General features: G+C 69.5%; 52 protein-coding genes and 1 pseudogene (1 of these 53 running past the window's edge). 28 read left to right on the forward strand and 25 right to left on the reverse strand.

Features of this window, described 5'->3' with window-relative positions:
* Positions 1-700: HNH endonuclease signature motif containing protein (locus CXY79_RS10230; RefSeq protein WP_233191406.1), on the forward strand; the 700-nt coding region annotated here is incomplete at its 5' end.
* Positions 701-968: 268 nt separating this feature from the next.
* Here the strand turns inward: CXY79_RS10230 and CXY79_RS10235 are convergent.
* Positions 969-1,601: an O-methyltransferase gene (locus tag CXY79_RS10235; RefSeq protein ID WP_104101036.1), complete on the reverse strand. Its 633-nt coding sequence runs from the start codon at positions 1,599-1,601 to the stop codon at positions 969-971.
* 86 nt (positions 1,602-1,687) lie between these two features.
* Here CXY79_RS10235 and CXY79_RS10240 point away from each other — a divergent pair, with 86 nt between their 5' ends.
* Positions 1,688-2,068: a Sec-independent protein translocase TatB gene (locus CXY79_RS10240; RefSeq protein ID WP_104101037.1), complete on the forward strand. Its 381-nt coding sequence runs from the start codon at positions 1,688-1,690 to the stop codon at positions 2,066-2,068.
* 667 nt (positions 2,069-2,735) lie between these two features.
* Positions 2,736-3,605 (forward strand): polyphosphate kinase 2, encoded by an 870-nt coding sequence (ppk2, locus tag CXY79_RS10250; RefSeq protein ID WP_369827975.1) that lies wholly within the window; start codon positions 2,736-2,738, stop codon positions 3,603-3,605.
* A 41-nt stretch (positions 3,606-3,646) separates the two neighbouring features.
* Here ppk2 and CXY79_RS10255 read toward each other — a convergent pair whose 3' ends face one another.
* From CXY79_RS10255 to CXY79_RS10270, 4 genes are read right to left on the reverse strand one after another with little or no spacing between them, the layout of a single operon-like run.
* Complete coding sequence (locus CXY79_RS10255) at positions 3,647-5,197, reverse strand: succinic semialdehyde dehydrogenase (RefSeq protein ID WP_104101039.1); 1,551 nt, start codon at positions 5,195-5,197, stop codon at positions 3,647-3,649.
* A 58-nt stretch (positions 5,198-5,255) separates the two neighbouring features.
* Positions 5,256-6,422: an Mrp/NBP35 family ATP-binding protein gene (locus CXY79_RS10260; protein ID WP_104101040.1), complete on the reverse strand. Its 1,167-nt coding sequence runs from the start codon at positions 6,420-6,422 to the stop codon at positions 5,256-5,258.
* Entirely contained in the window at positions 6,415-7,011 is a 597-nt protein-coding gene (locus tag CXY79_RS10265; protein ID WP_104101041.1) for a DUF1003 domain-containing protein, read from the reverse strand. The genes CXY79_RS10260 and CXY79_RS10265 overlap by 8 nt, the downstream gene beginning before the upstream one ends.
* On the reverse strand, positions 6,998-8,329 hold the full coding sequence (locus CXY79_RS10270) for a magnesium transporter MgtE N-terminal domain-containing protein (protein WP_104101042.1): 1,332 nt from the start codon (positions 8,327-8,329) through the stop codon (positions 6,998-7,000). The genes CXY79_RS10265 and CXY79_RS10270 overlap by 14 nt, the downstream gene beginning before the upstream one ends.
* Positions 8,330-8,383: 54 nt before the next feature.
* Here CXY79_RS10270 and CXY79_RS10275 point away from each other — a divergent pair, with 54 nt between their 5' ends.
* On the forward strand, positions 8,384-8,965 hold the full coding sequence (locus CXY79_RS10275; protein WP_104101043.1) for a general stress protein: 582 nt from the start codon (positions 8,384-8,386) through the stop codon (positions 8,963-8,965).
* A 16-nt stretch (positions 8,966-8,981) separates the two neighbouring features.
* On the opposite strand, the gene CXY79_RS10280 is transcribed toward CXY79_RS10275, so the two are convergent.
* Both CXY79_RS10280 and CXY79_RS10285 read right to left on the reverse strand, forming a co-directional pair.
* Entirely contained in the window at positions 8,982-10,523 is a 1,542-nt protein-coding gene (locus tag CXY79_RS10280; protein WP_104101044.1) for an aminopeptidase P family protein, read from the reverse strand.
* Between the two features lie 19 nt (positions 10,524-10,542).
* Positions 10,543-10,986 (reverse strand): hypothetical protein, encoded by a 444-nt coding sequence (locus CXY79_RS10285; protein WP_104101045.1) that lies wholly within the window; start codon positions 10,984-10,986, stop codon positions 10,543-10,545.
* Positions 10,987-10,999: 13 nt separating this feature from the next.
* Here CXY79_RS10285 and CXY79_RS10290 point away from each other — a divergent pair, with 13 nt between their 5' ends.
* Positions 11,000-11,869, forward strand: coding sequence for a PHP domain-containing protein (locus CXY79_RS10290; protein WP_104101046.1), 870 nt, complete (start codon positions 11,000-11,002; stop codon positions 11,867-11,869).
* 137 nt (positions 11,870-12,006) lie between these two features.
* Here CXY79_RS10290 and CXY79_RS10295 read toward each other — a convergent pair whose 3' ends face one another.
* On the reverse strand, positions 12,007-13,584 hold the full coding sequence (locus CXY79_RS10295) for a DEAD/DEAH box helicase (protein WP_104101047.1): 1,578 nt from the start codon (positions 13,582-13,584) through the stop codon (positions 12,007-12,009).
* Between the two features lie 207 nt (positions 13,585-13,791).
* Here CXY79_RS10295 and CXY79_RS10300 point away from each other — a divergent pair, with 207 nt between their 5' ends.
* Positions 13,792-14,499: a ferritin-like fold-containing protein gene (locus tag CXY79_RS10300; protein WP_233191421.1), complete on the forward strand. Its 708-nt coding sequence runs from the start codon at positions 13,792-13,794 to the stop codon at positions 14,497-14,499.
* 25 nt (positions 14,500-14,524) lie between these two features.
* Here the strand turns inward: CXY79_RS10300 and CXY79_RS10305 are convergent, their stop codons facing one another.
* Together CXY79_RS10305 and CXY79_RS10310 are read right to left on the reverse strand one after the other, a co-directional pair.
* Positions 14,525-14,833, reverse strand: coding sequence for a hypothetical protein (locus CXY79_RS10305; protein ID WP_104101049.1), 309 nt, complete (start codon positions 14,831-14,833; stop codon positions 14,525-14,527).
* 6 nt (positions 14,834-14,839) lie between these two features.
* Positions 14,840-15,064: a DUF3107 domain-containing protein gene (locus CXY79_RS10310; protein ID WP_104101050.1), complete on the reverse strand. Its 225-nt coding sequence runs from the start codon at positions 15,062-15,064 to the stop codon at positions 14,840-14,842.
* Positions 15,065-15,162: 98 nt separating this feature from the next.
* Between CXY79_RS10310 and CXY79_RS10315 the strand changes: the two genes are divergently transcribed.
* A complete protein-coding gene (locus tag CXY79_RS10315; RefSeq protein ID WP_104101051.1) occupies positions 15,163-18,477 on the forward strand; it encodes an ATP-dependent DNA helicase in 3,315 nt (1,104 codons plus the stop codon).
* Positions 18,474-21,902, forward strand: a complete 3,429-nt coding sequence (locus CXY79_RS10320; protein ID WP_104101052.1) for an ATP-dependent DNA helicase — start codon at positions 18,474-18,476, stop codon at positions 21,900-21,902. Before CXY79_RS10315 ends, CXY79_RS10320 begins: the two co-directional genes overlap by 4 nt.
* Before the next feature lie 284 nt (positions 21,903-22,186).
* Here CXY79_RS10320 and CXY79_RS16485 read toward each other — a convergent pair.
* Positions 22,187-22,948, reverse strand: a pseudogene (locus CXY79_RS16485) (phosphotransferase); the annotation flags it as partial.
* A gap of 89 nt (positions 22,949-23,037) precedes the next feature.
* Here CXY79_RS16485 and nudC point away from each other — a divergent pair.
* Genes nudC through CXY79_RS15990 form a run of 4 tightly spaced genes read left to right on the forward strand, consistent with a single transcriptional unit; the run spans position 23,038 to position 26,652 of the window.
* Positions 23,038-24,006 (forward strand): NAD(+) diphosphatase, encoded by a 969-nt coding sequence (gene nudC / locus CXY79_RS10330; RefSeq protein ID WP_104101054.1) that lies wholly within the window; start codon positions 23,038-23,040, stop codon positions 24,004-24,006.
* Positions 23,997-25,712: an ATP-dependent helicase gene (locus tag CXY79_RS10335; protein ID WP_104101055.1), complete on the forward strand. Its 1,716-nt coding sequence runs from the start codon at positions 23,997-23,999 to the stop codon at positions 25,710-25,712. Before nudC ends, CXY79_RS10335 begins: the two co-directional genes overlap by 10 nt.
* Positions 25,713-25,737: 25 nt before the next feature.
* Positions 25,738-26,478, forward strand: coding sequence for an SGNH/GDSL hydrolase family protein (locus tag CXY79_RS10340; protein ID WP_104101056.1), 741 nt, complete (start codon positions 25,738-25,740; stop codon positions 26,476-26,478).
* A gap of 9 nt (positions 26,479-26,487) precedes the next feature.
* Positions 26,488-26,652, forward strand: a complete 165-nt coding sequence (locus tag CXY79_RS15990) for a hypothetical protein (RefSeq protein WP_158250268.1) — start codon at positions 26,488-26,490, stop codon at positions 26,650-26,652.
* A 177-nt stretch (positions 26,653-26,829) separates the two neighbouring features.
* Here CXY79_RS15990 and CXY79_RS10345 read toward each other — a convergent pair whose 3' ends face one another.
* Complete coding sequence (locus tag CXY79_RS10345) at positions 26,830-27,690, reverse strand: TOMM precursor leader peptide-binding protein (protein ID WP_104101057.1); 861 nt, start codon at positions 27,688-27,690, stop codon at positions 26,830-26,832.
* A gap of 134 nt (positions 27,691-27,824) precedes the next feature.
* On the opposite strand from CXY79_RS10345, the gene CXY79_RS10350 reads away from it, so the two are divergent.
* Complete coding sequence (locus CXY79_RS10350) at positions 27,825-29,384, forward strand: SDR family oxidoreductase (RefSeq protein ID WP_104101058.1); 1,560 nt, start codon at positions 27,825-27,827, stop codon at positions 29,382-29,384.
* Between the two features lie 655 nt (positions 29,385-30,039).
* Here the strand turns inward: CXY79_RS10350 and CXY79_RS15995 are convergent.
* Positions 30,040-30,207 (reverse strand): hypothetical protein, encoded by a 168-nt coding sequence (locus CXY79_RS15995; RefSeq protein ID WP_158250269.1) that lies wholly within the window; start codon positions 30,205-30,207, stop codon positions 30,040-30,042.
* A 107-nt stretch (positions 30,208-30,314) separates the two neighbouring features.
* Positions 30,315-30,593 (reverse strand): metal-sensitive transcriptional regulator, encoded by a 279-nt coding sequence (locus CXY79_RS10360; protein ID WP_104101060.1) that lies wholly within the window; start codon positions 30,591-30,593, stop codon positions 30,315-30,317.
* A gap of 71 nt (positions 30,594-30,664) precedes the next feature.
* On the opposite strand from CXY79_RS10360, the gene CXY79_RS16000 reads away from it, so the two are divergent.
* The 5 genes from CXY79_RS16000 to CXY79_RS10380 all read left to right on the forward strand — a co-directional run bounded on the left by CXY79_RS16000 (position 30,665) and on the right by CXY79_RS10380 (position 35,865).
* Complete coding sequence (locus CXY79_RS16000; protein WP_158250270.1) at positions 30,665-30,868, forward strand: hypothetical protein; 204 nt, start codon at positions 30,665-30,667, stop codon at positions 30,866-30,868.
* The gene (locus tag CXY79_RS10365) at positions 30,865-32,004 is read left to right on the forward strand and encodes a DUF2207 domain-containing protein (protein ID WP_158250271.1); all 1,140 of its coding nucleotides are present in this window, start codon (positions 30,865-30,867) and stop codon (positions 32,002-32,004) included. The genes CXY79_RS16000 and CXY79_RS10365 overlap by 4 nt, the downstream gene beginning before the upstream one ends.
* Positions 32,004-32,339, forward strand: coding sequence for a DUF6804 family protein (locus tag CXY79_RS10370; RefSeq protein ID WP_104101062.1), 336 nt, complete (start codon positions 32,004-32,006; stop codon positions 32,337-32,339). Before CXY79_RS10365 ends, CXY79_RS10370 begins: the two co-directional genes overlap by 1 nt.
* A 204-nt stretch (positions 32,340-32,543) precedes the next feature.
* Positions 32,544-34,724, forward strand: a complete 2,181-nt coding sequence (locus CXY79_RS10375) for a DEAD/DEAH box helicase (RefSeq protein ID WP_104101063.1) — start codon at positions 32,544-32,546, stop codon at positions 34,722-34,724.
* A 112-nt stretch (positions 34,725-34,836) separates the two neighbouring features.
* Entirely contained in the window at positions 34,837-35,865 is a 1,029-nt protein-coding gene (locus tag CXY79_RS10380) for a 6-phosphofructokinase (RefSeq protein ID WP_104101064.1), read from the forward strand.
* Between the two features lie 89 nt (positions 35,866-35,954).
* Here CXY79_RS10380 and CXY79_RS10385 read toward each other — a convergent pair whose 3' ends face one another.
* Positions 35,955-36,209 (reverse strand): mycoredoxin, encoded by a 255-nt coding sequence (locus CXY79_RS10385; protein ID WP_104101065.1) that lies wholly within the window; start codon positions 36,207-36,209, stop codon positions 35,955-35,957.
* 61 nt (positions 36,210-36,270) lie between these two features.
* Here CXY79_RS10385 and CXY79_RS10390 point away from each other — a divergent pair, with 61 nt between their 5' ends.
* The 3 genes from CXY79_RS10390 to CXY79_RS10400 all read left to right on the forward strand — a co-directional run bounded on the left by CXY79_RS10390 (position 36,271) and on the right by CXY79_RS10400 (position 38,362).
* Positions 36,271-36,744, forward strand: coding sequence for an 8-oxo-dGTP diphosphatase (locus CXY79_RS10390; protein ID WP_104101066.1), 474 nt, complete (start codon positions 36,271-36,273; stop codon positions 36,742-36,744).
* A gap of 89 nt (positions 36,745-36,833) precedes the next feature.
* A complete protein-coding gene (locus CXY79_RS10395; RefSeq protein WP_104101067.1) occupies positions 36,834-38,036 on the forward strand; it encodes an inorganic phosphate transporter in 1,203 nt (400 codons plus the stop codon).
* A complete protein-coding gene (locus CXY79_RS10400) occupies positions 38,033-38,362 on the forward strand; it encodes a peptidase (protein ID WP_104101068.1) in 330 nt (109 codons plus the stop codon). Before CXY79_RS10395 ends, CXY79_RS10400 begins: the two co-directional genes overlap by 4 nt.
* 265 nt (positions 38,363-38,627) lie before the next feature.
* Here CXY79_RS10400 and CXY79_RS10405 read toward each other — a convergent pair whose 3' ends face one another.
* A complete protein-coding gene (locus CXY79_RS10405; protein ID WP_104101069.1) occupies positions 38,628-39,908 on the reverse strand; it encodes a uracil-xanthine permease family protein in 1,281 nt (426 codons plus the stop codon).
* 102 nt (positions 39,909-40,010) lie between these two features.
* On the opposite strand from CXY79_RS10405, the gene CXY79_RS10410 reads away from it, so the two are divergent.
* The 3 genes from CXY79_RS10410 to CXY79_RS10420 all read left to right on the forward strand — a co-directional run bounded on the left by CXY79_RS10410 (position 40,011) and on the right by CXY79_RS10420 (position 43,609).
* The gene (locus CXY79_RS10410) at positions 40,011-41,540 is read left to right on the forward strand and encodes a carboxylesterase/lipase family protein (RefSeq protein WP_233191408.1); all 1,530 of its coding nucleotides are present in this window, start codon (positions 40,011-40,013) and stop codon (positions 41,538-41,540) included.
* A 139-nt stretch (positions 41,541-41,679) separates the two neighbouring features.
* Complete coding sequence (locus CXY79_RS10415) at positions 41,680-43,185, forward strand: NCS2 family permease (protein ID WP_104101071.1); 1,506 nt, start codon at positions 41,680-41,682, stop codon at positions 43,183-43,185.
* Between the two features lie 118 nt (positions 43,186-43,303).
* The gene (locus CXY79_RS10420) at positions 43,304-43,609 is read left to right on the forward strand and encodes a hypothetical protein (RefSeq protein ID WP_233191409.1); all 306 of its coding nucleotides are present in this window, start codon (positions 43,304-43,306) and stop codon (positions 43,607-43,609) included.
* 28 nt (positions 43,610-43,637) lie between these two features.
* Here CXY79_RS10420 and CXY79_RS10425 read toward each other — a convergent pair whose 3' ends face one another.
* The 5 genes from CXY79_RS10425 to CXY79_RS10445 form a co-directional block, all read right to left on the reverse strand.
* Complete coding sequence (locus CXY79_RS10425) at positions 43,638-44,384, reverse strand: FadR/GntR family transcriptional regulator (protein ID WP_104101273.1); 747 nt, start codon at positions 44,382-44,384, stop codon at positions 43,638-43,640.
* A gap of 67 nt (positions 44,385-44,451) precedes the next feature.
* Positions 44,452-45,243 (reverse strand): 3-oxoacyl-ACP reductase, encoded by a 792-nt coding sequence (locus tag CXY79_RS10430; RefSeq protein ID WP_166784834.1) that lies wholly within the window; start codon positions 45,241-45,243, stop codon positions 44,452-44,454.
* Positions 45,244-45,278: 35 nt separating this feature from the next.
* The gene (locus CXY79_RS10435) at positions 45,279-46,640 is read right to left on the reverse strand and encodes an aldehyde dehydrogenase (protein WP_104101072.1); all 1,362 of its coding nucleotides are present in this window, start codon (positions 46,638-46,640) and stop codon (positions 45,279-45,281) included.
* Positions 46,637-47,452 carry a gamma-glutamyl-gamma-aminobutyrate hydrolase family protein gene (locus CXY79_RS10440; RefSeq protein WP_198412254.1) on the reverse strand — a complete coding sequence of 272 codons (816 nt, stop codon included), beginning with the start codon at positions 47,450-47,452 and terminating at the stop codon, positions 46,637-46,639. Before CXY79_RS10440 ends, CXY79_RS10435 begins: the two co-directional genes overlap by 4 nt.
* Positions 47,439-48,806, reverse strand: coding sequence for a glutamine synthetase family protein (locus CXY79_RS10445; protein WP_104101073.1), 1,368 nt, complete (start codon positions 48,804-48,806; stop codon positions 47,439-47,441). Before CXY79_RS10445 ends, CXY79_RS10440 begins: the two co-directional genes overlap by 14 nt.
* Positions 48,807-49,026: 220 nt before the next feature.
* Between CXY79_RS10445 and CXY79_RS10450 the strand changes: the two genes are divergently transcribed.
* Together CXY79_RS10450 and CXY79_RS10455 are read left to right on the forward strand one after the other, a co-directional pair.
* On the forward strand, positions 49,027-50,574 hold the full coding sequence (locus CXY79_RS10450; protein ID WP_104101074.1) for an amino acid permease: 1,548 nt from the start codon (positions 49,027-49,029) through the stop codon (positions 50,572-50,574).
* A 221-nt stretch (positions 50,575-50,795) separates the two neighbouring features.
* On the forward strand, positions 50,796-51,293 hold the full coding sequence (locus CXY79_RS10455) for a hypothetical protein (protein ID WP_146068126.1): 498 nt from the start codon (positions 50,796-50,798) through the stop codon (positions 51,291-51,293).
* Positions 51,294-51,405: 112 nt separating this feature from the next.
* Here the strand turns inward: CXY79_RS10455 and CXY79_RS16490 are convergent, their stop codons facing one another.
* From CXY79_RS16490 to CXY79_RS10470, 4 genes are all read right to left on the reverse strand, one after another.
* A complete protein-coding gene (locus CXY79_RS16490) occupies positions 51,406-51,579 on the reverse strand; it encodes a hypothetical protein (protein WP_233191410.1) in 174 nt (57 codons plus the stop codon).
* A 107-nt stretch (positions 51,580-51,686) separates the two neighbouring features.
* Positions 51,687-51,899 carry a glycosyltransferase family 2 protein gene (locus CXY79_RS16495; RefSeq protein ID WP_134511274.1) on the reverse strand — a complete coding sequence of 71 codons (213 nt, stop codon included), beginning with the start codon at positions 51,897-51,899 and terminating at the stop codon, positions 51,687-51,689.
* A 64-nt stretch (positions 51,900-51,963) separates the two neighbouring features.
* Positions 51,964-52,839, reverse strand: coding sequence for a fumarylacetoacetate hydrolase family protein (locus CXY79_RS10465; protein WP_233191411.1), 876 nt, complete (start codon positions 52,837-52,839; stop codon positions 51,964-51,966).
* A complete protein-coding gene (locus CXY79_RS10470) occupies positions 52,836-54,470 on the reverse strand; it encodes an AlkA N-terminal domain-containing protein (RefSeq protein ID WP_104101282.1) in 1,635 nt (544 codons plus the stop codon). Before CXY79_RS10470 ends, CXY79_RS10465 begins: the two co-directional genes overlap by 4 nt.
* A gap of 189 nt (positions 54,471-54,659) precedes the next feature.
* Between CXY79_RS10470 and CXY79_RS10475 the strand changes: the two genes are divergently transcribed.
* Both CXY79_RS10475 and CXY79_RS10480 read left to right on the forward strand, forming a co-directional pair.
* A complete protein-coding gene (locus CXY79_RS10475) occupies positions 54,660-56,051 on the forward strand; it encodes an FAD-binding oxidoreductase (protein WP_104101076.1) in 1,392 nt (463 codons plus the stop codon).
* A 22-nt stretch (positions 56,052-56,073) separates the two neighbouring features.
* On the forward strand, positions 56,074-57,164 hold the 5' portion of the coding sequence (locus tag CXY79_RS10480; protein WP_104101077.1) for a PrsW family intramembrane metalloprotease. 139 nt of this gene lie beyond the right edge of the window; the window shows 1,091 of its 1,230 coding nt (coding positions 1-1,091); it begins with the start codon at positions 56,074-56,076; its stop codon lies beyond the right edge, outside the window.

The following is a 57,164-nucleotide window of genomic DNA, read 5'->3' on the forward strand; positions in this document are numbered from 1 at the left end:
CGAAGAAGAACAAGCGCGCATGGCGGCCGGGCAGCTGATCCCGGGGGCGGAGGCCGCGGCCCTCAGCGACGACCGTAACGGTGGTCAGAAACGCGCCGACATCCTCCGTAGTGTGTTCGAAGCCGCCACCCGTGACCCGGGGACCCCGACCATGGGCGGCGCCGCCCCCACCGTCATGATCCACGTCAACCAGGCCGACCTTACCGCGGGCCGCGGGGTGGGTTGGATCGACGGCGTCGAAGCGCCGATCTCTCTGACAAGTGTGAAGCAGGCGCTCTGCGCCGGCGGATTTCAGGAGATCCGGTTCGGGCCGCACAACAAGGTCCTCAGCCTCAGCACCGAGAATCGTTTCTTCAACCGGGCCCAACGCCGCGCCATCGCGGCCCGCGACGGCGGCTGCACCATTCCGGGGTGCACCGTGCCCGCCGCCTGGTGCGAAGTACACCACGTCATCCCCTGGCACCGCGGCGGAAAAACCGAGATCGACAACGGGGTCCTGCTGTGTTGGTACCACCACCACAGCATCGACACCTCCGGCTGGAACATCCGCATGATCCGCGGCACACCCCAAGTCCGGGCACCCTACTGCTACGACCCCACCCGCACCTGGCGGGCCGCGGAAGGGAACCCGGCCAACCGGGCACGGGCACGGGCACGGGCACGGTCTCGGCCTCGGCAGGCTCGACCAACGTCAGGGTGAGTCCCCGGGATCGGGTCACCGGTCTCGTCCGGCTCGACCGACGTCAGCTTAAATCCCCGGCCGCGAGCGACCTGAGCCCGGTGGTCGAGGTCGTCGAAACCAGGCGGGCTATCTTCCGAACCCGGCCCGGGGCATCCGTTAGCGCGGGCGGCGACAACGGATGCCGGTGTGTGGGCCTCCGGAGCCGGCGCACCGGGTCTCGACAGGCTCGACGACCGACAGGCTCGACCACCGATCGGCTCGACCACCGGAGGGTGTGCTCGACCGTCTAGGCGCGGAGCTTGGTGATCTGCAGCAGGCCGTCGCCCACAGGGGAGAGGGCACTGATGACTGCGGTGGACGAGGCGATGACGGTCAACAGGGTGCGGAAGCCGGTCGCCACATCGTCGCGCTGGGCCGGGTTGGCCACGCGGCCGCGCCAGAGCGCGTGGGCCACGAGCACGGTTCCGCCCGGGCGGGCCAGGCGCAGAGCATGCTCGACATACTCGATCACACACTGCGGATCGGCGTCGACGAACACAATGTCGTAGGAGTTCTCGTTCATGCGCGGCAGTACATCCGCTGCCCGGCCCGTGATCAGGCGTACCCGGTTCGCTGGGATGCCGGCTTCGGCGAAGTTGGCTTTGGCGTGCTGCTGGTGGTCGACCTCGGTGTCGATCGAGGTGAGGGTGGCGCCGGGGGCGCCGGTGAGCAGCCAGATGCCGGAGACGCCGGCACCGGTGCCGACCTCGAGAATGCTCCGGGCCCCGGTGGCGGCCGCGATCACGGCCGATTGAGCGCCGACCGCCGGAGAAATCGCGTCGATTCCGAGTTCGAGGGACTGCTGTCTGGCCCGCGCCACAGCGTCGGACTCCACGACTGAGTCGTCGGAGAATTTCCAGTTCAGATCTTTGTCAGACACAGCGCAACTCCAGTAGATGAATGGGTCAAGCCTAAGGGGGGCCGGGCATGGTCCGGGGAGGCCTCGCCGGGGGTTATTCTGGGGGAATGTTCGGTTTGACCTTCGAGAAGATATTACTGATCGGGATTGTCGCCGTCTTCCTGCTCGGACCCGAACGGCTTCCCCACTATGCCGCCCAGCTCGCCCGTCTCGTGAAGCAGCTCCGCAACCTGGCCAACGGGGCCAAAGACCGGATGCGGGACGAGATGGGCCCGGATTTCGACGACGTCGACTGGAAGAAACTCGACCCGCGTCAGTATGACCCGCGCCGCATCATCCGTGAAGCTCTCACCGACGAAGACGAGCTGAAAGGCCAATCGGCGACCGTGTCGCGGGCGGTGCCGAACCCCGACGGCGCCTATCTGCAACGCAAGCGCGCCAGGGAGGCCGCCACACTGCCGGCGCCCTTCGACTCCGAAGCCACGTAGCCACGCAGCCACGAAGCCACGCAGCCACGTAGCCACGCGGCCACGTAGCCACGCGGCCAAACGAACCAGGTGACGAGCACACCGGACGCGGCGTATTCGAGCTGGCGGACGTCGGGAACGGGTACGTTGGGCAGGTCGGGCAGGTCGGGCACGTAGACCCGCGACACGGGCCGAGTGCGCTCGGATCGTGTTCCCGACCGCTGCGATGACCTCGCCGGACAGCCCGAATGACGAGAAGTCCTCGTCGACCACGATCAGGCGCCCGGCCGGAAAGAGCGATGCGCGAAAGGTCCCCTGGTTGGCCGCACCCTCGCCGGTGTCCGCCACGGCCACTCGGTCGTCGCCCAGCCGGGAAAAGACGACGGCCTGTCCGACGGCGGGCGATAGATCGTCGGCGATGATTCTCGAGCAGGAGAAATGCGTGCCGGGGTCGAACAGGTGTATGTGCCACCCGAGGCTGAGGCCGAGGGCCGGGCGGTGAGCGGCGCAGTGCGCACCAGAATATGCAGGCCGGGCCATACGGGCGATGCGTGCACGCTACGCTGAACCCACGTATCTGAGGAGTGTGACCGTGTCGAAGCCGTCGAACACCCACGCGAAGCCCAAGCGGGTGCCGCTGCCCGTCTACTCCGCCGAGTTGCGCAATCTGCAGACCGAGTTGGTCGCCATGCAGGAATGGGTCAAGGAGTCCGGGGCCCGCATCGTCGTGATCTTCGAGGGCCGGGACGCGGCCGGCAAGGGGTCCGCGATCAAGCGGGTCAGCGAGTTCCTCAATCCCCGCGTCGCCCGGATCGTCGCCCTGCCGGTGCCGACCGAGCGCGAGCGCGGCCAGTGGTACTTCCAGCGGTACATCGAACACCTGCCCTCCACGGGTGAGATCGTGCTGATGGACCGCTCCTGGTACAACCGCGCCGGCGTCGAACACGTGATGGGGTACTGCACCCCCGACGAGTACCGCCGGTTCCTGCACCAGGCGCCCCTCTTCGAACGGATGCTGGTCGAAGACGGCATTCTGCTCGTCAAGTACTGGTTCTCGGTGTCCGACACCGAGCAGGAGAGGCGGTTCCGGTCACGGCTGAACGACCCGATGCGCCGCTGGAAGCTGTCCGGGACCGACCTTTTCTCGATCACGAAGTGGGTCGATTATTCCCGCGCCAAAGACGAGATGTTCGTGCACACCGATCTGCCGGAGGCCCCATGGTGGGTCGTCGAGAGCGAGGACAAGCGGGCCGCGCGCCTCAACATGATCAGCCACCTGCTGTCGATCGTCCCCTACACGCATCGCGAGCCGCCCCAGGTGACCATTCCGACTCGCCCCGCCGGCTCGGAGTACGAGCGCCCGCCGCGCGAGCTGAACCGGCCAGTGCCGGACATCACGACCACGCTGGGAAAGCCCACGGCGAAGCCGAAGGGCAAGGCCAAGATCAAGAAGAACGCGAAGAAGGCGACCAAGGCGGAGGCGGCGAAGCTGGCGCCGGAGAAGGCGGCCCAGCAGGCGGCCCAGCAGGCGGCGGCGTCGGCCAAACTGTTCGTCTGAGCCGGGTTCGCGGAGCCGGGTCACGGCTCTGCTGCCCGGGGTCAGCGGCGGCGGATGCCCTTCAGCACGGCCGCCAGCAGCAGCATCGGCCCGGCCAGCCGCTCGAAGTCGTGGCCGGTGCGCGGCAGCTGCACGAGACCCGTCGGGCGCGCGATGGTGACGGCGTCCACGAACCTGAGCAGTCCCTCCGGGCCGTTGCGTCGGCCGAGACCGGACTGCTTCAGGCCGCCCATCGGGGCCGCCACCGAGGAGAACGACCCGCGATAGCCCTCGTTGATGTTCACGCTGCCGGCCTCGAGGGCCCCGCCCACGCGCAGAGCCCGCCGCACGGAACCGGAGAACACCGACGCGTTCAGCCCGTAGTCGCTGTCGTTGGCGGCCAGGATGGCCTCCTGCTCCGAGTCGATCACGGTGACCGCGACCACAGGGCCGAACGTTTCGCCGGCGAAGCACTCCATCGCCGGGGTGACCCCGGTCAGCACGGTGGGTTCGTAGAAGAACGGTCCCAGGTCGGGGCGGGCACGGCCCCCGACCTCGACCGTGGCGCCGTGGGCGACCGCGTCGGCCACCTGCGCGCTCACCCGGTCCAGCTGGGCCTGCGAGGTGAGGGAACCGACGTCCGTCGTGTAGTCGTAGTCGGCGCCGAGCCGGAGCGACCGGGTGACGGCCACGAATTCGTGCAGGAACGCGTCGGCCACACCTCGCTGCACGAAGATGCGCTCAATCGACACGCAGAGCTGGCCCATCGCCGTGAAGCAGGCCGGGGCCGCGTCGGCGGCCGCGCGGGCCGGGTCGGCGTCGTCAAGCACGATCAGCGGGTTCTTGCCGCCCAGCTCGAGCGAGACGCCGGTGAGGTTGCCGGCCGCCTGCGCCGCCACCCGCTTGCCCGTCGCGGTCGACCCGGTGAAGCAGACGTAGTCGGCCTCCGCGGTGACCGCCCCGCCGATCTCCGCGCCGTCGCCGACGACCACGGCCCAGAGCTGCTCGGGCACGCCGGCGTCGATGAATGCCTGACGCAACGAGAGGATGCTCAGCGCACCCTGGTCGTCGGCCTTCTGCACCACGCCGCAGCCGGCGGCGAGGGCCGGCACGACATCCATGGCGGCGAGGCTGAGCGGGTAGTTCCACGGGGTGATCACGCCCGCGATGCCCTTGGGCCGGTAGCGCACAGTGGCCGTGATGACGAGCGGGATCGCGGAGTGGCGGCGCCCGCCGCGCAGCACGCGCGGCGCGGCGAGGGCATTGAAGCGGGTGACGCCGGCGGCCTGGAAGACCTCCTCGAAGGCCTGGCCGCGGGTCTTGCCGGTCTCCGCCTGCACGGTGTCCTGCAGCAGCCCGCGTCGCTCGAGGATCAGGTCGTGCGCGCGCAACAGGATCGCTCGGCGCCGTGCGAACCCGGCCCGCACCCAGGCCAGCTGGGCCAGGCGCGCCTGCGCGTAGGCCGCCTGCACGTCGGGCAGCCCGCTGACGGGCAGCTCGTGCAGCACCTCCCCGGTGAAGGGCGCGATCACGGTGACCGTGGCTCCCGTCGTGGAACGTATGGAGCGGGTGAGAGTCGTGATCCCGGCAGGGTCGAGGGGGGAGGCAGGCATGCCGAAAGTCTAGGTGGGGGCGGCGCGTGCGCTCCGCCGCGGCGCCGGTGCGGCGACGCTACTTTGGGGTGATGCCGAGGCTCAATCCGGAGAGGCCGCGCGCCCGGGTGGCGAGGCGGTCGGCAACCAAACGGATGGCCACGGCCGCGGGGTCGGTCGGGTCGCCGTGCACCACGGGCACCCCGGTGTCCCCGCCACTGCGGAGCGGCACGCTGAGGGGAACCTGGGCGAGCAACGGTACGGGGAACTCGTGCCCGGCGCCGAGCCGGCGCGCGACCTCGGCGCCACCCCCGGAACCGAACAGCTCCAGCACCGTGCCGTCGGGCTGCACGATCCCGGCCATGTTCTCGATCACGCCGTAGATGGTCTGGCCGGTCTGCCGGGCCACGACACCGCTGCGTTCGGCGATGTCGGCGGCGGCCGGTTGCGGGGTGGTGACGACGATGACCTCGGCCTGGGGCAAAAGCTGCCCGACCGAGATGGCCACGTCGCCGGTGCCCGGCGGCAGGTCCAGCAGCAGGATGTCCAGGTCGCCGAAGTAAACGTCGGTGAGGAACTGGGTGATCGTGCGGTGCAGCATCGGCCCGCGCCAGGCGACCGCGACGGAACCGTCCTCCACGAACATGCCGATCGAGATGACCTTCACGTCGAAGGCGATCGGCGGCAGGATCATCTCGCCGACCTGGGTCGGCTTGACCGCGGCTGACTTGCCCGTCTCGGGGGAAGGCGAGGTGACCAGGCCGAGGAGTCCGGGGATGGAGAACCCGTAGACATCCGCGTCGACGATGCCGACCCGCAGGCCGCGCTGGGCCAGGGCCACGGCCAGGTTCGCGGTGATTGTGGACTTGCCGACCCCGCCCTTGCCGCTGGTGATGGCGTAGACCCGGGTGAGCGAGTCCGGGCCGAATTGGTTGCTGCGGGCTTCCTTGCCGCCGCGCAGCTTCTCCGTCATCGCTCGGCGCTGCTCGCGCGTCATCACGCTCACATCCACGGTCACGTTGCCGGGGCCGGCCACGGACTCCACGGCGCGCAACACATCGCGCTCGATCTGCCGGGCCGCCGGGCAGCCGGCGATGGTGAGACGGATCCCCACGAGGGCGCGGCCGTCGACGATCCGCACCCCGGCGACCATGTCGAGGTCGGTGATCGGCTTGCGGATCTCCGGGTCGATCACCCGGGCCAGGGCGGTGAGCACCTGGTCGGCGGAAAAGAGGGGCTCAGGCACTGGGCGATCGCTCCTCGCGGTCGCGGTCTCGCTCGCGGTCGCCCTTGCGGAGGCGTTTACGGGTCTGCTTGTCCGGGTCTTCGCGCTCTTCCAGGTTGTCGAGAAGGGCGCGCAGCTCGGAGCGGAGGAAATCGCGGGAGGCGAGGTCCTTCATGCCGAGGCGTAGCGCCACCACCTCCCGGGCGAGGTATTCGGTGTCGGCCAGGTTGCGTTCGGCGCGCTGCCGGTCCTGTTCGAACTGCACCCGGTCTCGGTCGTCCTGGCGGTTCTGCGCCAGCAGGATCATCGGGGCCGCGTAGGAGGCCTGCATCGACAAGACCAGGGTCAGTGCGATGAAGCCGAGCGACACGGAGTCGAAGCGCCACTGCACCGGTGCGAGCGTGTTCCAGGCGATCCAGCTGACGGCGAAGAACGTCAGCCCGAGCAGGAACCACGGCGTGCCCATGCCGCGGGCGATGGCCTCGGTGAACCGGCCGAAGCGGTCGCGGCTGGGGCGGTCGCGGCTACGCCGGCGCTTGCGGCCGAGGGCGGGCGTGCGCACACCCTTGGGGGAGTCGAGGCGGAGATCCGCTCGGTTAGCTCGGGCCATTGCCGGTCCTCCGTCCGTGGTGCAGCGGGATGCTTCCCGTGGTCAGTTCGGTGCGGGCCTCGGCCCGGCGGCGCACGTCGTCGTTGCCATCGTGGCTGCGCCAGTCGTCGGGCAGCAGATAGTCGAGGACGTCGTCAATCGTCACCACCCCGACGAGTCGGTGGTTCTCGTCGACCACGGGCACGGAGACGAGGTCATAGCTGGCGAGGATGCGGGTGACCTCCGCGGCCGAGGTGTCGGCGGTGACGGGATCAAGACCCTGGTCGAGCAGTGTGCCGAGGCGTTCGTGGGGCGGGTAGCGCAGCATCCGTTGGAAATGCACCATGCCGAGGAAGCGGCCGGTGGGCGGCTCGTAGGGCGGGAGGGTGACGCAGATGGCCGCACCGAGGGCCGGCGCCAGGTCGTGGCGACGGATGAGCGCGAGCCCCTCCGCGACCGTGGCATCGGCCGAGACAATGATCGGTTCGGTCGTCATCAGGCCGCCGGCGGTGTCGGGGGCGTAGGTGAGCAGGAAGCGCACGTCGTCCGCTTCCTCCGGCTCCATCAGGTCGAGCAGCTGTTCGCCGAGCTCTTCCGGCAGCTGCGCGATCAGGTCGGCGGCGTCGTCGGGCTGCATGTGGTCGAGCACGTCGGCGGCGCGGGCGTCGCCGAGCCGGGTCAGGATGCTGACCTGCTCACTTTCCGGCATCTCCTCTAGGGCGTCGGCGAGACGGCCGTCCGGTAGCTCGCCGGCAACCTCGTGCATGCGCTCCGGCGGGAGGTCGAGCAGGGTATTCGCGAGGTCGGCGGGCTTGAGGTCGGAGTAGGTGGCGATGAGCTGCTCGGCCGACTGGGCCTGGCCCTCGGTGGTCTGCTCGCGCACCTCGGCCCAGTCCGTGAAGGTCGTGGCGCCCTTCGCGAAGAGGGACAGGCTGGTCTTGGGGCGGCGCACGAAGAGCTGGCTGATCGCCCAACCGCCCTGGGGGAGCTCCTCGATCGAGACGTCTTCGATGGTCGCCTCACCGGAACCGTCGTTGAAGACCACCGTGCGCCCAAGCATCTCGGCAATGACGCGCACCTCTCCGCCGCGCTGCTCGAAGCGGCGCACGTTGATTAGGCCGGTGGTGATGATCTGACCCGAACCGATGCTGGTGACGCGCCCAATGGACACGAAAACGCGGCGTTTGCCCGGGATCTCCACGATCAGGCCGACGACGAGGGGCGGGTCGTTTTTTCGGTAGACCACCAGCACGTCCCTGACCTTGCCCACACGGTCTCCCGCGGGGTCGAAAACGGTACACCCGGCCAAACGGGCAACGAAGACTCTGGTGGCAGACACAGATCAAATCTAGGCCACCTTCAGGGCAGATCGGTCCTGTGAAAGAATGGACTCATGAGCAATCAGAACCCCTTCGGCGGGCGCAGGGCCGCATTGTTCCCCGTTTTACCCAAGGGGGAGGTGCTCGCGACATACGCCACCTATGGCGAGGCTCAGGAAGCTGTGGACACTCTGGCGAAGTCCGACTTCCCGGTGAAGCAGGTCTCCATCCTCGGCAACGACCTCAAAACCGTCGAGCGGGTCACCGGCAAACTCACCTGGGGGCGCGTCGCTCTCGCCGGTGCGGCCTCCGGCGCCTGGCTGGGCGTGTTCTTCGGGCTGCTGTTCTTCATCTTCTCGCCGGATGGCGCGGGCCTGCCGTTCGTATTCGCCGCGGTGATGATCGGCGCCGGGTTCGGCATGCTGTTCGGGGTCGTCAGCGCCGCGCTCAATCGACGTCGCCGCGACTTCACATCGACCATGCAGGTGATTGCCAGTACCTATCAAGTGATCGTCGACGGCACCCTGGTCAATCGGGCCCGGAACCTGCTCGCCGGTCTCGCTGAGGCCGAGCAGACGGTGCCGGCCCCGCCGCATCCGTCGGAGCCCCCTCGCGTCGAAGAGCCGCCCGCGGCTCCGCAGCATCCGCTGCCCTGACAGTCCGCGGTCAGGTTTAGGTGGTGAGGGCGGCGATCCAGGCCTCGACCTCCTCGACGGTGCGGGGGATGCCGGCCGACAGGTTCTCCGGGCCGTCCGCGGTGACCAGGATGTCGTCTTCAATCCGCACGCCGATGCCGCGGTACTCCGCAGGCACCGTCAGGTCATCGGGCTGAAAGTAGAGGCCGGGTTCGATCGTGAACACCATTCCGGGCTCGATCACGCCGTCCATGTACATCTCGCGGCGCGCCTGCGCGCAGTCGTGCACGTCGAGGCCGAGGTGGTGGCTGGTGCCGTGCACCATATAGCGGCGGTGGTGGCCGTTGTCGGGCAGCAGGGCTTCCTCGGCGGTGACGGGCAGCATGCCCCATTCGGCCGTGCGGCGCGCGATGACCGCCATCGCCGCGGCGTGCACGTCGCGGAACACGGCGCCGGGACGCGCCATGGCGAACGCGGCGTCCGCTGCCTCGCGCACGGCGTCGTAGACACGGCGCTGCACGTCGGTGAAGGTGCCGTTCACCGGGAGGGTGCGGGTGATGTCGGCGGTGTAGTAGCTGTCGACCTCGACGCCGGCGTCGATCAGGATCAGGTCGCCGGGCACGACGGCGCCATCGTTGCGGGTCCAGTGCAGGATGCAGGCGTGAGGGCCGGACGCGGCGATCGTGTCGTAGCCGACCGCGTTGCCGTCGGACCGGGCCCGGGTGTTGAACACGCCCTCAACGAGCCGTTCGCCGCGGTGGTGGGTGCTCGAGCGGGGCAGGTCCCGGATAATGTCCTCGAAGCCGCGGGCCGTGGCGGCGACGGCGAGGCGCATCTGGGCGATCTCGTAGGAGTCCTTGACCAGGCGCAGCTCCGACAGGCCGCGGGCGAACTGCTCGTCGGCGGCATGGTCGCCGTTGATCTCGAGGCTGAACGGCGAGTCGGAGGCGTCGGTCGTGAGCACCTTCTCCGCCGCGAATCGGAGGCGGGCCTCGTCGACCTCGGTGGTGAAGAGCGGGTCGGCCTCCCGCAGCACGAGGCTCTCGGTGTCGATCGTGTTCATGACCAGGGCAAGGTCGGCGATGCCGCGCACCGGCACGCCGAGGTCGGCGGCAACCTGGGCGACCCCGGGGCGTGGGCCGATCCAGAATTCGCCGATATCGGGGTTTGCGTAGAACTCGTCCGAGTCGCGGCCGGCCCGCTCTCGGAAGTAGAGGGTGGCGTCGTGACCGGTCGCTGTGGGTTCGAGCACCAACACGGCGCCGGGCTCGGCGTCGCTGCCCCAGCCGGTGAGGTGCGCAAAGGCCGAGTGCGCGCGGAACGCGTAGTCGGTGTCGTTGGAGCGTTGCTTGAGACGACCGGCGGGGATGATCAAACGCTGTCCGGGGTGCATTGCGGAAAGGAGTTCGCGGCGGGCGGCCGCGAAGCGCGCCTGCTCGCGGGCGAGCGGTAGCTCTTCGGTGCGCTCGGCCCAGTCGTTGGAGATGTACGCCTTGAACCCGGCCGAACCGGGGGTGGTGGAGCGGTTCTCGTTCGATCGGGGAGCAGGGGTGATCGCGGTTTCGCTGGAAGTGGCCATGGCCCATTGTCCCATTGAGCTAGGAGGTCGGGGCGAGGGTGGCCACGATCGGGCGGTGATCGCTGCCTGCGCCGTCTTCCGCCTTGATCACGCGCAGGCCCTGCACCTGCCAGTTCGCGGTGGCCAACGCGTGGTCGATCGGCGAGCCGAGCAGGGCCGGCGCGAAAGTCGGCCAGGTGCCGACGGCGCCCGCACCGGTCGCCGGTCCGGCGTCGTCGCTGACCGTGTAGTCGCCCAGGTCGGAGCTGATCATTAGGGTCGTGGAGCGGGCCTTGGAGATCTGGTCGAAGGCGATGGTGTGTACCCACATCGGACGTCCGCCCTCGCGCATGGCTTCGGCGATGGCCTCACCGGTGGCCTCGGTGGTTTCCGGCAGGGTGACGATGTCGGCGTTCTGGCCGAGGGCGAGTCGGCGATGGCGGCGGCTGGGAACCCCGCGGGACGGTCCGGGTCCGTCGCACAACTAGCATGGGGGGATGCTTGGTGCTCGACGATTCCGCGGTCCGATCGACCTGCACACGCATTCGAGCGTGTCGGATGGCACGGAGACCCCGTCGCAGCTCGTGCGGGCCGCCGCCGCGGCCGGCCTGGGCACGGTCGCACTGACCGACCACGATTCGACCGCCGGCTGGGCCGAGGCCGGTGTTGCCGCCCGCACCGCCGGACTCACACTCATCCCCGGCATGGAATTCAGCACCCGAGTGGGCTTCTCCAGCGTGCACCTGCTCGCGTACCTGTTCGACCCGTCCAACGCCGGCATCGTGGCCGAAACCGCCCGGGTGCGGCAGGCCCGGCTGGTGCGCGCCGAGCAGATGGTGGAGCGCATCGGCGTCGACTACGCCTTGACCTGGGAAGACGTGCTCGCACAGACCACGCCGGATGCGACGGTCGGCCGCCCGCATATCGCCGACGCACTGGTGGCCCGCGGGTTCGCGCTCACGCGGAGCGAGGCCTTCGCGGGAATACTGCACTGGGAGGCCGGCTACTACCAGCCCCACTACGCGCCGGACCCGCTGCGGGCCATCACCCTCGTGCGCGCGGCCGGTGGGGTGCCGGTCATCGCACACCCGGCGACGCGCGGGGCGGTCGACGTCATCCCTGAAGCGAAACTGGCCCGGTTGGCCGAGGCCGGCCTTTTCGGGCTCGAACTCGAGCACCGTGAGAACAGGCCCGAGGCGAAGGCCCACCTCTACGCGCTCGCCGAGAAGTACGGACTCTTCGTCACCGGGTCCAGCGACTACCACGGCGAGGGCAAGCCGAACCGCCTGGGCGAGAACACGACGACGCCCGAGGTGCTCGAGCGCATCATCGGACAGGGAACGGGCTCGCCGCCCGTCTACGGCTGACGCCGCCCACCCTAGGGAACCGGGCGCGCGGTCTACCATGCGCCGCGAGCCCTATCGTGAGCCACCGCGGAGTCAAACGAAAAGCGCCCCCGCCGAAGCGGAGGCGCTTACGGCCGAAACTGCCGTGCAGGGGGTGCCTAGCTGGGGGTGCCGGCCTGCGGGGCGTGGCGACGCGTGCGGCTTCGACGCCGCGGGGCGCTGTTGCCGTCGTGGTGCTCGGCGCCGCCGCCGTCGTGAGTGCCGGCGGCCGGGGTGATGACCGGGGCATCCGGGTTGGTGGTCGCGCTGACCCGGGTGCGCGAGCGCGGCGGGCGGCTGCCGGCCAGTTCGCCGGAGTGGCTCGCGCCCGAGCGTGCGGCGTCGGTGTGACCGGCGCCGGAGCGACCGGCGCCCGAGCGCGAGGAGTCGCCACCGGTGCGGCCCCCGCCGGAACGGCCGAAGTCAGAGCGGCCCGAGTCGGAGCGGCCGGCGCCGCCGGTACGGCCTGCGCCACCCGTGCGTGCAGCCGAGGCGGCGGTCTCCCGGATGGGCGAGGCGCGGAGGCGACCCTTCGACCCGGCCGGGATGTTCAGGTCGGCATAGAGGTGCGGCGACGACGAGTAGGTCTCCATCGGAACCGGCGTGCCGAAGTCGAGCGCGTTGTTGATCAGCGTCCACTTGTGCATGTCGTCCCAGTCGACGAACGTGACCGCAATGCCGGTCTTGCCCGCACGGCCGGTGCGTCCTACGCGGTGCAGGTAGGCCTTCTCGTCCTCGGGGATGGTGTGGTTGATCACGTGAGTGACGTCGTCCACGTCGATGCCGCGCGCGGCGACATCCGTGGCGATCAGAATGTCCTTCTTGCCGGCCTTGAAGGAGGCCATGGCGCGTTCACGCTGTTCCTGGTTGAGGTCACCGTGCACGGCCGTGGCGTTGAAGCCGCGATCGCCGAGCTCCTCGACCAGCTTGGCGGCGGCGCGCTTGGTGCGGGTGAAGATCACGGTCTTGCCGCGGCCCTCGGCCATCAGGATGCGGCCGATCACCTCGTCCTTGTCCATGTTGTGTGCGCGGTAGACAAGGTGCTCGATGTTGGCCTGCATCAGGCCCTCGTCGGGGTCGGACGCACGGATGTGGATCGGGCGGTTCATGAACCGGCGCGCCAGGGCGACGATCGGGCCCGGCATCGTGGCCGAGAACAGCATCGTGTGGCGGGTGGGCGGCGTCTGCGAGAACAGCTTCTCGATGTCGGCGAGGAAGCCGAGGTCGAGCATCTTGTCGGCCTCGTCGAGCACCATCTCGCTCACGTTGGCGAGGCTGAGCAGGCGCTGGCTGGCGAGGTCGAGGAGCCGGCCGGGGGTGCCGACGACGATCTGCGCGCCGGCCTTGAGCGCCTCGATCTGACCTTCGTACGCCTTGCCGCCGTAGATGGAGACAACCTTGGTGTTGCGGTTGCTGGAAGCCATCTCGAGGTCTTCGGAGACCTGCACGCACAGCTCGCGGGTCGGGACGACGACGAGTACCTGCACGCCGGGTGCGGGGTCGAGCCCGAGTCGCTGAATGATCGGAAGGCCGAAGCCGAGGGTCTTGCCGGTGCCGGTCTTGGCCTGACCGATGATGTCCTGGCCGCTCAGGGCGAGGGGGATGGTCTGCACCTGGATGGGGAAGGGCTCGATGATGCCTTTATCAGCGAGAGCCTGAACCATGTCCTGGTCGATGTTGAGTTCGGAGAAAGTCACGAATTATTGCCTGTCATTAGCTGGAAGCGGGATGCGCCCGTCTTTTGCTTCGGGCACCTGGCCATCGATCCATGCCGATGGCGTGGTCCCAGCCTATCGGGCGGCCCTGTGAAGTCTCTTATACCGGACCCGGACGCGCCGATGCGCCCAGCGTGGGCCGGAACCCGCGGTGGCGGCACGACACTGTTCTAAGCTGGGCCTGTGATCATGTGGATCGATGGGCGGAAGAAGCGCGTGGAGGCACCCCGGCAACCGGCGCGGCGGGCACGTCAGTCGACCACGAAAATGGACATCGCCGGTTTCACGCCGGAGTTGCTGCCCTACTTCGGCCAGGCGGCATACTTCCAACTCGGCATGTTCGAGAACCTCGCCCTGGCCATCGCGATCGCTCCGGACCTCACCGCGAAGGAGGCGCTGAGCGTCGCCGCCGGCCGGGCCCTCGCCAAGCACCAGGGGCTCGTGGCCGAGATCCGCCGCCGCGGCGGTGAGCCGTCCGAGGTGATGGCCCCGTTCGCGCCCCACCTCGACGCGTTCCGCGAGCAGACGGCCGGCGCCGACTGGAACGAACTGCTGCTCAGCTGCTATCTCGCCGGGGGACTGCTCGACGACTTCTTCATCCGGCTGTCCGACGGGCTGCCCGGCGATGTGGGCCCGCGGGTGGCGCACCTGCTCGGCCAGGACGCCGGCACGGAGGTTCTCGTCACCCACCTGAAGGCTGCTATCGGCGCCGCCCCGGCGCTCGGGTCGCACCTGGCCCTGTGGGGACGACGCCTGGTCGGGGACACCCTGCTGGTCGCCCGCTCGGCTCTGCCGATGGAGGGCATCACCGCAGCGGAGTCCCGGATCGAACCCGTGTTCACTGAGCTCATCGCCGCGCACACGCGGCGCATGGACGGACTCGGCCTGACCGCCTGACCGCCGGCCGCACGGGGAGCCTTCGTCACGCGCGGGCCGGGTGCCCGTCGCGCATCAGGGTGTGCAGCATCCGCTCGTCGCCGGCGGTGCGCGTGCGCACCAGGGCCAGGTCGGCTGCGACGGATGCCAGTGCGGTCACCCCGAGGGTGACCCACCAGATCCAGCCACCGTCCAAGGGCGCGCCTAGCCAGCTCAGCGCCACCCAGACGACGGACGCGACCATGGTGCCGATCGCCGGGACGAGGACTGCACCGTGTGCGCGGCGCCCCGGAATGGCATACCGTGCGGCAATCCCCAGAACCGCACCGCCGAGGGCGATGAAGAGCAGTTCCACGGTTGGTCAGGCGACGAAGCCGACGCGGCGGGACTCCTCGGAGCCCAGCTCCACGTACGCGAGCCCGACGGTCGGAACGATATAGACCTTGCCCTTGCTGTCGGAGAGCTTCAGGTACCCGGTCTGCCCGGCGAGGGCGGCAGCGACCGTTTCCTCGACCTCGTTCGCGGGCTGTGAGGTCTCGAAGCCAATCTCACGGGGAGAATTGAAGATGCCAATGCGGATATCCACCAGATGCGCCTTTCGTTGCCTAAGCGCCCAGATTACGACAGAACCGCGCACCGGGCCGACATCGTTCACTGTCGGCGCAACCCGTTACGTTTGAAAACGTGACAACCCTGGGACTCCCGCTCCGTACCGAGCAAGAAACGGTCGTTCTCGACGACTCGCAACGCGCCGTTCTTGCGCTGGTAGCGCAGCCTGCCCTGCCCGGTGGTCGACGCCACACCTCGGGAGTCAGCGCCTCCGTGATCGGCGCACCCGGCACCGGCAAGACCACCACGCTGGTCGAACTCGTCGCCGAGTGCGTGCGGGGCCACGGGTATTCGCCCAGCGAGGTGCTTGTGCTGGTGCCCACTCGCACGGGAGCGACGGCCCTGCGTGACCGGCTTGCGCTGCGCCTCGGCGTGCCCACCAACGGCCCGCTGGCCCGCACCGCGAACTCGGTCGCGTTCCAGATCGTGCGGGATGCCCTGGCCCGGGCGGGAGGCGCGGCTCCCACCCTGCTCACCGGCGGCGAACAAGACCAGATCATCGCGGAGCTGCTCGAGGGGCACCGGCAGGACCACGCCGAAGCGCAGCAGGCCGAAGCGCAGGGCGGGTCGCAGCACATCGAGTCACACCCTGAGTCGCGGCACGCCGCACCGGACTGGCCCGACAGCCTCGGCGCCGACGTGCGCAGCCTGCGCGGGTTCCGCACGCAGCTGCGCGACCTGATGATGCGCGCCGTCGAATACGGCGTCACCCCGGAGGCGCTCGCGGCTCTCGGCCGCAGCGAGCAGCGCCCGGAGTGGGTGGCCGCGGCCGAGTTCATCCGCGGCTACGACGACGTGAAAGACCAGTCCCGCCCCGGCCAGTACGACTCCACCGAACTGGCCCAGTTCGCCGCGGCCATCGTGGCCCGGGCCCCGGCCGGTTCCGCGGCGCTCGGCTCGCTCGGCAGCCTGCGCCTGATCCTGCTCGACGATGCGCAAGAACTTACCCAGGCCAACCTGACCCTCCTCGCCCAGTTCGCGGCGCGCGGCGTGGGCGTCATTGCGTTCGGCGACCCCGATATCAGCACCGGTTCCTTCCACGGCGCCCACCCGGATGCCCTCGGCCGGCTGGGCGCGTACCTGTCCGGCGCCGTGCTGCCGACCCTGGTTCTCAGCACGGTGTACCGGCACGACGCGGCCATCCGCGGGGTGGTGCGGGGTCTCACGCACCGCATCGGCGCGGCCTCGGCCGGCACGCAACGGTTCGCCGTCGGCGTGGCTGACCCGGCCGCGCAGGCAGTCCAGCCCGGAGGGAAGGCGGACCAGGCCGAGCCTGCCGGGGAGCCGAAACCCGTGCAGACCATGCTCGCGGACAGCCCCGCCGACCAGCTCGCCGTGATCGCCCGCCGGCTGCGGGAGCGGCACGTGCTCGGCGGCATTCCGTGGGGTCAGATGGCGGTCGTCGTGCGCAGCGGCTCGCTCGTGCCCGCCCTGTCCAAGGGGCTCGCCGCGCTCGAGGTGCCCACCCAGGTGTCGTCGGCGCAGACCGCGCTCCGCGACGATTACGCCGTGCGGGCCTTCATCCTCGCGCTCGAGGTGACCCTGGGCCGCACACCCCTGGGGCCCGAGGAGGCGACCCTGCTGCTCCGCGGCCCGCTCGGCGGCCTCGACCCGATCACCCTGCGGCGCCTGCGTGCCGCGCTGCGCCAACAGGAACTCAGCAGTGACCGGAACCGCTCCGCCGACGAGCTCCTGGTGGAGGCCCTCGGCGACCCCGGCCTGTTCGCCGCCATCGACAACCGCACGGCCCGCCGGGCCGCCAGCTGCGGGGAGAGCCTTCGGGCGGCCGCCGTGGAATACGCTGCCGGCGCCACGATCGAGGAACTGCTCTGGGGTCTCTGGCAACGAAGCGGCCTCGCCCGGGAGTGGAAGGACCAGTCCACCGGCACGGGCATCGTCGCCGACGAGGCCAACCACAACCTCGACGCCGTGGTGGAGCTCTTCTCCGCCGCGCAGCGCTACGTGGAGCGCACCCCGACCGCCCCGCCGGTTTTGTTCCTCGAACACCTTGTCGACACCGACGTGCCCGAAGACACCCTCGCCCCGCGCGCGCTGGGCGACGCGGTCATCGTGTCCACCCCGAGCGGCCTGATCGGCCGCGAATTCGACGTCGTCGTCATCGCCGGGGTGCAGGAGAACGTCTGGCCCGACCTGCGCATCCGTGGTTCGCTGCTCGGAGGCGGCGACCTGGCCGCGCTCGCCGCCGGCCGGCGCCCGGAGGAGGCCGGCGCCCGCACCACCGTGCTGCACGACGAGCTGCGCATGTTCGCCCAGGCGGCCAGCCGCGCCCGCAGCGAACTGCTGGTGACTGCCATCGACAACGAGGAGAACCAGCCGTCGGTGTTTTTACGGCTGCTGCCGAAGCCCGCACCGCGCACGGCTCCGGAGCCCGGCGACATCAGCCGCTACCCGCTCTCCCTGCGCGGCCTGGTGGGCCGGCTCCGCCGGGATCTGACCCGGGGCACCGCGGCCCACGGCGACGAGGCCGCGAGCCGGGCCACGGATGCCGCAGCGACCCTGGCCCGGCTGGCCCGGGAGAACGTGGTCGGTGCCGCCCCCGACCAGTGGTACGGCCTGAACGAGCCCAGCACCGTGCGCCCGCTCAACGACCGGGAGGCCGGCGACGCCCCGGTGCGCGTCTCGCCGTCGCGGATGGCGGCCTTCGAGACCTGCCCGCTGCACTGGGTGATCGGGCAGGTCGGCGGCGGCACGTCCAACACCGCCGCGAACCTCGGCACGATCATCCACAAGGTGATGGAAGACTCCACCAGTCATAGCCCCGACGCGCTCTGGAAGGGCGTCGAGGCGCGCTGGGGTGAGCTTCAGTTCGACGCCGACTGGCAGTCCCGGGTGCAGAAAGTCGAGGCGCGCGCGCTGACCGACCGGCTCGCCTCCTACCTGCTCGACTTCGAACACGGCGGTGGCAGCCTGCTCAGCGCGGAGGGCACCTTCCAGCTCGACGTCGACGGCGCCGTGCTGTCCGGCACGGTCGACCGGGTCGAGCGGCTCGGCGACGGGCGGGCGGTCATCGTCGACCTGAAGACGGGCCGCGGCGACCCGATCAGCGACGCCGGGGTGGCCCTGCACCCGCAGCTCGGCGCCTACCAGCTCGCGTTCAGCGAGGGTGCCATCGAGAACATCCCCGCCGGAATGCCGCTCGCCGGCGCTCGCCTCCTGATCGTGTCCAGCGGCACGGTCAAGCAGAATTACCGCAATCCCACCCAGTCCACCTTCACCCCTGAGGAGCTTGCGGCCTTCCGCAGCCGGGTCGGTTGGGACGCCGCCGGCATGGGCGGCGCCACCTTCCTCGCCGAAATCAGTTCCCACTGCCTCGACCCGCGCTCGCACGGGTCCTGCCGAATCCACGTCATCAAGCAGGTCAGCTCATGAACCAGTCCGTCACCCCGCCGCCCATCTCGGCCCGCCAGATCGCTGCGACGCTGGGCATGTTCCCCCCCACGGATGAACAGCAGGCCGTGATCGAGGCGCCGTTGACGCCCACCCTCGTGGTGGCTGGGGCCGGCAGCGGCAAGACCGAGACCATGGCCAATCGGGTGCTCTGGCTGCTCGCCAACGGGCACGCCCGGCCCGACCAGATCCTCGGCCTCACCTTCACCCGCAAGGCCGCCGGCGAACTGTCCGAGCGCATCCGCGACCGCATCGACCAGCTCGACGCGCAGGGGCTGCTGCCGAAGCCGCCGGCGCCCGCAGCGGGGGTAGTCACGATCGATTCCTCCGACCTGTTCAACATGCCCACGGTGTCGACGTACAACTCGTTCGCCAGCCGCCTGTTCACCGACAACGCCCTGCTCCTCGGGCGCGAACCCGAGTCGGTGCTTCTCAGCGAGACCAGCGCCTGGCTGCTGGCCCGCCGAGTGGTGATCGAGCACGGCGACAGCCGGCTCGTACCCTTCGGCAAGAAGCTCGACGCGGTGACGGATGCCGTGCTCGCCTTCAGCCGTTCCCTCGCCGAGAACCCCCCGCCCGTTGTTCCAGGCGTTCCGGCCGCGCCGCACGACTTGACCGGCCTCTCCGCCGGCTTCGGCTATCTGCGAGACCTGCCCTACGGCAACCCGCGCAAAAAGATCCCGTATGCCTCGGTCGCCGAGTCACTCGCGGCGGTGGAGCCGCTGCCGGTTCTGTTCGAGCTCGCCGAACGCTTCGCAGTGGAGAAGCGCCGGCTCGGGCTGATCGAGTTCTCCGACCAGGTGGCTCTCGCCCTGCAGGTCTGCCAGAAGACCCTGCAGGTCGTCGCTCGCTACCGCGACCAGTACCGGGTGGTGCTGCTCGACGAATACCAGGACACCTCGGTGCTGCAGACCGAGCTGCTGCACACCCTCTTCAGCCGGCATCCGGTGATGGCCGTCGGTGACCCGCACCAGTCCATTTACGGCTGGCGCGGGGCCAGCTCGGCGAACCTGCTGGGTTTCTCGCAGAGCTTCGCCGGACTCTCCAACCGCCAGTCGCCGTCGATGAGCCTCTCCGTCACCTGGCGCAACCCGGTCACGGTGCTCGACACCGCGAACGCGCTGGTGGCGCCGCTGAGCGAGGCGCTCCGGGCCCGGCCCGACGGCATCCAGGTCGACACCCTCGCGGTGCCGGCCGGTAAGGCGAACGGGCGGGTCGAGGCGTCGATGCTGGAGACCATCGCCGACGAGGCCCGGGTCGTGGCGGACTGGTTCGCCACGCGCCTCACCAGCGGCACTGACAAGTCCGGCGCGATGCTCTTCCGGGCCCGGCGCGAGATGGAGTTCTTCGCCGAGGTGCTGCGGGAGCAAGGCGTCCGCGCCCACGTGCTCGGCCTCGGCGGCCTGCTCTCCACCCCGGAGGTCACCGACGTCATCTGCGTGCTGCGGGTCGTGCACGATCCCGCCGCCGGCAGCGAACTGGTGCGACTGCTCGCCAGCGGTCGCTACCGGGTCGGCCCCCGCGACCTGCAGCACCTCGCGGCCGTGGCGCGCTGGCTGGCGGCACACGACTGGGCCCAGCAGGCGGTGACACAGGAACTCAAAGACAAGATGCGGGCATCCGTCGCCGTCGACGAGGGCGCGTCGCTCGTCGACGCCCTCGACTTCGTGGCTGCCGCCCCCGAGACCCACGGGCAGCTCGCGGGCTTCAGCGACACCGGCCGGGCCCGGGTGCGGGCCGCCGGCCGCCAGCTGGCCTGGCTGCGCGCGCGGGCCGGCCTGCCGCTGCTGGACTTCGTGCGGCTGATCGAGCAGGAGCTCCTGCTCGACGTGGAACTCGTCGCCAACGAGACCAACGGCCTGGGCCTCGCGAACCTCTACGCTTTCCACGACACGGTCTCCGCCTTCCTTGCCAGCGACGAGGTCGGCAGCCTCGCCGGTTTCCTGCGCTGGCTGGGCAGGGCCGCCGCCTACGACGACCTGGGCCCGCGGATCGAGCCGGGCGAGAGCGGCACCGTGCAACTGCTCACCATCCACGGGGCCAAGGGGCTCGAGTGGGACTATGTGGCCATCCCCAACCTGACCGAGAAGAGCCTGCCGGCTCAGACCCGGGACGGGGCCGGCTGGCTGAAGTTCGGCGAGCTGCCCTACCCGTTCCGCGGCGACCGGGCCGAGCTGCCCGAGCTCGCCTGGCAGGAGCATGAGACCCAGCTGTCGTTCGACACAGAATTTCAAGCGTACAAAGAGCAGCTCGCCGCCCGCCACGACGACGAGGAGCGGCGCCTGATCTATGTGGCCACGACCCGCGCCCAGGAGGAGCTGCTGCTCACCGGATCGTACTGGGGCGGCGGCAGCACCGTGCGCGCCCCCAGTCGGTACCTCGAAGAGCTCGCCGAGGCCGGGCTGATCGCCGCGCTGCCGGAGGGCAGCGAGCACGACGAGAAACCCGACACCGGGGAGGGCGTCGACGAGCACTGGCCCTTCGACCCGCTCGGCACGCGGCGGCCCCTCGTCGAGGCCGCGGCCGCCCGGGTGCGCGCCGAAGCGCAGAGCGAACGCGACACCCGGTGGTCCCACGCGGTCACCCTGCTGCTCGAGGAACGGATGCTGCGCCTCGCCGGCGTGGGCGCCGTCCCGCTGCCCACGCGCATTCCGGCTTCCCGGTTCAAGGACTACATCGACGACCCGGTGGGGGTGGCCGCCGCCCTGCGCCGCCCCATGCCCGAGCGACCGTACCGGGCCACCCGGCTGGGCACCCTGTTCCACTCCTGGGTGGAACAGCGCGCCGGCGGGGCGTCGGGCGGCGACCTGATCGACGCGGACGAGAGCGAACTGGACCTCGGTGACCAGGGCCCCGATGACCTCGACCTCGACCAGAACCAGCCGCTGGAGCAGGCCCAGCTCGAACGGCTGCAGCGTACCTTCGAGCACTCGCCGTGGGCGTCGGTGCAGCCCGAAGAGGTCGAGATCGAGATCCACCACGTGCTGGCCGGGCAGGTCTTCGTGTGCAAGCTCGACGCGGTCTACCGCACCGAGACGGGCTACCAGGTCGTCGACTGGAAGACCGGCCGGGCGCCTTCGAGCGCCGCGGACCTCGAGCTCAAGCAGACCCAGCTGGCCCTGTACCGGCTCGCCTATGCGCGCTGGAAGGGCATCGACCCGGAGATCGTCGACGCGGTGTTCTACTTCGTCGCGGACGACACGATCGTCGCCCCCGACCGGCTTTACTCCGAGGAGGACCTGGTGCGGGCCTGGTCGTCCGTTCGACTGAAGGCGGTATCGCCCACGGTGTCGAGCGCGCCGGTGGTGGCATCGTCGGCCGATGACGATGACGACGAGCCTGGACCCGAACCGGAGCCGGTCTCGTCGTCGTCCTCGAACTCGCCGCCGAACTCCGACAGGTTGTAGGCGTCGGTGTGCATGGAACCACCCAGGTCGCGGCGGGGGATGCCGCGCGGTGTGGACTTGAGCATGCTCTCCACCCCGGCAACATCGAGGATCGGGCCGGTGGCCGGTGACAACGGATGCGACGTAGCCTGGTGCACGTTGTCCACCAGACCGTCGAGCATGGCCACGGCGTCGTCGACGATCCCCTGGCTGCGCGTGTCCGTGCCGTGCAGCAGCCAGCGGGCCAGCTCCAGCTCGGCGTAGAGCATCGCGCGCTGCGTGATCCTCGGGTCGTTGCCCTGGCGGGCCGACGCGTACGACGCGACGGCGGTCTCGCCGGCCGCCCCGCGGGAGGAAAGCAGCCAGTGCAGGTCGCGGGCCGGGTCGCCCACGCTCAGGGCGGACCAGCCGAGAACCCCGGAGACGGAGTCGTCGGTGATCAGGAACGAGTCAGCCGACAACGACCCGTGCACCACGCAGGGCGCGAACTGCCAGAGCCCGTCGTCGTCGGTGGCCTGTTCCCAGCGGCGCAGGATCGCGGCGGGCAGGTAGCCGGTGGTGGCCGCCCGGTCGATCAAGGTGATGGTTCCGGTACGGCATTCCTGAGCGCTCTGCTGAGGCAACCCGGCGGTGCCGACGAAGGCCGTCGGCAGTGAGTGCACCGCGGCGATGGCGCGGCCGATCGAACCGGACACGCCCGCGTGGCCGGTGAGGGCATCCGCGTCGAAGGAATCGCCCTCCAAAAACTCGTAGACGACGGCCCGGGTGCCGCTGAGCGGCGCCTGGCCCACGAACTGCGGCACGTCGAAGGGGAGCCGGCTGCGGTTGCCGACGGTGAGCGCGCGCAGGGCTACCAGATCGGCGGACTGCTCGGTTTCGGCGGCCTGCGAGGCGGGGACCCGGATGATGAGGGCACGGTCGTCGCGGTCGATCAGCAGTGCGGATTCGAACGCGCCGCTGGCTCCTCGAGAACGCGCGACGGTGCCGTGCAGACGCACCTGGACGACGTCGAGACCGGGGACGGCGGCAGTGGCCAGCGCGGCTAGAGTGAGAGGTGATCTGACCATACTTCTAGGTTAGGTCGACTTCCCCTCGGCGCGGTTGTTCGCCACGCCTCGACACAACTTCGGCAGTCTGTCCGAGACCGAGGAGCACCATGTCGTTTGCGTTCACCTCCCGTCTGCCGCTTTCCCGTCACGCGGTCGACCGTGACGGCGAGGCGCGCGCCACCCCCGGGTTGCTCAACACGCTGCAGACGGATGCCGGCACGCGCCTGCTCGTGCTGTGGCGAGGCTCCGCGCTGATGGAGGCCGCCGCCCCCGCCCGACTGCGCCTGCTGGCTCCCGACCGAGTTCCCGCCGGCGAGTTCCGGCTCTACCTCGGCCGTTCCCTGGCCGAAGATGCGCCGGAGCCCGTGGGCACCCCGCTGGTCGCGGCCGTGCTGACCGACGAGGAGGCCCTGGCGCTCGAACCCGACGAGTCCCTCTGGGTGTCCCTGCGCCCTGTGGCGACCACCCTGTCCGACCGCGACGCGGGACTGTTCACCGAGACGCTCGGCGTCGTGAACTGGCACGACTCCCACGCCCACTGCCCGCGCTGCGGCACGGCCACCCTGATCGAGAACGCCGGTTGGACGAGGCGCTGCCCCGACTGCGGCGGCCAGGTGTTCCCGCGCACCGACCCGGCCGTGATCGTGCTGATCACCGACGCCGACGACCGCATCCTGCTCGGCTCGAACGCCCTCTGGGAGGGCAACCGCTACTCGCTCCTGGCCGGTTTCGTCGAACCGGGCGAGTCGCTCGAGGCGGCCGTCATCCGGGAGATGTTCGAGGAATCCGGCCTGCGCGTGGCCGACCCGGTCTACCTCGGCTCCCAGCCGTGGCCGTTCCCGGCCTCGATCATGTTCGGCTTCACGGCCCGGCTCGCCGACGGCCAGGCTCCGGCGGCCCTGCTCCCCGACGGGGAGGAGATCCTCGACCTGCGCTGGTTCAGCCGCGACGAGCTACGGGCCTCCGGCGACGTCATCATCCTGCCCGGCCGTTCCTCGATCGCCCGGGTGATCATCGAGCACTGGCTCGGCGAACCCCTCGACTTCGGCCCCGACAAGGTGCACGGATGGCGCTGACCGCCGGTTCCCTGCTGGCCGGCCTCGACGACCAGCAGCGGGTGGCGGCCGAGGCGCTCGTGGGTCCGGTGTGCATGCTCGCCGGCGCCGGCACCGGCAAGACCCGGGCCATCACCCACCGCATCGCCTACGGCGTGATGACCGGCGCGTACTCGCCGAACCGGGTGATGGCCCTCACCTTCACGGCGCGCGCCGCCGCGGAGCTGCGCGGCCGGCTGCGCCAACTCGGCGCCGGGGGCGTCGCCGCCCGCACGTTCCACTCGGCGGCCCTGTCGCAGCTGAACTATTTCTGGCCGCACGTCGTCGGCGGCCAGGCGCCCCGCATCCTCGACGGCAAGGGCCGTCTGCTCGGGCACGCCGCCGAAACCCTGAAGCTCAAGCTGGACACGGCCACCCTGCGCGACCTGGCCGCGGAGATCGAGTGGCGAAAGACCTCCGGAATCGGCATTGAGGCGTATGGGGCCGGCATCGCCAAGCGCAGCCTGCCCGGCCGGCTCGACGTGGACCAGGTGCTGGCCATGATGGAGTCCTACGAGCGCCTCAAGGACGACCGCAAGCAGATCGACTTCGAGGATGTGCTCCTGGCGATGGCCGGGATGATCGAGGCCGAGCCATCCGTCGCCCTACAGGTGCGCGAGCAGTACCGTTTCTTCGTCGTCGACGAATACCAGGACGTCTCCCCGCTTCAGCACGACCTGCTCTCGCTCTGGCTGGGCCAGCGCCGCGACCTCTGCGTCGTCGGGGACGCCAGCCAGACCATCTACTCCTTCGCGGGCGCCCGCAGCGACTACCTGCTCGACTTCCCCAAGCGGTGGGAGGACGCCACCGTCGTGCGCCTCGAGCAGAACTACCGGTCGACGGGGTCGATCGTCGCCACGGCCAACCAGCTCATGCGCGGGCGGACCGGCGCCCTCACCCTGCGCGCCCACGCCAGCGAAATCGGCACCGAGCCGGGTGTGCGCGAGTACCCGAACGACATGGCCGAGGCCCGCGGCGTCGCCCAGAACATCGTCGAGCTGATCGAGGGCGGCACCCGCCCGGAGGACATCGCTGTGCTGTTCCGGGTGAACGTGCAGGCCGCCTTCCTCGAAACTGCCCTCGGCGACGTCGGGGTGAGCTATCAGATCCGCGGGTCGAAGCGCTTCTTCGACCTGGCTGAGGTCAAGCAGGCGGTGATGCAGCTGCGCGCGGCATCCGTCTCGATCATCGGCGAACCGCTGTTCAAATCCGTCAGTGACGTGCTGCGCTCCCTCGGCTGGAGCCAGAGTGCGCCGGAGGCCCAGGGCGCGGTGCGCGACCGGTGGGAGTCGCTTAACGCGATCATGGGCCTCGTCGACCAGGCAGCCCCAGAGACCACATTCCGCCAGTTCACCGACGAGCTGATGGAGCGCCAGGCCGGCCAGCACGAACCCACGGTGTCCGCGGTGACCCTGGCGACGCTGCACTCGGCGAAGGGCCTCGAATGGGACGCCGTCTTCCTGATCGGTCTGTCCGAGGGACTCGTGCCGATCAGCTACGCAGGCACTTTCGAGCAGATCGACGAGGAACGCCGGCTGCTCTACGTGGGCATCACCCGGGCACGCAAACGGCTGTCCCTGAGCTGGTCTGCTGCGGGCCACCAGCAGCGCAGCCCCAGAGAGCGTTCCCGGTTCCTGTCCGAGATCGGCGCCCGAGGCGTGCGTGCGCCCGCCGCCCGCGGCTCCTGAGACCGGCGCGGGGTAGCCTCGGGGCGTGCCCACTTTTCCGTTCACCCGCCTGGCTGCGGTGCCCTACGCGCCATTACTGGTGACGCAGGCACGCCGGCTGCGCCGCGACACGCCCCGGTTGCCCGACGCCGCCCTCCCGTGGACCGGTTCCCGGCCCGGCCCCGACCCGCTGCGCATCCTCGTGCTCGGCGACTCGACCGCCGCCGGCGTGGGCGCCGAGACCCAAAGCGAGGCCCTTCCGGGCTGGATCGCCCACGAGGTGGCCGAGCGCTGGGGCCGCGGCAGCACGTGGCGGGCGATCGGTGAGAACGGCGCCACGGCCCGGGACGTGCGCGAGCGCTTCCTGACGGACGCCGCCGCCGTGCCCTTCGACCTGGCCCTGCTGACCATCGGCGCGAACGATGCGCTGGGGCTGCGCTCCCGAAACGCCTTCACGAACGATGTGCGTCGAATCGTGCTCGCCCTGCGGGCCGCGGCGCCGCAGGCGGCCGTGCTCGTGTCGCTGATGCCGCGCTTCGACCGCTTCGCGCTGCTGCCCGAACCCCTGCGCGCCACCCTCGCGCGGCACGCCGCGAGCCTCGACACCGGCGCCCGCCTGGCCGTCGAGGGTCTCGACGGGGTCGTCGCGATCCCGACCCCGCCGCCCTACGTCGAGGGTTTCTTCGCCAGCGACGAGTTCCACCCGAGCGCGCGCGGCTACCGCCTCTGGGCCCGGTTCGTCTTCGACTCCGCGCCCGGCCTCCGACTCGACCGCCCGGTCGGCTGAGAGCACCTGATGGCCCTGCTCCGTAGCCTGGACGAGGTTGTCGCGGTCGTCCGGGCGGTCGAACTCGAACGCACCCGGCAGGCGACGGATGCCGGCTCGCGCACCCTCGTCGGCCTGGCCGGCGCCCCGGGATCGGAAAGTCGACCGTGGGGGAGGCGCTGGTCGCCCGGCTGAACGCCGGCGCCTCGTGGTGGTGGAGGGCAACTACCTGCTGCACGGCGAGGGCGGTTGGGCCGAAGCCCGGCCGCTGCTCGACCTGACCCTGGTCGTGGGGCTGGAGCGGGGCATCCGGCTCGCCCGAGCCTGATCTGGGCCCCGGTCTGCGACCGGGTCTGACCTGGACCTGTCCGGTCAGTCGCGGACGGGGCGCCCGGCCCCGGGCAGCGCGGTCACGTTCCCGGGAACGGTGCGGCAGCCGCACGACTCATGCGGCCGGTAGCCACGACGTTTGAGGGTGCCGGACGCCACGTCGAAGATGAGCGCGGTCTCCGTGAGGGTGGACCGCCCGAGGACCAGCCGGTCGTGGCCGATCCCGGCGACGAGGGCGGCCACATCGATGCCGGCCCGCGGGGTCTCCGTGGGTGCCCGGCGGCTGAGCAGCTGGCAGGCCAGGGCGGCCCACGACGGGTCGGAATCCATGTGCGCCAGCTCCAGACAGTACAGGCAGGGGCCAACCCCCGGCTCGACCAGGGGTCCGATCCGCACCTCGCTGTCGCTGAAGACCACGGGCAGGTGCGGGATGTCCCGGCGCAGCCAGCGCCCGTGCCGCTCCGGTTCCAGGGCGTAGTGACCCAGGACCACGGCCAGCCCGGTGCCGGGGTCGTCGGTCTTGGCCAGGGTCAGACCCAGGGTGCCGATCAGCGTGCGGATCAGGTCCGCCGTGAGCCCGCACCCGTCGACGCAGATTCTGGGCGGCGGTGCCACGGCGACCGGTTCGGGCATCCGGGCCGGGCCCGGAACATTCTCGGCGGTGACCAGAAGAGCCGGCCGCAGGGCGCGGAGCAGCGCCAGGATGGCCTCGTCGGAGGCCCCGCCCTCCCGCCCGATCATCAGTGCTCCGGAGCGGGGCACCCCCACGAACAGGGCCGCGAGCACCCGCTCGAGTCCCGGGCTCAGGGCGGTGATCACGACCAACGGGTGGTCGACGCCGACCTGGATGATGTCGGGCGAGCGCCAGACGACCGGATACCGGGGATCGAGTCGGAGTGTCATTCGGCGATGATGCCGCACTCGGCGCGCGCCCGCGCGAGTCATCCACAGCCCTGGCCCACAGCCGCAGCTCGGCACGGCGCGGCCGTTTGCCCGATCCTCGGCGTCAGTCCAGCATCCGCCCCTAGGCTTTCGCTATGACGACGCAACGACGTGTACTTGTGACCGGCGCTACCGGGTATATCGGCGGCCGGCTCGTTCCCCTGCTGCTGGAAGCCGGCTACGCCGTGCGCGTGCTCGTGCGCACACCCCAGAAGCTGAAGGATGTCCCGTGGGTCGAACAGGTGGAGGTCGCCGAGGGTGACCTCGGGGACCTGGCCAGTGTGCGATCCGCCGTCACTGGGGTCGATGTGCTCTACTACCTGGTGCACTCGATGGGCACCCGCGGCGACTTCGAGAGCACGGAACGCCTCGCGGCCACGAATGTGGCTACGGCCGCTGCCGCGGCCGGCGTCTCCCGCATCGTCTACCTGGGCGGGCTGCACCCGGACACCGAGGAGCTGTCCCAGCACCTGCGCTCCCGGGCAGAGGTCGGCCGCATCCTGGTGGAGTCCGGTGTGCCGACAGCAGCCCTCCAGGCCGGGGTGGTCATCGGGTCCGGCTCCACGTCGTTCGAGATGATCCGGCACCTGACCGACGTTTTGCCGTACATGCCGGCGCCGCAGTGGGTGCGCAACAAGATCCAGCCGATCGCCGTGCGTGACGTGCTCTACTACCTCGTCGCGTCGGCGGAGCTTCCCGCCGACGTCAACCGCACCTTCGACATCGGCGGCCCCGACGTGCTGCGTTATGGCCAGATGATGAACGGGTACGCCCTCGAGGCCGGCCTGCGCCAGCGCCCCATCGCGTCCCTGCCCGTGTTCACGCCCTGGCTCGCATCGCAGTGGGTCAATTTGGTCACGCCCATCCCGCGCAGCCTGGCCGTGCCCATCATCGCAAGTCTGCAAAACGACTGTGTGGTGCACGAGCGCGACATCGACCAGTACATTCCCCAGCCGAAAGAGGGCCTCACCGGGTATCGCACCGCCGTGCGCCTGGCTCTCGGTCGCATGCGCGACGGCGACGTCGAGACCAGCTGGCGGAACGCGTCGATCGCGGGTGCTTCGAGCAACCCGCTCCCCAGCGACCCCGAATGGGCCGGGCACCTCGTCTACACCGACCTCAAGGAAAAGCACACCGCCGCGAAGCCGGAAGCCCTGTGGCGCGTGATCGAGAGCATCGGCGGTGACAACGGCTGGTACTCATTCCCGCTGGCCTGGGCCATCCGCGGCTGGATGGACAAGCTCGTCGGCGGGGTCGGCCTGCGCCGCGGCCGTCGAAACCCCGACCACCTGCATACGGGCGACGTGCTGGACTTCTGGCGGGTCGAACGCATTGACACCGGCCGGTTCCTGCGTCTCCGTGCCGAGATGCGCGTTCCCGGCCGGGCGTGGCTGGAGATGACGGCGGATCCGGCGCCGGGCGGCGGCTCCGTGTACCGTCAGCGCGCCGTCTTCTTCCCACGGGGACTGGGCGGTCGGCTGTACTGGTTCGCGATCCTGCCCTTCCACGGCGTCATCTTCACCGGCATGGCCAATCGGATCACGGCGGCCGCCGTAGGGGAGGCTGCCGTGGAGGTGGCCGTGACGAACGCGAACGCCACGACTGCCCCGAATGCCCCCGGATCGGGCCGGCCGGTCGCCGAGCGCGCCGCCTGAGCGGTGAGTTCACCGAGGTTGACCTGACCGGGCCCTGACCTGACCGGGCCCTGACCTGACCGGGCCCTGACCCGACCGGGCCCTGACCCGACCGGGCCCTGACCCGACCGGGCCCTGACCTGACCCGGCCCTCGACGCGGTATGAAACCGCGTTCCAACCGCCCGGTTTTCCGAGTCCGAGGCCCTGGAGCCACTCAGCCCGAACGGAGTCGACGGCGATTCTGGCGCCCCGAACGCTTACGTCGGTCAGGCCCGGCTGAGCCCGCGCGTGTGGCCAACTCAGGACATCCGCCGCCTGGGTCCGCCAGCCGCCGCAGACTAGTGCGGAACCAGCGCGGATGCCCGGCATGCCCCGAGCGGATCTCCTGAGTTGGCCACACCATCTGCCGGATACCAAACGGTGATCGCTGGAGGCGCCGCATGACTCGTACGGCTCGGGCCTCGACCGGGGCACTCGCCGCCTTGCCGGTGATGACCCGCGTGCACGCGGTGCCGTCGGACCCGATCGTGGGCGCGCGACGCCGCGAAGCGATGAGGACTCACTCAGGGGCCGGTGCGGTCACGGCGAGGCACTATGGAAAAGTTGCGAGCAACGCGATGCCGATCCAGCAGATCTGATGTGGGGCGAGTCTGCGCAGTGGCTCGGGCGCAGTGGCTAGTGCGTGGGAAGGTGCGCAGAGATCTGCTCGTCGGGCTCGAGTTCCAGCTGGCGCTCACGGAAGAGATTGAGCTGGCGCTGGCGGTATTCGCCGACCAGATTCGTGATGTCGGGGTGTTCGGTGTGGCCGGGAAGGTTCGGCAGGGATGCAGATTCTGAAGTCAATGGGAAAACCAATTCGTCTCGGGGGAACGACCGATGCCCGGATTTGGAGCATTCAGAGACGCTAATTGATTCCACCGGTGATGTCAACGCGGCGGGTGCCGCCGGCTTCAGCCTCGGTTGTTGTTGAGTTCGAAGACCTTGAGCAGCTCCGCGATGGCGGTCCCCCGAGCCTCGCCCCCGGCCTCGAACATCTCGGTCACGTGGGTTTGCAGGTGATTGTCCACCAGGAGCTTGTTGAGCGAGCCGAGCGACTTCTGGATTGACAGGGACTGCGTGAGGATGTCGATGCAGTAATCCTCGTTCTCGATCATCTTCTCCAAACCACGCATCTGACCCTCGAGGATGCGGGCACGGTGCAGGGCACGCCGTTTGATGTCGTCAATCATGGGTCTACAGTACCGCGATTCCAAATACCCCGGAGGGGTATTCTGTCGTCTGCCAGCGACGTCACCATCGCGTGCGACCACCTGGCGCCACGCCCGACGTCATCCGGCTGTCCCGACGCACCCTGCGCGTGATCAGGGGTACCCTGTTTTGCACCTTCTGCTACGGCCGGGCGGCGCTGCCGCTGGCCGTGTTCAACCTGATCAACCCGTTGATCTCCGCCGCAGCGATGGCGTTCTCCAGCCTGTTCGTGGTGCGCAACAGCCCGCGCCGGTGACGATCGCCACCGATGTCTTCGTGCATGGCGCGCAGATCTACGTCATCACCTACGAACAGGTCGACGTCACGCTCGACGTCACCGCCGGGGCACTCGGCCCGGCCGAGGGGCGCACTCCGGCCGTCGGGTTCGAGCCCGGCACCTTCGTGCCCCGCGACCAGTCGTTCACGGCGAACCCGTTCCCGGGTATCGGCCTCGCAGCGGCCCTGATCGGCCTGCTCGGCGCCGGTCTCGCCGTCGCCTCCCAGGCCACCCGCTGGCGGAACGCACCGGGTCGGCCGACCGTCGTCGCCGAGTACCTGCGGCCGCAGGGCATCAACCTGTGGCCGCAGGGCGTCAACCTGCTCATGGCGGGAAACGTGATGCGCACGAGCACCAAGGCCATGACCGCCCAGTTGCTCAGCTTCGCTGTGCGTGGCAATGTGCGGGTCCTGGAGGGGGAGGGCACAAAGCACTACCTGCTCGAGCTGCTGCACACCAGAGACCTCGACCCGGCCGAGCAGGCGGTGCTCCGGCTGCTGTTCCCGGGGCTGCACGCGGGCACGAGCCGCGACCTCAAGACGAAGGACACCAAGCTGGGCGCCGGGCTGGCCAAGCAGCTCCAGGCGGTCACCGAGCAGGTGCTGGCCGACGGGCTGCGGGAGAGGAAGGGTGGCCGGCTGCCCCGTTGGCTGCTCGTCGGCGCTGTGCTCACCGGCATTCTGACTCTGGTCGGCGTGAAGCTGTACATCGATATAGCCCAGGCCGAACAACTGCGAGTGCTGCAGAGCCCCGAGGGAGCGCTGAGGTCGCCCTACCGGCCGGACCCGGCATCCGTTCTCGGCCTGCCCGATCCGGGGCAGCCGGGGCAGGTGCTGAAGCTCTATGAGCACCTGCTGCCGTTCGCGGTGCTGTTCGGTCAGGAGAAGGAGTGGGCCCAGGTTCTCGGTGACCACTACGCCCGGAGTGACGCGCAGCCGGACTGGTACGCTGGGTTCGCTCCGTTCAACCCAGTCTGGTTCGCCGCCGGGTTGAGCTCGTTCACGAGCTCCACCTCGGCCTCCTGGTCGGGAAGCGCGTCGAGTTCCTCCATTTCCGGTTCGGGTGGAGGTGGCTCGGTCGGCGGTGGAGGCGGCGGCGGAGGAGGAGGCGTCTGATGGGCACCCCGGCCGAACCCACAGTCACACGTTCCGCTCTGGCCCCCGGTCTGCTCGGGGCGGTCATCCTGCTCGGCGGGCTCGCGCTGCTGGACTCCGAAAGTTTCATCATCATCCGTTACGCGGTCAGCATCCTCGCGATGATCCTCTGCGTCTTCGCTATCCAGGCGAAGGCCTGGCTGTGGTTGATCGGTCTCGTGCCGATCGCGGTGCTCTGGAACCCGATCGTGGTCATCGACCTGTCCGGCCGGGGCTGGGTGTCCGCCCAGTTCATCGCCGCGCTGGTCTTCATCCTCGTCGGGGTCGTCACCAAGGTGCCGGTGCATCGGGATTGACCAGCGGGCGTAGACTATACCCGCGTCGAAAAAGCCCGATTACCGTCTTGACCGCGCCGCTGCATCCCAAATGCCGGTGGCGCAAATAGGGTTGGCACGTTGCTCGATTCAGGCTTCGACGTATCGATCGCACCGGTGTCCACGGATGCCGCACCACGTCGAGCACGGCCTTTGTCTGCTGTGCTGCTGTGAAGTTGGAGAAGAATGGCTTACACCCGCCACCAGGCCGCCGGTTCGAACAACCGTGTTGCCGCGGAAGGTCGCGCTCGGCAGCGACCTCGTTCCCGCGACGATGACGCCCCCATCATTCCCATCCTCGCCCGCAAGGTGCGCGAGGTGGAGGCGAAGGCGCAGGTCGGCGCCAAGCTGGGCCCGACCAACCGCACCAAGTACCAGGTCATCGCGCTGCTCATGCGCGAGGAACGTGCCCGGGTCAAGGGCGACAAGGACCTCACCGACGCGAACCGCGCGGAACTGCTGAAACGCCTTGACGGCATCGCCCAGATCCTGGCGAAGACCGCGGCCCGCGACACCAGCCTGATCACCCTGCTGGAACCGGATGCCGGCGTGTCCACGGTCGCGCAGCGGTTCCGCCGCGACTGGCTGCTTGAGTCCGGCGCCGAACTCACCCCCGACGAACTGATCATCACCCGCGAGGCCGAGGCCAAGCCGGAAATTCCGGTCAACCAGGTCATCCCTCAGTCGGTCAAGGCTCGCCAGCTCGCCAACCCGTTCCTCGCGCCCGATTTCAGCGCCGCGACGGCCCAGCCGGTCGTCTCCGGCCGTCGCCTGGCCAATTGGGAACTCATCGGCCCGCTGTTCAAATCCTTCGAGTATGGTTCCGGCGGTCAGGCCGCCAGCATGGACCTGCCCGAGGCACCCCGCGTCGACCGGCTCTCGCCTCGCGGCATGGAGCTGATGCGCCACCAGGCCCGGTTCGTCGAAAGCGCGCGCCTGGGCCACCGCAGCTACCTGCTTGCCGACGAGCCGGGGCTCGGGAAGACGGCGCAGAGCCTGCTCGCGGCATCCGTCAGCGGGGCCTACCCGCTGTTGGCCATCGTTCCCAACGTCGTCAAGATGAACTGGGTGCGCGAGGTCGCACTGTGGACGCCGAACCGCCGGGCCACCGTCATCCACGGCGACGGCGACACGCTCGACGCCTTCGCCGATGTGGTCATCGTCAACTACGACGTGCTCGACCGGCACCGCACCTGGCTGGGCACCCTGGGCTTCAAGGGCATGGTCGTCGACGAGGCGCACTTTATCAAGAACCTGCAGTCGCAGCGCTCCAAGCACGTGCTGGCCCTGGCTGAGCAGATCCGGCGCCGCACGCCCGGCGGCAACCCGCTGCTGATGGCTCTGACCGGAACCCCGCTGATCAACGACGTCGACGACTTCCGGGCGATCTGGCAGTTCCTCGGTTGGCTCGACGGCGACAAGCCGGCCCCCAGACTCATGCAGAAGCTCGAAGCGATCGGGCTGACCCCGGCCGACTCCGGGTTCTACAGCGCCGCGCGTGCCGCGGTGATCGACCTCGGCATCGTGCGCCGCCGCAAGGTCGACGTCGCCGCCGACCTGCCGGCCAAGCGCATCGCCGACATCCCGGTCGAGCTGGACGACGACCTCGGCCGCTCCATCCGCCAGGCCGAGCGGGAGCTCGCCGCCCGCCTGGTCACCCGGTACCACTCCCTCGTCGCCGCCCGCCATCCGGGCCAGACGCCGCCCGTCCTCGAGGGAGAGCAGCGAGCCGCGTTCATCCGCGCGGTTGCCCACGCCGAACTTGAGGAGTCGAAGGGGCAGACGACCGGTGAGAACGTCTTCACCATGGTGCGCAAGATCGGCCAGGCCAAGGCCGCCCTCGCGGCAGACTACGCCGTGCAGCTGGCGCACTCGGTGGGCAAGGTCGTCTTCTTCGCCAAGCACATCGACGTGATGGATGCCGCCGAGGAGATCTTCGCCAAGCGCGGCCTGCGCACGGTCTCCCTGCGCGGCGACCAAAGCGCACTGGCCCGCCAGGCCGCCATCGACTCCTTCAACGATGACCAGGGGGTGGCCGTGGTGGTCTGTTCCCTCTCTGCCGCCGGAGTCGGCGTCAACCTCCAGGCCGCCTCCAACGTCGTGCTCGCCGAGCTCAGCTGGACTGCCGCCGAGCAGACACAGGCCATCGACCGGGTGCACCGCATCGGCCAGGACGAGCCGGTCACCGCGTGGCGGATCATCGCCGCCCACACCATTGACGCGCGCATCGCCGAACTCATCGGCAGCAAGCAGGGCCTCGCGGCCCGCGCCCTGGACGGCGCCGTCGACGAGATCTCGTCCGCCGATTCCGTGCAGGCCAGCGCCCTGATCTACCTGCTGACCCTGGCACTCGACGGGGAGTTGTAGAACGCGCCCCTCACCGGCGTGGATTTGAACCGGGCCTCGTTTGGGGTCCATCATTGAGTGGCGGCGGTGTGGGCGCCAATCTGATCACTTGTGCAACAAGGAGCAACGACAAATGAAAATTGGTATCCTCACCAGCGGCGGAGACTGCCCCGGCCTGAACGCGGTTATTCGCGGTTCCGTCCTTAAAGGCATCCGCGTCCTCGATGCCGAATTCGTCGGCATTCGCAACGGATGGAAAGGCCTGGTCGAGGGCGACTTTATGACTCTGGACCGGCACAGCGTGCGCGGTCTCTCCCGTCAGGGTGGCACCATCCTCGGTAGCTCCCGCACGAACCCGTTCGAGGGTGAAAACGGCGGCCCCATTAACATTCAGAAGACGATGGACGCGGAAGGAATCGACGCGATTATCGCCATCGGCGGCGAGGGCACCCTCACCGCGGCACGCCGACTGACGGATGCCGGACTTCAGATCGTCGGCGTTCCCAAGACCATCGACAACGACCTCGAAGCCACCGATTACTCATTCGGCTTCAACACCGCCGTCGAGATCGCCACCGAGGCCATCGACCGACTGCGCACCACAGCCGAATCCCACGGCCGCTGCATGATCGTCGAGGTCATGGGCCGCCACGTGGGCTGGATCGCCCTGCACTCCGGCATGGCCGGCGGCGCCCACGCCATCCTGATCCCGGAGCAGCCCCAGACCATCGAGCAGATCTGCGACTGGGTTATGCACGTGCGCGACCGCGGCCGCGCACCCGTGCTCGTCGTCTCCGAGGGCTTCAAGCTCGCCGGCATGGAGGAGGCGCTCTCGACCAAGGGCCTCGACGCGTTCAACCGCCCCCGCCTCGGCGGCATCAGCGAGATGATCGCCCCGATGATCGAGGAGCGCACGGGCATCGAATCCCGCGCCACCGTCCTCGGCCACACCCAGCGCGGCGGCGCTCCGTCGGCCTATGACCGGGTGCTCGCCACCCGCCTCGGCATGGCGGCCGTTGACGCCGTCTACGCCGGCCAGTGGGGCTCCATGGTTTCCCTGCGAGGCACCGACATGGAAATCGTCAGCATCGCGGAGGCGACCATCGGTCTAAAGACCGTGCCGCAGGCGCGCTACGACGAGGCCGCGGTGCTGTTCGGCTAAACCCGCACCAGGCGCTGAGGGGATCCGGATCGATTTCCGCCGATTGGCGGAGGTTCAACCGGGACCCCTTCGTGCGTTCCGGGACCGACTCAGGCGAGTTTGGCCTGAACCTGCGCCAGCGACGGGTTCGTCGCGCTGGAGCCGTCCGGAAAGAGGACTGTCGGGACCGTGCGGTTGCCGTTGTTCAGGCTCATCACCAGCTCGGACGTGCCGTCGACCTCCTCCACGTTGATCTCGGTGTAGGCGATGCCGGCCTTGACCAGCTGGGTCTTCAGGCGGGTGCAATAGCCGCACCAGGTCGTCGTGAACATGGTTATGGTTCCGGATTCCGGCACAAAGTTCATACTTGGATCCTAACAAACCGGCCTGAACGGGAGCAGGACCGTACCTCGTTACCATTGGTTCATGTCTCTTCCTCAGGTCTGCGTGGGCTACCTCACCCGGCGTTCTCCATCGGGGGACCTGCAGGTGCTGCTCGGCCGCAAGAAGAAAGGACTGGGCCGGGGCAACATCGTCGGCCTCGGCGGCAAGCTCGAGCCGGGGGAGTCGGCCGTGGAGGCGATGGTGCGGGAGATCGAGGAGGAGTCCGGCCTGGTCGTGGCGGCATCCGCCCTGACCCCGTTGGGTCTGCTGACCTACCTGTTTCCGCACCGGGAAGCCTGGAGCCAGGAATCGAGCGTGTTCGTCTGCACGCAGTGGAGCGGCACCCCGCGCGAGTCCGACGAGCTGAACCCGGTCTGGTTCGACGTGGCCGCGCTACCGGTGGACGAGATGTGGGACGACGCCCGGCACTGGCTGCCGGGGGTGCTCGCCGGCATTCCGGTGCGGGCCACCTACACCTTCGGCCCCGACTTGGCCACGGTGGTCGACCCGGTTTGAATTGACCTGCTTCCCCGGGAGTGTCAGGCTTATCACAGCGGTGCAGCTTGAGATAACCCCGGCTGTCGTACACTCAGAGGAAGACGCCGGTGGATTTCACCCTGATCGTTGCGCTTGTGATTGCGCTCGCACTGATTTTCGACTTCACCAACGGCTACCACGACACCGCAAACGCGATGGCAACCCCCATCGCGACCGGCGCCATGCGCCCGAAGGTCGCGGTGGGACTCGCCGCCATTCTGAACCTGGTCGGGGCTTTCCTCTCCACCGAGGTCGCCAGGACCATTTCCGGCGGCATCATCAACAAGGATGACGCCGGAGTTCAGATCACTCCCGAGATCATCTTTGCGGGCCTGATCGGCGCCATCGTTTGGAACCTCATCACCTGGCTGCGTGGCCTGCCGTCCAGCTCGAGCCACGCCCTGTTCGGCGGACTCATCGGCGCGACGATCATCGGCGTCGGCTCGCAGGCGGTCGCCCACGACGTCGTGCTGGCCAAGGTCATCCTGCCGGCACTGATCGCCCCGCTCACGGTGGGCATCGTCGCCTACCTCGCCACCAGGTTCGCCTACTTCATCACCCGGCGGGATTCCGGCAAGGCGGATGGCCGGGGCGGCTTCCGCTACGCGCAGATCATCTCCTCGTCGCTCGTTGCCCTCGCACACGGCACCAATGACGCCCAGAAGACCATGGGCGTCATCACCCTCACCCTGATCGCCGGCGGGATGCAGGACGTGGGCACCGGCCCGCAGCTGTGGGTCATCACCACCTGCGCGATCGCGATCGCGATCGGCACGTACACCGGCGGCTGGCGAATCATCCGGACCATGGGTCGCGGCCTCACCGACATCAAGCCGGCCCAGGGCTTCGCTGCGGAGACCAGCACCGCGGCCACCATCCTCGCGTCCAGCCAACTCGGCTTCGCGCTCTCCACCACGCAGGTCGCGTCTGGGTCGGTCATCGGCTCGGGCCTGGGCCGCCGCGGCTCGACCGTGCGCTGGGGGATGGCCGGCCAGATCGCGCTCGGCTGGGTGCTCACCCTGCCGGCGGCGGCCATCATGGGTGCCTTCGCGGCCGGACTCGCCCTGATCGGACCGATGGGCATCGTGCTCGACCTGGTGATCGGTTCCCTCGTCATCGCCGTGCTGTTTCGCCGGTCCCGCCAGAGCCGGGTCACGCACGACAACCTGCACGACATCGACGACGCCGGGCGGGTCGTGAAGATCCGGAAGACCCCCCGCAAGGCCTCCCGCACGGCCTCTCGCAAGGATCAGAAGAAGGTCGCGCTGTGATCGATTGGTCTGCGTTCCTCGTCGTCGCGCTCGCTTCTCTTTTCTCGTCCGCGGTCGTGGTGGGCCTGTATTCGCTCGGGCTGCGGTTGCTCACCACCTCCGGCCGTGTACCCGTGGTCGAACCGGCCGAATTCACGGGAGCCATCACCGTGCTCACCCCCAAGCGTGCGGCCAAGGAGGCCAAGCGCGCGCGCAAGGCCGCCGCCGGCCCACTGAGCCCTCTGCAGAAGCAGGTCGCCCTGATGGGCGCCTACGCCTGTTTCGTGCTCTGTAGCGCGGCCGTGCTCTACGGTGTCTACCTGATTGTGCCGGCCCTGCACCGCTGACCCGCTGCGTCCCTGTTCCGCTTCCCTCGCAGCGTTCCGTGCCGTAACGGGCGCTCTCGGTCGCCGCGCGGTAGCTGCGCCGCTGCGCTGGTGGCACGCCACGTGCGGAACGGCGCTGCACGCTCGCAACGCCGGATGACTGCGCGACCTGGTCCGTCAGGCTGGCGGCGCACCCCGTGGAGCTGGGTGCACGGTAGACGGTGCGCCGCGAGCCAGGACATGCGCCGCGAGCCACTACCTGCGGCGCTGCGGAGGGCCGCGGATGCTACCGTGCGGTGCCGCGCACCCGGGCCACCCACGTCATCAGGTGGTAGATCACGATGGCGGCGACCGTGCCGAGCGCGATGCCGTTGAAGCTGAGGCTGCCGGCCGAGAAGGTATAGTCGGCGATGCCGATGATCAGCGCGGTGGCCGCGGTGAACTGGTTGACCGGCTTGCTGAAGTCGACCTTGTTGTCGAGCCAGATCTTCACGCCGATGATGCCGATCAGGCCGTAGAGGGCCGTGGTGACGCCGCCGAGCACCCCCGCCGGGATCGTGTTGATGACCGCACCGATCTTGGGGGAGAGTCCGAGCAGCACCGCGGTGATGCCCGCGACCCAGTAGGCGGCCGTGGAGTAGATGCGGGTGGCCGCCATGACGCCGATGTTCTCGCCATAGGTGGTGGTGCCCGATCCGCCGCTGAAGCCGGCGAGCATCGTGGCCAGGCCGTCGGCCATCAGGGCGCGACCCGTGAAGCGGTTCACCGTCACATTCGTCATCTGGGCAACGCCCTTGATGTGGCCCACATTCTCGGCCACCAGCACGAGCACGACCGGCAGGAACGCCGGCAGCACGCCGAGGGCGGCGGACGGATCCGCGAACGGGTTCATCGCCGCGGTGAACTGGGGCAGGCCGATCCAGGCAGCCTCGCCCACCCCGCTGAAGTCGACCTCGCCGGCCACCACGGCGGCCACATAGCCCACGATCACGCCGATGAAGATGGACAGCCGGCCCAGGATGCCGCGGAACACCACGGTCGAGAGGATCACGGCGAGCAGGGTGATCAGCGCGGTGAGCGGGGCCAGCTCGAAGTTCGACTTGGCGACGGGAGCCAGGTTGAGGCCGATCAGGGCGACGATGGCCCCGGAGACGACGGGCGGCATCAATGCGTCGATCCAGCCGGTGCCGGTGAGCTGCACGATCACGCCGATCAGGGCCAGGAGTAGGCCGACGACGATGATGCCGAACAGGGCGCTGCCCATGCCCGCGCTCGCGGTCGCGGCGGTGATCGGCGCGATGAAGGCGAACGAGGAGCCGAGGTAACTGGGCAGCTTGTTGCGCGTGATTACCAGGAAAAGCAGGGTGCCGATGCCCGAGAAGAGCAGCGTTGTGCTGGGTGGGAAGCCCGTGAGCAGCGGTACCAGGAACGTGGCACCGAACATGGCGATGACGTGCTGGGTGCCGATCCCGATGGTCAGCGGCCAGTTCAGGCGCTCGCCGGGGCCGACGACATCCGTGGCTCCGACCGTTTTTCCGTCACCGTGCAGGGTCCAGGGCAGAGCCATGTGTTTCTCGTTTCCGTGTCGTACGTAATCCCGATGGTAGTGAACAATTAAGATCGGACGGTGAGACCATCCGTTCAGCCTCCCCAAGCAGAGCCACTCTCGGTGAGGATTGAATCCGGCTTGCTGCACGGAATCCGGGTGCGCGGGGTGCGCCAGTGGCGCGGGATTCCCTACGCGGCCGCCCCCGTGGACGAGCTCCGATTCCGCGCTCCGCAGCCGGCCGCGCCTTGGCCGGGCGAACGGGATGCAAGCTCCTTCGGCCCGGTCGCCACGCAGAGCCACCGCGGCCAGTTCATCGGCGCGAAACCGACGATCCCGCAAAGCGAGGACTGCCTCAACCTCAACGTGATCGCTCCCGATGAACCGGTCGACCCGCGGATGCTGCGGCCCGTCATGGTCTTCATCCACGGCGGCGCCTACAGCGTCGGGTCCTCGCGGGAGGTGCCCCGGCAGGGTGAGGGGCTCGTGCGGCGCGGCGGCATCGTCTATGTCAGCCTCAACTACCGGTTGGGGGCGCTTGGCTACATCGACTTCAGCCGTTACTCGACCGCGGAGCATGCCTTCGAGAGCAACCTCGGGCTGCGCGACCAGGTGGCTGCGCTCGGCTGGGTGCGGCGCAACATTCGCGCGTTCGGCGGCAACCCGGATGCCGTCACCCTCTTCGGCGAATCGGCCGGAGCCAACGCCGTGACCACCCTGATGACCGTCCCGGCCGCCGCCGGACTCTTCCAGCGCGCGATCGCGCAGAGCGCCCCACCGAACGCCGTCTATGCCCCCGATGTCACCGCCGAGTGGGCCACGGATTTTGTGCGGCTCCTGGCCCGGCGCACCGGGCAGGCCGACCCGACGAACTCGCCCACCACGGTGACGAATGCCGCTGCCCTGCTTCTGCAGGCCGACCCGGAACATCTGGCCGAGGCCACGAGCGACCTGACCCGGCGCGCCCCGGACCGGTACCCCGGCACGATCCCGCTCTCGCCCGTGATCGACGGCGACTTCCTGCCTGAACGACCTCTCGACGCCTTCCGCGACGGCCGTGCCCACCGGATTCCGCTGATCATCGGCACCAACTCGCGGGAAGGTTCGCTGTTCAGTGGGCGCATCGACATCCTCGCCACGACGCCCGGGCGCATCCGCGCCGTGTTCGCGAACACCAAGAAGAAGGCTCGCACGCGCCTGCGGGCGCAGTACCCCGGGATACCCGCGCTGCGGCCCGCCCTCGATTTCGGTGGTGATTTTTCTTTCTGGTACCCGAGCGTGCGCGTGGGCGAACGGCACTCCCGGTATGCCCCGGTGCGCTTCTACCGCTTCGATGCCGCGCCGCGCCTGGTGCGTTTGATGGGGCTCGACGCTACGCACGGCCTCGAGCTGTTCCCGCTGTTCGACCGGCTCGACGGCTGGTTCGGCCGCGGCATGACCGCGCTCGGCGGTCGCCGCGACTTCCAGCGGATCGGTGCCCGGATGCAGGGTTGGTGGCTCAGTTTCGCGGCCTCCGGGGTGCCGGATGCGGCCTGGCCGCTCTACGACGAGGCCGAGCGCCTGACCCTGGTCATCGACGCCGTCGACCGTGTCGAGTCCGACCCGCGCGGGGACCGCCGCCGGGCCTGGGACGCCTTCGTGCCGCACATCTGAGCTCGGCGTGCCACAGCCCGGAAGCCCGGCCGGTTGCCTCCGCGGGCCGTCCTCGCCCAGCCCCGCGGAATCGGCCCGCGCTCCGGGGCCGTAAACTGAGGAACTGAGAATCAGCTGAGTCGGACACCAGGAGCACCCCATTTCTGAAACAGAGACCCACACGTCATCCACGCCTGCCCCCAAGCCGGACGCCCCGGCGGGCACGAACCCGGGGCTCAAGTCCCGCATCGATCGGTACTTCGAAATAACCCGGCGCGGCTCCACCTACGGCCGAGAAATCCGCGGCGGTCTGGTGACGTTCGTCACGATGGCCTACATCGTGATCCTCAACCCGCTCATCCTCGGCGGCTTCAGCGCCGACCAGGCCGCGGTCGACGTGGCCGGCGGATGGCTGCCCAACGGCCAGGTTGCCGCGGTCACCGCCCTCACCGCCGGCGTCATGACCATCCTGTTCGGCGCCGTCGCCCGGCTTCCCTTCGGTTTCGCCGCGGGCCTCGGCATCAACTCCTTCCTGGCCGTGAGCGTCGTCGGCCAGGTGACCTGGCCGGAGGCCATGGGCCTCGTGGTCATCAACGGGCTCATCATCGTGCTGCTCGCCTCCACCGGCCTACGCGAGCTCATTTTCAACGCCGTGCCGCGCCAGCTGAAGATCGCCATCACGGTCGGCATCGGCCTGTTCATCGCCTTCATCGGCCTGGTCGACTCCGGCTTCGTGCGCGCGAGCGGCGCCGCGTCGCCGCCCGTGCAGCTCGGCGACAACGGCTCCGTCGTGAGCCTGCCGACCGCCGTGTTCGTGCTCGGCCTGATCATTCTCGGCATCCTGGTCGCCCGCAAGGTGAAGGCGGCCCTCCTGATCGGAATCGTCGCCACCACGCTGATCGCGGTGGTCCTCGAGGCGATTTTCAAGGTCGGGCCGTCATTCGGGCAGAACCCCGACGGTTGGAACCTGAACGCTCCGGTACTGCCGACCTCCATCGTCTCGCTGCCCGACCTGAGCCTCGTCGGACAGGTCAGCTTCGGCGCCTTCGACCGGATCGGCATGCTGGCCGCGTCGATGCTTGTTTTCACGCTCGTCTTCACGAACTTCTTCGACGCCATGGGCACCATGACCGGCCTGGCCAGCGAGGCCGATGTGGCCGACGAGAAGGGCAACTTCCCGCGCCTGAAATCCGCCCTGATCGTCGAGGGCGTCGGCGCCGTCGTCGGCGGTGCCACCTCTGCCTCGTCGAACACGGTGTTCATCGAGTCCGGTGCCGGCATCGGCGAGGGTGCTCGCACGGGACTGGCCAACATCGTCACGGGACTGCTGTTCCTCGCGGCCATGTTCTTCACCCCGCTCACCCAGATCGTGCCGCTCGAGGTGGCCGCGGCCGCCCTCGTGATCGTCGGCGCGATGATGGTGTCCCAGATCCGATTCATCGACTTCACGGAGTTCTCCATCGTGCTACCGGTATTCCTCACGATCATCGTGATGCCGCTGACCTACTCGATCGCCAACGGAATCGGGGCCGGCTTCATCACCTGGGTGCTGGTGCGTTCGTTCTCGGGGAAGGCGCGCGAGATCAGCCCGTTGCTCTGGGTGGTCGCGGCCGGCTTCCTGGTCTTCTTCGTGCGCGGCCCGATCGAGGTTCTGTTCGGCGCGTGACCGTGTGGCCGCCCCCGGCCCGATTCGGGGGCTAACCCCATGGGTGCCAGAACGGATGCTCCGTAGTGTCGTTGGGAGAGCGGCATCCGTCGCTCCCCATCGAAACGGAGAACCGCCCATGTCAACCATCGCTCCCGACCAGGCCCCGGTCTACACTGCCGAGCCCGTACCCCCGCGGAGCAGCACTCTGGCCGTGTCGAGCCTCGTGCTCGGCCTTGTGTCGATCGTCGCCGGCTGGACCTTCCTCGTGCCCATTGCCGGCCTGGTCGTCGGCATCCTCGCCCTCGGACGGGAACCGCAGGCGCGCACCCTGGCGATCTGGGGCATCGTGCTCAACGCGGTGCTGCTGGCCGGCTCGCTGCTGCTCGTGCTGCTGGCGCTGGCCCTCGGCCTGCTGGCGCTGCCGTTCGCGTTCTTGATCTGACCTCGATCTGGCCCGGCGCGGCCTCGCGCTACTCCAGGAAGCCGCGCAGGAGCAGGGCGGTGCCGGCCAGATGCTCGGCCATCGCCTGTGCGGCGGCGTCGGGCCGACCGGTCAGGATCGCGGTCACGATCTGCTCGTGCTGCCGGTCCGAGTGTGCGATGTTCGGTCCGAGTGACGGGATGTTGTCGAGCAGTTCGTTGATCCGCATCCGCACTTCGGCCAGCAGCGGCACGAGCGACGGTGAGCCGGCCAGCTCGCCGATGGTGAGGTGCAGCCTGGAGTCCAGTCGGCGGTAGTCCTCGCCGGTGGCGCCGATCGAGTCGGCCAGGCTGTTCCACAGCACTTCCCGTTCGCCGGGCGACAGGGTGCGCGCGGCGGCATGCCGGGCGGCGCCCTCCTCCAAGATTTCCCGGAGCGCGAGCGCGTCCTCGATCTCGGCCACGGAGATGTCCCGGCGCGCCGGCAGTCCACGCTCGTGGCCTCGGCCGGGCGTCTGCTGGGGCAACGAATCGTTGACGAAGGTGCCGCCGTAGCGACCGCGTCGGGAGACCAGATAGCCGGCCTCGGCCAGGGATGCGATCGCATCCCGCAGCGTGTCCCGACTCACGGCGAGCATGGCGGAGAGTTCGCGTTCGGCCGGCAGTCGTTCGCCGGGCGCGACGAGTCCCAGCCGCACGGTCTGCAGCAGCCGCTGCACGGTCTCCTCGAAGGCGTTGCCACTGTGCACGGGGCGCAGCAGCAGTCCACTGTCGAGCCCGGGCTGTTCGTCGTCGATCACTGTTCTGGTCCTGGCTCCTGGTCGAACTTCCAGTCCATCACGGTTTCCGCACCCTCCCGCACCGCTACATCGGCGTCACGTAGGCCGAGCTGATGCCGCCGTCGACCAGGAACGTGGAGCCCGTGATGAACGAGGAGTCATCGCTGGCCAGGAACGCGACCGCGGCCGCGAGCTCCTCGGGTTCCGCGAACCGGCCGACTGGGATGTGCACCAGCCGCCGGGCCGCGCGCTCCGGGTCCTTCGCGAATAGCTCTTGCAGTAGCGGGGTGTTCACCGGGCCGGGGCAAAGGGCGTTGACCCGGATGCCCTGGCGCGCGAACTGCACGCCCAGCTCGCGGCTGAGCGCGAGCACGCCGCCCTTCGAGGCGGTGTAGGAGATCTGACTGGTCGCGGAGCCGAGCACGGCCACGAACGAGGCCGTGTTGATGATCGACCCGCGGCCCTGCTTCACCATGTAGCGCAGGGCGGACCGGCAGCACAGGTACACCGACTTCAGGTTGACGTCCTGCACCCGTTGCCAGGCCGGTAGCTCGGTCGTCTCGATCGAGTCGTCGTCGGGCGGGGAGATCCCGGCATTGTTGAACGCGATGTCGACGGAGCCGTAGGTGAGATAGGCGGTGTCGAAGAGGTTGTTGACCTCGCCCTCGTCGGTGACATCCACCTTGACGAAGAGGCAGTCGAGCTGGTCGGCCGCCGCGAGCCCCGCCGCCTCGTCGAGGTCGCCGATCACAACCGTTGCTCCTTCCGCGGCGAACCGTTTCGCCGTGGCCAGGCCGATGCCGCTGGCACCGCCTGTGATCACGGCGACCCGGCCCGCGAGCCGCTGGGTGAGGTCGATGGGGGTGAGGGTGCTCATGCTGGCTCCTTGGGGTTCGTCTGAGGGTGTGGCGTCTAGTCGACGGCGATGAAGACGTTCTTGGTCTCGGTGAACGACAACGGGGCGTCCGGGCCCAGTTCCCGGCCGAGGCCCGACTGCTTGAAGCCGCCGAATGGAGTCGTGTAGCGCACGGAGGAGTGCGAGTTGACGGACAGATTGCCGGATTCCACGGCCCGCGCCACTCGGATCGCCCGGCCCACGTCGCGGGTCCAGATCGATCCGGAGAGGCCGTAGTCGGTGTCATTGGCGAGGTTCACGGCGTCGTCTTCACCGTCGAACGGCAGCACGGTGACGACGGGTCCGAAGATCTCGTCGGTGACGCAACGGTCCGTGCGGGAGTCCGGGGTGAGCACGGTCGGCGGGAACCAGAAACCCGGTCCGGTCGGGGCGCTGCCCCGGAAGGCCACGGGGGAGCCCTCAGGCACATAGGCCGAGACCGCGGCGTGGTGCGCGGCCGAGACGAGCGGGCCCATCTCGGTGCTCTCGTCGGCGGGATCACCCACCCGCACACCGGCGACGGCCGGCTCGAGCAGCTCGAGAAATCGGTCGTAGACGCTCCGCTCCACCAGGATGCGGCTACGGGCGCAGCAGTCCTGGCCGGCGTTCTCGAACACCCCGGAGGGTGCGGTGGCGGCGGCCTTCTCCAGGTTGGAGTCGGCGAACACGATGTTGGCGCTCTTGCCGCCGAGTTCCAGGGTGACCCGTTTGACCTGGGCGGCGCAGCCGGCCATGATCCGCTTGCCGACATCCGTCGACCCGGTGAAGACGACCTTCCGCACTTGGGGGTGCGTCACGAACCGTTCGCCGACCACCGATCCGCGGCCCGGCAGCACCTGGAACAGCCCCTCGGGCAGGCCGGCCTCCCGGGCGAGTACGCCCAGATGGATGCTGGAGAGCGGCGTCCACTCCGCCGGCTTCAGCAACACCGCGTTGCCAGCCGCGAGGGCGGGAGCGAAACCCCAGGCCGCGATCGTCATCGGGAAGTTCCACGGGGTGATGATGCCGACCACACCCAGCGGTTCCTGGAAGGTCACGTCGAGACCGCCGGACACCGGGATCTGCCGCCCGAAGAGTCGCTCGGGGGCGGCCGAGTAGTAAGTCAGCACGTCGCGCACATGGCCGGCCTCCCAGCGCGCCTGCATGATCGGATGCCCCGAGTTGGCCATCTCGATGCGGGCCAGGTTCTCCCGGTCCCCGTCCACGGCCTCCGCGAAGCGGCGCAGAACGGCAGCCTTGTCGGCTGGCGCCACCCGGGACCAGAGCCGCTGCGCGGCCACCGCCCGGGAGACGGCCTCATCGGTCGCATCCGTGTCGAGGTGTTCGACCACGGATACTGGGGTCTCGTCGGCCGGGTTGATCACGGTGTAGCTGCTCACAGGGTGTCCCTTTCCTGATCGTGGTCGTGGTCGTGGTCGTGGTCACGGGCCGCCCGGTAGCGGGCGGCCGCGTCGACGAGGCCCGCGAAGAGACGTAGGTCGTCGTGCTGTTCCGGATGCCACTGCACGGCCAGCCCGAACGGGACATCGGTGAGTTCCACGGCCTGCACGACCCCGTCGTGAGTGCGTGCGGACACGGTGAGGCCGGCGCCGATCCGGTCGATGGACTGGTGGTGGTAGACGGGAACGGGAAGCGGCACGTCCAGGGCGTCGAGCAGCCCGTGCAGCCGCGACTCGGGTTCCACGTGCACGTCCACGATGTTGAAGACGCCGCCGCCGGCCTGGTAGCCGCCGTGGCCCACGACGTCGGGCAGGTGCTGGTGCAGGGTGCCGCCCTGTGCGATGTTGAGCATCTGGGCGCCGCGGCAGATGCCGAGCAGCGGCAGCTCCCGGTCGATGGCCCGGTGGATCAGCTCATGCTCCCAGGCGTCACGGTCCCGCCGCGGCTCGTCGGTTTTCGTGTGGGCGGCCTGACCGTAACGCGCCGGATCGACGTCCTTGCCGCCGGTGATGACCAGGCCGTCGAGGCCGTCGAGCACCCGGTCGGCAATGGCCGCGTCCACGGGCTGCGGCGGCAGCAGCACGGCGATGCCGCCCGCGCGGATGACCGAGTCGAAATAGGCCTGGGGCAGGAAGGCGGCCGGCACGTCCCAGACACCGGTCTGGGACTGCTCGAGATAGGTGGTCAGGCCGATCACGGGGCGCGGGTCGGCACCGGGGCGCGGTGCGGTGCCGGGGTCAGAGGCGCTCAAAGCCGCGCACCCGCTCCCAGTCGGTCACCGCCGCGTCATAGGCTTCCAGCTCGATCCGCGCGTTGTTGAGGTAGTGATCGACGACCTCGTCGCCGAATGCCTCCCGGGCGATCGTGGATGTCGCGAACAGCGCTGTGGCCTCCCGCAGCGAGGCCGGCACCCGCTCGGCGCCGCTCTCGTAGGCGTTGCCGACGAAGGCATCGTCGAGTTCGAGTTCGTTCTCGATGCCGTAGAGGCCGGCCGCGATCAGCGCGGCCACGGCCAGGTACTGGTTCACGTCGCCGCCGGGCACTCGGTTCTCCACCCGCAGGCCGAGGCCGGCCCCCACCACGCGCAGGGCGCACGTGCGGTTATCGAGCCCCCAGGCGATCGCTGTCGGCGCGAAGCTGCCGCTGACATAGCGCTTGTAGGAGTTGATGTTCGGTGCCGAGAACAGGGTCAGCTCGCGCATCACCGCGAGCTGGCCGGCGAGAAAGTGACGGAACAGCGTCGACATGCCGTGATCGGCATCCTTGTCGGCGAAGACCGCGGATCCGTCGGTGCCGCGCAGGCTGATGTGGATGTGGCAGCTGTTGCCCTCCCGCTCATTGAACTTGGCCATGAAGGTCAGGCTCTTGCCGTGGGCATCCGCGATCTCCTTGGCGCCGTTCTTGTAGATGGAGTGGTTGTCGCACGTGGCCAGGGCGTCGGTGTAGCGGAACGCGATCTCCTGCTGGCCCAGGTTGCACTCACCCTTGACGCCCTCGCAGTACATGCCGGCGCCGTCCATGGCGTTACGGATGTCCCGCAGTAACGGTTCCATCCGGGTGGATGCGAGCAGCGCATAGTCGATGTTGTAATCGCTGGCGGGGGTCAGGTCGCGGTAGCCCTTCTTCCACGCCTCCCGGTAGCCGTCGTCGAAGACGATGAACTCCAGCTCGGTGCCGACATAGGGCACCAGCCCGCGGTCGGCCAGCCGGGCCAGCTGGGTTTTCAGGATCTGGCGGGGCGACGCCACGACGGGTGACTTGTCGAGCCACCGCAGGTCCGCGGTGACGAGGGCGGCCCCGGGCAGCCAGGGCGCGCGTCGCAGCGTGGCGAGGTCGGGGATCATGGCCATGTCGCCGTAGCCGCGTCGCCAGCTCGACATCTCATAGCCGTCCACCGTGTTCATCTCCACGTCGACGGCCAGCAGATAGTTGCAGCACTCCGCGCCGTGGCCGGCCACGTCGTCCAGGAAGAGCCGCGCGGAAACCCGCTTGCCCACCAGCCGCCCCTGCATATCGGTGAATGCGACGACGACGGTGTCGATGTCGCCGCCGAGAACCAGGGAGGTGAGGTCCTCAAGCGAGAGATTTCCGGAGCGGGGTGTCATTAACTTCTCCTCATCGAGCCGGTCAAAGGGTGAACATTCGACCATTAGACCACAGATCGAGCGCGGCGTAACGGCCAATTTTTGTTCCGCTCGACTCAGGAATCGGGCACGTAAAGGTATGTACAAGCCACCATTGGAGCCCTATAGTCATGCCAACGTAAACTCCCGGAGTTGCCGCTCGATCGCTGAGTTGCGCAACCAGAGCGCAAAGGAATCCAGGATGTCCAAAGACACCTTGAACGTCTCGGGCGTGACCTACACGACGGCAGAGGCAGGGTACTTCGAGAAACGCAAGCTCCGCCGCAGCGCCGGGATCTGGGGGCTGTGGGGACTCGCCGTCGCCGCGGTCATCTCCGGCGATTTCTCGGGCTGGAACTTCGGCATCGATTTCGCCGGATTCGGCGGAATGCTGATCGCCTTCGCCCTCTTGATCGTCATGTACTACGGCATGATCTTCGCGATCGGGGAGATGGCGTCGGCCATGCCGCACACGGGCGGCGCCTATTCCTTCGCCCGGGCGGCGCTCGGGCCCTGGGGCGGTTTCGTCACCGGCCTGGCCGAGACCATCGAGTATGTCGCGACCACCGCCGTGATCGTGTACTTCTCGGCGTCCTACGCCGACGGCATCACGAGTGAGCTGCTCGGAGTCTCACTGCCCGCCTGGGCGTGGTGGGCCATCCTCTACGCCGTATTCATCGGCCTGAACTCGGCCGGCGCCGCGATCTCGTTCAAATTCGCGATCGTGGTCTCGATCATCTCCATCGGCATCCTGCTGGTGTTCTCGGCAATGGCGGCCTTCTCCGGGCTCTTCAGTGTGGACAACCTCTTCGATATCGCCCCGGAGGCCGGCCAGTCCGAGTTCCTGCCCTTCGGCGTGGTGCCGATCCTGTTCGCCCTGCCCTACGCCATGTGGTTCTTCCTCGGAATTGAGGAGCTGCCGCTGGCCGCGGAGGAATCCCACGACCCGGTGCGGGACATCCCGCGAGCCGGTCTGATCGCCCGCACGACCCTGATCGTGACCGGGCTCCTGGTGCTGGTGCTCAACACCGGGATAGTCGGGGCCTCGAACATCGCCACCGCCGGGGAGCCACTGCTCGACGGCTTTCGGGCGATGGTCGGCGACGAGGCGGCCGCTGTGCTGGCCCTGTTCGCCCTGGTCGGACTGCTGGCCTCCCTGCAGGGCATCATGTTCGCTTACGGGCGCAACATGTACTCCCTGTCGCGGGCCGGCTATTACCCGAAATTCCTCTCCCTGACCGGCCGCCGCCAGACTCCGGCGGTGGCGCTGCTCGTGGGGGCCCTGATCGGCTTCGTGGCCCTGATCCTCGTCGACTCGCTCGGCGGCGCCGGCGGCGTGGCCGGGGCGATCGTGCTCAACATCGCCGTTTGGGGAGCCGTGATCGCCTACATCCTGCAGATGATCTCGTTCGTCGTGTTGCGCCGAAAGTACCCGAATGCGAACCGGCCCTACCGCAGCCCGTGGGGCGTACCCGGGGCGGTGATCGCGGGCATCCTCTCGCTGGCGATCTTCTTCGGGTTCTTCATCAACGAGCCGGCCCGCCCGGCCATCGCGGCCATCGCCGTGGTCTACGTGGTCATGCTGCTGATCTTCGCGCTCTACGGGCGCAAGCGCCTCGTGCTCTCCCCGGAGGAAGAATACGCGGTGTCCGGCGGCCTGCACGGCGACCCGCAGAAGGAAGGCTACGGCGGCGCCGTGGAGGAGCAACTGCTCGCTCTCGACGGCCGGGACGACCAGCGCGCGCCGTAGCCGAACGAGTTTCGATCGCTTGGTTGGGTCGCCCTCCGCGGGTCAGAACTGACGCACCCGCGTGGACGCTGTTCAGCACAGGCGGAGCGACCTGCCGGTGTTGAACCAATTCGACGGAGATTCTCGAGGAAAACGGCCATTTCGACGTGGTGAGGTCCGTTTTCGGCAGAATCTCCGTCGAAATCATTCGGGCTGCGGGGCGGGAGCGCTACCGTGACGCCATGTGCCTCTGGGAGCGGCGTTCCCGCGGCCGACCGGGTTCCGCGCCGGCCGCTCGGCCGGCAGGGAACCCGGCCGATGCGATGGTGCTGCGCGACCACACCCTCCCCGACCGGGACTGGACGGTGCTGCCCGCAGGCAGCCGCGCCTTCTGGTTCCCGGCGCCGAGCGGGAACCTCGCCGCCTTCGAGCTGGGCGACCCGGCCGCTCCGAGAAGCGTGCTGCTGCCCGGCGCGACCGGCTCCAAGGAAGACTTCGTGCTGTTGGCCCCGCTGCTGGCCGACGCCGGCTACTTCGTGCAGAGCCACGACCTGGCCGGGCACTACCAGGCGTGCGCGGCCGGGCCCGGCGGCACCGAACCCTGGGACTACGCCCCGTTCGTGGCCGACCTGATCGTGTTCCCCGACGCAGGGCCCACCCCGGTGCACGTGCTCGGCTACTCGATCGCCGGGATCGTCGCGGAGCTGGCCCTCGCCGCGCTTTACCGGGCGGCTGGCTGATCAGGCGGGCCGATTCGGCAGGCTGATCCGGCTGGTAGCAGGCTGAACCGGAGGTTGGCCGGCCGGCTGAACCGGAGGCCGGCGGGCTGATTCGATGCCCCCGCGAAACAGGTCAGTGCCCGATCGTGGGACGCCCGGCCCGGTGGCGCCGCACCGCGTACCGGGCGGCATGCCGGTGCCCCAGCCAGAACGGCATCCAGAAGAAATATCCGCCGATGTAGAAGGTCCCGCCCAACCAGGCCACGAGGGTGCCGCAGCCGTAGAAATCGCCGGGGCCGGTGACCATGTCGCTCCCGGGGACTCCGCCAGCGCGGACTCGATCCGCGCCAGCCAGTCGGCTGGCGGCACGGAGTCGGCGTCGAGACGGGCGATCACGTCACCGGATGCCGCATCCTAGCCGGCTGCCGCCGCCGGCCAGATGCCCCGCTGGGTCGCCCGCACGACCCGCGCACCCCCGAAGAGAGCGATCTCTGCCGAAGCATCCGTGCTCGCGTTGTCGACAACGATCGCCTCGTCGGGCACCCGCTGCTGCCGGGCTAAAGCCGCGAGGCAGGTTCGGAGAAGGGCGGCGTCGTTGTAGCAGGGGATCACGACCGAGATCGTCATCGTCGCTGCCTCCTTTCCCGCCCGCAGCGAGCTGTCGCATTGATCCTCCATCTGGCGGTCACGGTCAGATCGCGCGGCAATGCGTGGTGAGGAACCCGATCTTGTCGATGGTGATCGTGACCGTCGAGCCGTCGCGCAGGAACACCGGAGGTTTGCGGCTGTAGCCGGCGCCGCCCGGGCTGCCGGTGGAGATGAGCGTGCCCGGCAGCAGGGTCGAGGTTTTGGAGAGGTAGGAGATGATCTCGGCGACCGAGCGCACCATGTCGCCGCTCGAGGCGTCCTGCAGGATGCGGCCGTCGACGTGGGTGGTCAGCCACAGGTCCTGCGGGTCGGCGATCTGGTCTGCCGTGATGACGACCGGCCCGGTGGGCGTGAAACCGTCGAAGGACTTGCAGCGCGACCACTGCGCCTCGGAGAATTGCAGGTCGCGCGCCGTGATGTCGTTGACGACCGTGTAGCCGAAGACATGGTCGAGAGCGTCCGCCACCGACACGTGGTGTGCGGCCGTGCCGATGATCACGCCGAGCTCGGCCTCGTAGTCGACCTGGCTGGTCAGATCGGTCGGCCAGGTGATCGTGGACTCGTGCCCGGTGAGCGAGTTGGGCCAGAGCGAGAAAACGGTCGCGGCCGTTTCGACGCGCAGTTCCAGCTCGGAGGAGTGGGCGGCGTAGTTGGCGCCGATCGCGATGATCTGAGGCGGACGCAGCACGGCCGACGAGTAGCGCAGCTCGCCCAGCGGGGTGAGCGTTGCTCCCTGCGCGGCGGCGTTCTGGCTCAGGGCGCGCACCCGGTTGTACTCGTCAGTGTCCTTTTCTATCAGGTCCTGCAGATCGCGGGGGGCGTCGTCCATGATCTCGTCGAGGAACAGCGCTGCGTCGTCGAAGACGGCGGCGAGCCGCGGAGTGGATTGACCTTCAACTCTCAGGTGGGCGAATTTCACCTGTTCAGGCTATCTGGCCCGGGAGGGGTCGCGGTGCGCGGGGTAGCCGCGGCGCCTGCCGCGCGCCACAGGTGCATGCCGGCGTAGCTGCGCCACGGCGCCCAGGCGGCACCGTGGCGGGCGAGTTGCCGGGCCTCCGCGGGCAGGCCGAGCCGCCCGGCGCCCTGCAACAGGGCCAGGTCGCTGGTCAGCAGGATGTCCGGGCTGCCCAGCACGCGCAGGGCCACGTATCCGGCCGTCCACGGTCCGATCCCGGCCAGGGCGGTCAGACGGGACTCAAGATCCTCCCGGGTCTGCCCGTAGGAGAGCACCAGATCGCCGGAGCAGAGCGCCTCCGCCACGCCGATGATCGCGTCGATGCGCGCGGCCGGGCCGCGCAGCACGCCGCGGCCCTCGGTTGCGATCCGCTGGGCGGTGGGAAACAGCCGGGTCAGGGGAGCGGCGGTGGGGTCGTGGATGAAGGGGCGTTGGCTGGTGCCGGTGGTGGCGCTGGTGCCGCTGGTGCCGGTGGTGGCGCTGCTGTCGCTGTCCCCTGCACCCGGGTACACGTCGTCGCCGAGCGCAGCGGCGAGCCGGGTGAGTGCCGTTCGGGCGGAGGCCACCGAGACCTGCTGGCCGATGAGCGCGCGGAACAGGGTCTCCTCGGGGTCCACGCTGCCCGGCACGCGCATGCCGGGGGTGGCCGCGATTCCGGCCGCGAGTTGCGGGTCCCGCCCGAGCGCCAGGTCGATCGCCCGGGAGTCCGCGTCCAGGTCGAGCAGGCGCCGCACCCGGCTGACGAGCGGCGCGAGGTCGGCGAGGCTGGCCAGTCGGGCGCGGCAGGCGACGGCTGGCGCGGCCGCCGTTCCCGACAGGGTCAGTTCCACCGTCGCGGGTCCGTGTGGCAGGCGCAGCGTGCGCGCGTAACGGGCATCCGTCGCCTGTTCCACCCCCGCGAGGCCTCGCGCGGCAAGGAACCGCAGCACCCCCACCCCGTCGAACGGCGCGCGCGCCGGCAGCAGCAGGTCGATGCCCGTCCCGTCACCGACCCCGAAGCCGGCCTCACCGACCCCGCCGACGCCGAGGGGCTGGGCGCGGGGCTGGGCGCGGGGCTGGGCGCGGGCGGGACGGGCGCGGCGCAGCTCGGTGGGGGTGCGCTCGTAGACGACGGCGATGGTGTCGTTGAACTGGCGCACGCTGCCGAAACCGGCGGCGAATGCGACCTCGGTGATCGGGACATCCGTGCTCGCCAGCAGCACGCGGGCGGTCTGCGCGCGGTGCGCCCGGGCGAGCGCGAGCGGGCCGGCGCCCAGCTCGGTCACGAGCACGCGGGTCAGGTGCCGTTCGCTGTAGCCGAGGCGGCGGGCGAGGCCGGGCACGCCCTCCCGCTCAACCGTGCCGTCGCTGATCAGGCGCATGGCGCGGGCGGCGAGGTCGTCACGGATGTCCCAGTCCGGCGACCCGGGGACGGCATCAGGAAGGCAGCGTTTGCACGCCCGCAGGCCGGCCTCGTGCGCGGCCGCGCTGGTGAGATAGAACGACACATTGGCCGGCTTCGGTGTGGCCGCCGGGCAGCTGGGGCGGCAGTAGATTCCGGTGGAGTGCACGCCCGTGATGAACTGACCGTCGAAGCGGGAGTCTCGGGAGGACATGGCCCGGTAGCGCTCGAAGAAGACCGGATCGAGCCCGGCAGGAGGGATGGTCACCCGGCCAGCCTGCCACCGCGAGCCCGGGCGCACCAGCGGGAATCGGCCATCGCCGGTGCCGGCCGCAGCGGCCGCGGGCCATGCCGGCCTGTGTCCGGGCCTGCCCTCCGGCACCCGGCCCGGTACTCTGGGCGCATGACCGCATTGGAGCGTCTGCAGGCCGAACTCGGCACCCACGTCAGCGTCGATCCGCGCCGGCTCGCGGCCGTTCGGGGCGACAAATCGGGCTGGGTTGCCCCGGGGATGCCGCTGGCGGTCGTCTACGCCGCATCCGTCGACCAGGTGCAGGCCACGCTGCGCATCGCGACCGAGTTTCGCGTGCCGGTGATCACCCGCGGAGCCGGAACGGGCCTGGCCGGGGGAGCGTGCGGCACGGACGGCGCCATCGTGCTGAGCGTCGAGCGGATGAACCGTATCCTCGAGATCCGCCCGGAGGATGAACTGGCCGTGGTCGAGCCGGGCGTGCTCAACGGCGACCTCAACACGGCCCTCTCCGCGCACGGGCTGTGGTTCGCGCCGGACCCGGCAAGCCGGGCGATCTCCTCGGTCGGCGGCAACATCGCCACCAACGCGGGTGGGCTGCTCTGCGCGAAGTACGGCGTCACCCGGGAGGCGGTGCTGGCGTTGACGGTGGTGCTCGCCGACGGGAGCCTGCTGGAGACCGGGCACCGCACCGTCAAGGGCGTCACCGGCTACGATTTGACCGCCCTGCTCACCGGCTCGGAGGGCACCCTCGGCGTGATCGTCGAGGCCACCGTGCGGGCGCGCGCCATCACCCTGGGTGAGACCGTCACGATCGGCGCGACGTTCCCCGACGTGGCCCAGGCGGCCGCGGCATCCGGTCTCGTCACGGCGGCCCGGCTGCGCCCGGCCGTGATGGAACTCATCGACCCGGTGGCCCTGGCCCTGATCGCGGCGTACCTCGGGCCGAACCTGTTCGAGGGAGTTCCGACTAGGGGAGCGTTCCTGCTGGTGCAGACGGATGGGCCGGCGAGCCAGGCGGAGGCGGACCAGGCGGTGGCCGTGCTGCGGGCCGCGGGAGGGGAGGTGCGCGTCTCCACCGACGCCGAATCCGCCGATCGACTGCTGGCCGTGCGGCGGGCCGCGCATCCGGCGCTGGCCGCTCACGGCGAGGTCCTGATCGAGGATGTCTGCGTGCCCCGCTCCCGGCTGGCCGAGATGTTCGCGCGGATCGCTGAGATCAGCGCCCGCACGGGCCTGCCCATCCCCACGGTGGCCCACGCCGGAGACGGCAATCTGCACCCCAATTTCCTGATCCCGTTCGATCCGGCCCGGGGCGGCGCGGAGCCGGTCGTGCCGGAGGCGGTCTGGCTGGCGGCCGACGAGCTCTTCCGTGCCGCGCTCGAACTCGGCGGCACGCTCACCGGCGAGCACGGGGTCGGCGTGCTCAAGCGGCGCTGGCTGGCCGAGGAGCTTGGCGACACGGGCTTCGCCCTGCAGCGCCGGATCAAGGCGGCGTTCGACCCGTTGGGCATCCTCAACCCGGGCACCATGTTCGAGGCGTGAGCGCGCGGCTAGTCTGTTGGGCATGACCCACGAGCCGACCCCGGAGCACTCCGCCGCCGCCCCACACTCTCATCCGGCCGGAACCCAGCCCGCGGCCCAGCCTGCCTCGGTGCAGCCCGCGGCCCAGCCGGTGCAGCCCGTCTGGACCGCCCCCGTTCGTCGCACCCGGGCGGGCATCGTCACGCTCACGGTCACCGGCCTCGTCATCGGGGGCGCCGCGCTGCTGCTGGTGTTCGTCTACCTGGCCACCTTCCTCGGTGCCGGCACGCTGCTGGTCGGCCTCATCCTGGCACTCATCCCACTGATCGGGATTTTGCTCGCCGTGGGCTGGATCGATCGGTGGGAGCCCGAACCCCGCCCGGCCCTCTGGTTCGCGTTTCTCTGGGGCGCCGGCGTCTCCATCGTGACCGCGCTGCTCTTCGACCTGGGCGTGCAGCTGGCCCGGGCCGGCGCCGGGGCCACCGAAACGGATGACGGTTTCGCCGCCGCCGTCCTCCAGGCGCCCCTCGTCGAGGAGGCCGCCAAGGGCGCCGGGGTGCTGCTGCTCTTCTGGGTGCTGCGTCGGAGATTCGACGGCCCGGTCGATGGCGTGGTCTATGCCGCGACGGTCGCGGCCGGATTCGCCTTCACCGAGAACATCCAATACTTCGGTGTGGCGATGATGGAGGGTGGCTCCGAGAACCTGGGCTTCACGTTCCTGGTGCGGGGGGTGTTGTCGCCCTTCGCCCATGTCATGTTCACTGCCTGCATCGGCATTGCGTGCGGGCTGGCGGTCCGGTTCCGGCCGTTCCCGGCCTTCGCCACGATTCTGCTCGGATTCGTCTCGGCGATCTTCCTGCACTCCGTCTGGAACGGGGCGTTCTACCTGGTCGAGAGTGGCTCGCTGGTGGCGTACTACCTCGCCGTGCAGGTGCCTCTGTTCCTCGGCGCGATCATGGTTGTCGTGTTGCTGCGGCGCCAGGAAGAACGCGTCACCGTGCTCCGGCTGAGCGAGTATGCCGCGGCCGGCTGGTTCAGCCCGGCCGAGGTGGGTATGCTCGCCACCCGCGATGGCCGTCGGCAGGCTCGATCCTGGGCCGCGCGGCAGCCCCAAACCCGGAAGCGGGCCATGCA

This window comes from Cryobacterium sp. M96 (assembly GCF_002929845.1).
Taxonomy (GTDB): domain Bacteria; phylum Actinomycetota; class Actinomycetes; order Actinomycetales; family Microbacteriaceae; genus Cryobacterium; species Cryobacterium sandaracinum.

Excerpts from the sequence above, each read along its gene's own strand:
- CXY79_RS10240 (WP_104101037.1), top strand. The coding sequence starts at position 1,688 with ATGTTCGGTTTGACCTTCGAGAAGATATTACTGATCGGGATTGTCGCC.
- ppk2 (WP_369827975.1), top strand. The coding sequence starts at position 2,736 with ATGCAGGAATGGGTCAAGGAGTCCGGGGCCCGCATCGTCGTGATCTTC.
- CXY79_RS10255 (WP_104101039.1), bottom strand. The coding sequence starts at position 5,197 with ATGCCTGCCTCCCCCCTCGACCCTGCCGGGATCACGACTCTCACCCGC.
- CXY79_RS10265 (WP_104101041.1), bottom strand. The coding sequence starts at position 7,011 with ATGGCCCGAGCTAACCGAGCGGATCTCCGCCTCGACTCCCCCAAGGGT.
- CXY79_RS10275 (WP_104101043.1), top strand. The coding sequence starts at position 8,384 with ATGAGCAATCAGAACCCCTTCGGCGGGCGCAGGGCCGCATTGTTCCCC.
- CXY79_RS10280 (WP_104101044.1), bottom strand. The coding sequence starts at position 10,523 with ATGGCCACTTCCAGCGAAACCGCGATCACCCCTGCTCCCCGATCGAAC.
- CXY79_RS10290 (WP_104101046.1), top strand. The coding sequence starts at position 11,000 with ATGCTTGGTGCTCGACGATTCCGCGGTCCGATCGACCTGCACACGCAT.
- CXY79_RS10300 (WP_233191421.1), top strand. The coding sequence starts at position 13,792 with ATGTGGATCGATGGGCGGAAGAAGCGCGTGGAGGCACCCCGGCAACCG.
- CXY79_RS10320 (WP_104101052.1), top strand. The coding sequence starts at position 18,474 with ATGAACCAGTCCGTCACCCCGCCGCCCATCTCGGCCCGCCAGATCGCT.
- nudC (WP_104101054.1), top strand. The coding sequence starts at position 23,038 with ATGTCGTTTGCGTTCACCTCCCGTCTGCCGCTTTCCCGTCACGCGGTC.
- CXY79_RS10335 (WP_104101055.1), top strand. The coding sequence starts at position 23,997 with ATGGCGCTGACCGCCGGTTCCCTGCTGGCCGGCCTCGACGACCAGCAG.
- CXY79_RS15990 (WP_158250268.1), top strand. The coding sequence starts at position 26,488 with ATGGCCCTGCTCCGTAGCCTGGACGAGGTTGTCGCGGTCGTCCGGGCG.
- CXY79_RS10345 (WP_104101057.1), bottom strand. The coding sequence starts at position 27,690 with ATGACACTCCGACTCGATCCCCGGTATCCGGTCGTCTGGCGCTCGCCC.
- CXY79_RS10350 (WP_104101058.1), top strand. The coding sequence starts at position 27,825 with ATGACGACGCAACGACGTGTACTTGTGACCGGCGCTACCGGGTATATC.
- CXY79_RS10360 (WP_104101060.1), bottom strand. The coding sequence starts at position 30,593 with ATGATTGACGACATCAAACGGCGTGCCCTGCACCGTGCCCGCATCCTC.
- CXY79_RS10370 (WP_104101062.1), top strand. The coding sequence starts at position 32,004 with ATGGGCACCCCGGCCGAACCCACAGTCACACGTTCCGCTCTGGCCCCC.
- CXY79_RS10375 (WP_104101063.1), top strand. The coding sequence starts at position 32,544 with ATGGCTTACACCCGCCACCAGGCCGCCGGTTCGAACAACCGTGTTGCC.
- CXY79_RS10380 (WP_104101064.1), top strand. The coding sequence starts at position 34,837 with ATGAAAATTGGTATCCTCACCAGCGGCGGAGACTGCCCCGGCCTGAAC.
- CXY79_RS10385 (WP_104101065.1), bottom strand. The coding sequence starts at position 36,209 with ATGAACTTTGTGCCGGAATCCGGAACCATAACCATGTTCACGACGACC.
- CXY79_RS10390 (WP_104101066.1), top strand. The coding sequence starts at position 36,271 with ATGTCTCTTCCTCAGGTCTGCGTGGGCTACCTCACCCGGCGTTCTCCA.
- CXY79_RS10405 (WP_104101069.1), bottom strand. The coding sequence starts at position 39,908 with ATGGCTCTGCCCTGGACCCTGCACGGTGACGGAAAAACGGTCGGAGCC.
- CXY79_RS10420 (WP_233191409.1), top strand. The coding sequence starts at position 43,304 with ATGTCAACCATCGCTCCCGACCAGGCCCCGGTCTACACTGCCGAGCCC.
- CXY79_RS10430 (WP_166784834.1), bottom strand. The coding sequence starts at position 45,243 with ATGAGCACCCTCACCCCCATCGACCTCACCCAGCGGCTCGCGGGCCGG.
- CXY79_RS10445 (WP_104101073.1), bottom strand. The coding sequence starts at position 48,806 with ATGACACCCCGCTCCGGAAATCTCTCGCTTGAGGACCTCACCTCCCTG.
- CXY79_RS10450 (WP_104101074.1), top strand. The coding sequence starts at position 49,027 with ATGTCCAAAGACACCTTGAACGTCTCGGGCGTGACCTACACGACGGCA.
- CXY79_RS10455 (WP_146068126.1), top strand. The coding sequence starts at position 50,796 with ATGTGCCTCTGGGAGCGGCGTTCCCGCGGCCGACCGGGTTCCGCGCCG.
- CXY79_RS16490 (WP_233191410.1), bottom strand. The coding sequence starts at position 51,579 with ATGGTCACCGGCCCCGGCGATTTCTACGGCTGCGGCACCCTCGTGGCC.
- CXY79_RS16495 (WP_134511274.1), bottom strand. The coding sequence starts at position 51,899 with ATGACGATCTCGGTCGTGATCCCCTGCTACAACGACGCCGCCCTTCTC.
- CXY79_RS10470 (WP_104101282.1), bottom strand. The coding sequence starts at position 54,470 with ATGTCCTCCCGAGACTCCCGCTTCGACGGTCAGTTCATCACGGGCGTG.
- CXY79_RS10475 (WP_104101076.1), top strand. The coding sequence starts at position 54,660 with ATGACCGCATTGGAGCGTCTGCAGGCCGAACTCGGCACCCACGTCAGC.